Source organism: Megasphaera sp. SW808 (genome assembly GCF_012027795.1).
GTDB classification, from domain to species: Bacteria; Bacillota; Negativicutes; order Veillonellales; family Megasphaeraceae; genus Megasphaera; species Megasphaera stantonii.
This window is the reverse complement of sequence record NZ_SJOT01000019.1, coordinates 1-54,143: the sequence shown is the minus strand read 5'-3', so window position 1 is coordinate 54,143 and position 54,143 is coordinate 1. Positions and strand designations below refer to the sequence as shown.

The window sequence follows — 54,143 nt, the reverse complement described above, 5'->3', positions numbered from 1 at the left end:
TCCGCCAGCTTTTGGGCATATATGCCGGCTGTCTGTTCCTTAACGCCGCCGCCGGGATGGACGACGACAATGGCCGGATAGGTCCGGGTGTTTTTAAAATGAGGCGGTATGTAAAGGTTTCCTGCCAGTTGGATATTGTTTAGTTTTTTGGTAAACCAGACGTGCCGAACGTCAGCCGCCGTCTCGGCAGCTGACGGCTGGGCGGCCTGCGCTCCTACCGTAAAAAGAGACGCGAATACCAAAGCGGTAAGAAGTTGCTTTTTCATAGATCATTCCTCCTAGTCTGTAACAGATGACGCGGCCGCTGCTGTTTTGTTTGACAGCTTTATCATAGGGGAAGAATGGTGTCCTGTCTAATGCTTATATTTCCCAGTTCAAAATGCTCAGACCGCATGGCCGCGGCATGCCCGAACGGTATGCCTGCATAGGGAAAAGAGGCATTGTACAGATAAAGCCGTTATTAGGTATACTAACTATATAAAGTATACGGAGCTGTTAAGATGGACAAGGAGGATACGATGAGACGAGGCATAAAAACATGGATTGGAATTAGCCTGCTTGCCGGAGGTATTCTGTTCGGCTGCGTCGGAGGAGGAGAGTATGCTATGGCTAATGAAGGGGCGCAGCGACCGCTCGTATTGCGAACGATGGGCGGCATGACCTTCGGCGGAACCGTAGAAAGGTCCTCCGACGGCGAGACTTTTCACGGCGACCACGGTTACGCCCAGTATTTTATACCGGAAAAGGCAAAGAATTACCCTCTCGTTTTTTGGCACGGTATCGGCCAGTCCGGAGCCTGCTGGGAAACGACGCCGGACGGACGGGAAGGCTTCATGCAGCTGCTGCCCCGCAGGGGATGGGCCGTGTATATTATGGATCAGCCGCGGCGCGGACGGGCCGGGAGAACCAGCGCGCCAAATGGGGAAGACGTGTCCCTGACGGTGCATCGGGAGAGCGAAACGTGGAACGCCTTTCGCCTGGGCATTTGGTCTCCGCCGCAGCGGCCGGAGTTTTTTGATGCCCTGGCTTTTCCTAAAGAGGAAAATTCGATCAATCGCTTCATGCGCTGGCAGACGCCCGATACAGGTGAGCAGCCCCGCACAGCGGAACATCGGCGATTTCTGGCCCATACAGTCGGGCAGCTGTTTCAGGACATCGGCGGCGGCATCTTGGTGACACACTCGCGGAGCGGCGAATACGGTTGGGAAACGGTCATGGCAGCTCCCGACGACATCAAGGGCGTCGTTGCCTTTGAACCGGCGGCCTTTCCCTTTCCAGAAGGCGAGCGTCCTGCCGAAATTCCCAGCGGCCATCCTCTTGTCGAGCAGTTCCAGCAGCCTATCATGGTGCCGCAGGCCGAATTTGACAAGCTGACGAAGATACCTATTCTGATTGTCTATGGAGATAACATCGCCAAAGAACAAAGTACCTTGTTTAACGTTGAAGTATGGCGCTGCGCCAGCCTGCGGGCCGTTCAATTTGTCGAGGCCGTCAACCGTCACGGCGGCGACGCCCGCCTCGTGCGCCTGCCCGATATGGGAATTTACGGCAATACGCACGCTCCCTTTGCCGACTTGAATAACGAACAGATTGCCGATATCATGACGGCGTATCTGCATGAAAAGGGATTGGATTCTGATGATGCGCCTCATCGGGGCCCGTCCTTTATTCGATAATAATTTAAAGAAATATAATACATGCAGACAGAAAAGGGCCCTGCCATGAAAGGAGATGCTTTCACGGCAGGGCCGTTTCTTATGGATATAGTTGTTTAGAATTCGTATGTCGTTCCCGGTTCGACGACCTGGACGGGAATATTGTATTTGCTTTCCGTAAGCTGCTTATATTCCTGCGGGTCGGCGTCGATGACCGGCCACGTCTTGTAGTGGACGGGGATGACGAACTTCGGCTGAATCCACAAAGCCGCTAAGGCCGCGTCATCTATACCCATGGTAAAGTTGCCGCCGATGGGGAGGATGGCGCAGTCGATCTTGCCGAAGCGGTCGAGTATTTTCATGTCTGAAAACAGGCCCGTATCGCCAGCGAAGTAGACTCGCTTGCCGCCGAATTCGACGATGACGCCGCAGGCCATGCCGCCTTCGACGCCCGATCCATGAAAGGCCGGCGTCAGGCGAATCGTGCCGAAGGGAAAAGAGGCACTGCCGCCGACGTGCATCGCGTGAGCCCGGCAGCCTGCAGCGGCCGCTTTGCCCGCTACTTCAGCCGTGCTGACGACTAAGGCGTCGTTTTTCTTGGCGATGGCTTCGACGTCGCCGTAGTGGTCGCCGTGGGCGTGGGTCAAGACGACGTACTGACAGTCAATGTCGGCGGGACAGACGTTTGTCCACGGATTGTCCGTAATAAACGGGTCGAAGAGAATCGTAGTCGTTTCGTCAGACAGCGAAAAGGCTGCATGACCGTAGTACGTGAATTTCATGGGAGGAGCCTCCTTATTTTTCCGGTTCCCGGTGGCTGGTGCTCCAGGTCTTCCATTCGTCGAAGAAGGGGCGCATCGCTTTAATCGGAGCGGGAGCGCACATGGTTGAGTCCAAGGCGTCGCGGAGTTTGGCTTCGTTGTCGCCTAAGGGATAGATGGTCTTGTATTCGTCGTATACGCTCCAGAAATCGCGCATGTGGAGGTTGGCGTACGTTTCGCCGTAGATTTTGAAGCACGAGTCGCACAAGGTGATGAAAACGGCTTCTTCATCGTGCTGTTTGGCGTCGTCAAAGGCGCAGCAGCGCGTGTACAGGCGGATGTTGCCGAATAATTTCCGCAGGTAATCGTACACTTCCGAAACCATGGCAGGTTCCAGCTGCATGAGGCGACAGCCGGGGGCAAAGTAGATGGGGTACTGGGCAATGTTATCAAATGTATCCATGTGAAAACACCTCTCTTTTGATTTTTGAAAATAATAATTAAAGAATAATTATTATTTATATTATACCATGCATGATAAAAAAAATCAATGAATACATGGCCGGCCTTTCCTCTTGTGCTCCTACGGGAAATCTTGTACAATATTCGTTGGAGAGTGATTGATACTATGCATATTGTAATGGTAGAGCCGGAAATCCCCGGCAATACGGGCAATGTTGCCCGGTTATGCGCGGCGAATAAGATGACGCTGCATTTGGTAAAGCCCTTGGGCTTTTCCATCGACGACAAGCATTTAAAGCGCGCCGGCCTTGATTACTGGCATCTCGTAGACGTACAGGTTCATGAAAACTTCGATGAAGTGCTGGAAAAATACAAAGGCCACCGCTTTTTTTATTTGACGACAAAGGCGAACCAGTGTTATGCCGATATTCAGTTTCAAGAAGATGACATGCTCGTCTTTGGCAAGGAAACGAAGGGCTTGCCGGAAGAACTGCTCAAACAGTATCCTGACAGCTGCTTCCGCGTGCCGATGGCTGAAGAAGCGCGGAGTCTGAATTTGTCGAATACGGTCGCTATCGTTTCGTATGAAGCGCTGCGCCAGCTCGGATTTCCCGGCATGGCCAAGGGCGGCGTCGGAATCGATCATTTAACCTAAGGAAAAGGCGGGAAACAAGAGTGGAATTATACGATAAAGCCAACGAATTGGCGAAAGCTATTCAAAATTGCAAGGAATACGTAGAGCTGGTAGAGGCGGGCAAGGTACTGGCCGAAGACGAAAAGACGGCTCACTTAGTGCAGGATTTCCTCATCATGCAGGCTCAGCTGGCTTATGCCGAATCCATGGGCAATAAACCGATTCGCAAGAAAATCGAACAGCTGAACCGCATGGCGGAACAGCTTAAAAAGAACGAGACGGCAATGGCTTACCTGCAGAAATACAACCGCTGGCAGGCGATGGCCGGAGAAGTGTATCAGGTAATTCAGAACGCAATGGCAGAAGGAATGAGCATTCTTGATAAATAAGTACGCATTGACAAGTTTTGTGGCGCAGATGAGCAAGTATACGCCGATGGACAACATCATTCTCGATGCGCCCATGAGCGAGCATACAACTTTTGCCGTCGGAGGCCCGGCCGATATTTTGGTCCTGCCGGCGTCGGTAAAGGAAATGTCCGTGGCCATCCGCATCGCCCGCTCCTTGGAACTGCCTGTGACGGTTCTGGGCGGCGGATCGAATGTCCTCGTCCGGGACGGCGGCATCCGCGGCGTCGTCATTCAGCTGAACCGCTTGAAGAAGGTGTTGTCCTGTCACGACGGCAAGCTGCTGGTCAGTGCGGGTTACATGCTGAAGGATATTTGCCAATTTGCTCAGGAACAGGGCTTGACGGGCATAGAATTCGCCTGCGGCATACCTGGCACGCTGGGCGGCGCCGTCTTCATGAACGCCGGCGCCTACGGCGGCGAAATGAGCCATGTCGTGTCCCGCGTCCGTACGGTCAGCAGCACCGGCGGCGTCCATACGTACAGCGCGCCGAACTTAGGCTTTGGCTATCGTCAGAGCCGGTTTCAGAAATCCCAGGAATTCGTCGTTGAAGTGGAGCTGCTCCTGCGGCCCGGTGACAAGGACGAAATCCAGCGCACCATGGACGACCTCATGCAGCGGCGGCGCAGCAAGCAGCCGCTGGAAATGCACAGCGCCGGCAGCACCTTTAAGCGTCCTCCAGGATATTTTGCCGGCACGCTCATCGACCAGACCGGCCTGAAGGGCCTGTCGTGCGGCGACGCGCAGGTATCGACAAAGCACGCCGGCTTCGTCGTCAATCGGGGCCATGCCTCGGCCCGCGACGTCCTGCAGGTGATTCGCGAAGTGCAGCGCCGCGTCGAACTGGCCCACGGCGTCCATTTAGAGCCGGAAGTGCGGATTATCGGCGAAGACTAGGTAAATTTCATCGTATTTTTCTGTAAAAAGCCCTGCGACGTGTAGTCAAGCGGGGCTTTTTGTGCTATACTCTATGAGTTACGAACTAACTATACTTATCATTATTTGACATAGGAGAGAGGACATTAGATGGAACGTCAAGATATTCGCAATATTGCAATTATTGCCCACGTTGACCATGGCAAAACGACATTGGTCGACGCAATGCTTAAGCAGAGCCACGTTTTCCGCACCAATGAAAAGGTTGCCGAACGAGTCATGGACTCCGGCGATATCGAACGGGAACGGGGCATTACGATCCTGTCCAAAAACACGTCCGTCATGCATGAAGGCGTCAAGATCAATATCGTCGACACGCCGGGCCATGCCGATTTCGGCGGCGAAGTAGAACGTGTTCTGAATATGGTCGACGGCGTACTGCTGCTCGTCGACGCCTTCGAAGGCCCTATGCCGCAGACGAAATACGTACTGCGCAAGGCGCTGGAACAGAATTTGAAGCCTATCGTAGTTATCAATAAAATCGACAAGCCCGAAGCCCGCGTTTCGGAAGTCGAAGACGAAGTACTGGAACTGTTCATGGAATTGGAAGCCAACGACGAACAGCTCGATTTCCCGGTCATTTACGCAAATGGCCGCGACGGCATTGCCAAGTATTCCATGGATGACGACAGCTCCGATTTGGAACCGTTGTTTAAAACCATCATTAAACACTGCCCCTGCCCCAAGGGTGATATCGACGGCCCGCTGCAGTTTATGGTTACGACCTTGGATTACGACGACTACGTCGGTAAAATCGCCATCGGCCGTATCGTCCGCGGCCGTCTCCGTCCGAACCAGAACGTCGTGATTACCGACGGCGAAGGCCAGCGCCGTGCCAAGGTCGGCCGCGTATATACGTACGAAGGCCTGAAGCGGACGGAAACGGAAGAAGCTGCTATGGGCGATATTGCCTGCATCATCGGTATTCCTGACCTCAAGATCGGCGAAACTGTAGCAGACCCGCAGAATCCGGAAGCCTTGCCGAAAATCAACATCGACGAACCGACCTTGTCGATGATTTTCTACGTCAACGACAGCCCCTTCGCCGGCCAGGAAGGCGAATTCGTCACGAGCCGCCACCTCCGCGACCGCTTGTTCCGCGAAGTGCAGACCAACGTGTCCCTCCGCGTCGAAGAAACAGACAGCGCCGATGCCTTTAAGGTATCGGGCCGCGGCGAACTGCACATTGCCGTCCTCATCGAAGAAATGCGCCGCGAAGGCTATGAAATGCAGATCGGCAAGCCCAGCGTCATTACGAAGGAAATCAACGGCCAGAAATGCGAACCGCTGGAAGCCCTGACTATCGACGTGCCGCAGGAATTCATGGGCTCCGTTATGGAAAAACTCGGTACCCGAAAGGCGGAAATGGTCAATATGGTCGACATCGCCGGCTACACTCGTTTGGAATTCATTATTCCGGCCCGCGGCCTCATCGGCTTCCGCAGCGAATTCCTCACGGCCACGAAGGGCAACGGCATCATGTACCATGTCTTCCACGGCTATGCTCCCTGGAAGGGCGAAATTCCCGGCCGTACGCGCGGCAGCTTAGTCGCCTTTGAATCGGGCACGACGACGGGCTATGGTATTTTCAACCTGCAGGACCGCGGCGACATGTTTATCTCGCCGGCTCAGGAAATTTACCTCGGCCAGGTCGTAGGTGAAAGCAACCGCGACGTCGACATCGACGTAAACCCCTGCAAGAAAAAACACCTTACCAATACGCGTTCCTCCGCGTCGGACGAAGCGCTTCGCCTCGTTCCGCCCCGCGTCATGGGCCTGGAAAAATCGCTCGAATGGATCAACGATGACGAGCTCGTCGAAGTTACGCCGAAGAGCATTCGTATCCGCAAAGCCATTTTGGATAAGCACGACAGAAAGAAAGCTATGCGCAAAGCACAGCAGTAATTGCAATGTTATCGAAGCAGCCTTCCAAACACCCGTCGGGAGGTTGCTTTTTGTCAATGCTAAAGGATTTCTAAACAACTCTAAACTACTTCTAAATAAATTTTTAACAAATAATGATTATTAAAAATATTGACAATGGGGCGGAAGTATGTAATAATTTAAGTGTAAAAACTACTGCAACTAAAAACACTAGGAGGTATTAGAGTATGAAAAAGAAAATGGGAACTATCTTAGCGGTATTAGCTGTAAGTGCAATGGGATTTTCGACGGCGTTTGCCAGCATGAGCGCGCAGGATGCAGAAAACATCGTATTGAAAGAATATCCGGGCGCTACGATTCATAGAGTAGACCGCGATTACGACGACGGCCGCAGAGTATATGAAGTAGATTTCAGAACCGACAGCATCTGGGACGGCGAATTGACCATTGACGCCGATACGGGCAAGATTTTAGAACGGAAAGAAAAATACTAAGATACAGCTGTAGGGGGGAATGATGATGAAAAAGAAGTTGAGCGCATTACTGGCTCTTGCAGCTGTGACATGTATGGGCATCGTACCGGCCTTTGCCATCAGCATGCAGGATGCGGAACAGATTGTTAAAAACGAATATCCCGGTGCGGTAATCCACCGCGTAGAACGGGATTATGACGATGGCCGCAGAGTTTACGAAATCGATTTCCACAGCGACTCCGTTTGGGAAGGCGATCTTACCATTGATGCCGAAACGGGCAGAATTTTGGAACGGGATATCGATAATGACCGCGATCGCGACTGCAACCGCCGCCATCGCCACAACCGTCACTGCAGCGATTGGTAACAGGTACCGGCAAGTATAAGACATAAAAAGAACGGATTCATCAGGATAGGCCTGCGGGCCTGGTCTTGATGAATCCGTTTTTTACTTTTTAGAATGCTGCCGGATGATTTTACAACGTCAGGGTATGATACAGGCTGCCGTCCATGGTTTTCCATTGGCATTCGTCGGCCGTCATGATCATATATCCGGCAGGCGTGTTTTCCTTGGGCAGGGAAATCGAGCCGGGATTCAGGTATAGGTTGCCGCTGCCGAAGGGTTCCCAGGCCGGCACGTGCGTGTGGCCGTGAAGCAGGATGTCGCCGGCGCCGAGGGGAGGCGGAGCGGCCGTGTTGAAGTCGTCGCCGTGCGTCGCGAAGACCGTCCGCTTTCCTAAATAGAGAAGGGCATAGCTGGCCATGATGGGAAATTCCAGCACCATCTGGTCGACAGCCGCGTCGCAGTTTCCCTGTACGCAGAGGATGCGGTCCTTTTCGGCGTTCAGCATGGCGGCTACGTCTTTGGGACAATATTCTTTCGGCAAGTCGTTGCGCGGACCGTGATATAACATATCGCCTAACAGAACTAATTTCTGCGCCTCCTCGCGGCGAAAGGCATCCAGCAATCTGCGGCAGCAGTATGCGGAGCCGTGGATATCTGAAGCAATCATGAGTTTCATCGTCGTACCTCCTATATATACATAAGGGTATTACAGTTTAAAATTATGTTTGAAATATTCCCGGTCTTCCGGTAGCATGCGGTGCAGCTGGCTGTCCTGCTCTGTTATCCTGCGCACAGGGCGGCAGGGATTGCCGTAAGCCAGATACCCGTCGGGAATGTCCTTGGTGACGACGCTGCCGGCGCCGATGACGACGTTGTCGCCGATGCGCACGCCGCCCAGGACGGTGACGTTGCAGGCCAGCCAGACGTTATGGCCGATATGGATGTCTTCGGCGTACTCGGCCATGGTCATGCGCCCTTCATTGTCGAGGCCGAGCCGTTCCTGCGGCAGAAGGGGATGATTCGTTGCCATAAGCGATACGTTGGGGCCGAAGCAGACGTTGTCGCCGATATAAATGCGGGCGTCGTCCATGACGGTGAGGTTGAAGTTGGCGAAGAAATTTTCGCCGATGAAGGTATGGCAGCCGTAGTTAAATTGAATGGGTCCCTGGAAGTAATACACCTTTCCAATGGCTCCGATAAACTCCCTGACGATAGGCAGGCGCTGCAGGTCGTATTCATCCATCTGGTTGAAGTGCAGGCAGGCGCTGTGGGCCTTGTGCTTCATCGCCACCAGTTCCGGCGAGCGGTTGTTGAAGATATATCCGGCGAAAATTTTTTCTTCTTCTGTCACGGCGTATCGCCTCCTTATAAGTTTAAACTGTATATATAGTATAGTACTTCATTTTCCGGCGCGAAGCAACTGCAGGCGGGCCGCCCTCTAGCACGGCAATGGCAAACATGATATAGTATATATGGTCTGATTGGAAACTATTAGGAGGTTTTGTATGTATACATCCGTTTTATTTGATTTAGACGGCACGCTGACTGATTCGAAGGAAGGAATCATCAAGTCCGTTGAATATGCCCTCATACAGATGGGCGAAACGACGGAAGGCCGGCTGGATCAGCATATTATCGTCGGGCCGCCCCTGGTCACGACGTTTCGCGATACCTTTGGATTTTCCGAGGAAAAGGCGCGGGAAATGTACGCTCATTTCCAGCAGCGCTACAGCACGATAGGCAAGTTTGAAAACCGGGCCTTCGACGGCGTCGTCCCCATGCTGCAGCGCCTGCAGGAACGGGGCGTACGCTCCTTCGTTGCCACGTCCAAACCGGAGGTTCACGCCAAGGCTATCTGTGAAAAATTCGGCATCGCGCCGTACGTCGAAATGATTGCCGGCCCGGCCGTAGGCGGCACGGACACGAAGGCTGATATTATTCGCCGCATTTTGCAGCATATCGGCCCGGACGAGGCGAAACGGGCCGTCATGGTCGGCGACAGGCAGTACGACGTCTGCGGAGCCCGCGAAACGGGCCTGCCGGTCATCGTCGTCGGCTACGGCTACGGCAACGAGGAGGAACGGCGGCAGTTTCCGCCGGATTTCTTCGTTTCTTCCGTAGCGGAGTTAGAAGCCCTTATTTTACAATAATATAGTGTTGCAATCATAACAGAGAAAAGAGGAATGTTGATGAAATTAGAAACAGGGACTGGGCTGCATGGATTTCGCGTAACCCGATCGGTCTTCGTCAAGGAGCTGGAAAGCCAGGCCTATGAAATGGAGCATCTTCAGTCGGGAGCGCGGGTGTTATATATTCAAAATGAAGATGATAACAAGGTATTTTCCATTTCCTTCCGCACGACGCCGTCGGACAGCACCGGCGTGCCCCATATCTGCGAGCACTCCGTCTTGTGCGGCTCGCGGAAATTTCCGCTGAAGGAACCTTTTGTCGAATTGGTCAAGGGCTCGCTGAATACGTTCCTGAACGCCATGACCTTTCCCGACAAGACGATGTATCCCGTAGCCAGCCGGAATGCCGTCGATTTCAAAAATCTGATGGATGTGTATCTGGACGCCGTCTTTTTCCCGAATATGCTGACGGACGAACAGGTTCTCATGCAGGAAGGCTGGCATTACGAGCTGGAATCGCCCGATGCGCCTTTGACGTACTGCGGCGTCGTATATAATGAAATGAAAGGCGTGTTCTCGTCTCCCGACTCGCAGCTCGAACGGCGGGTCATGGAGAACTTGTTCCCGGACACGACGTACGGCGTCGAATCGGGCGGCGACCCCGACGATATTCCCAACTTGACGCAGGAAGCCTTCGCAGCCTTCCATGCCAAATATTACCATCCGTCGAACAGCTATATCTTCCTGTACGGCGACATGGATATCGACGCGACGCTGGCCTTCATAGACGGCGAATACCTGAGCAAGTTTACGAAGGAGCCGATCGATTCGGCTATCGGCCGTCAGGCGCCGGTGCCGTCTGTCGTCAAGACCTATCCGTACGGCATTGCCAAGGAAGAAAAAATGGAGCACAAGACGCTGCATAGCCTGACTTACGTCGTCGACGACGCCCTGGACCCGACGCTGGGCCTGGCCTTCAAGGTCCTGACGTACGTCCTGCTGCTGTCGCCGGCTGCGCCTCTGAAAAAAGCCCTCGTCGACGCCGGCGTGGGCAAGGATATTTCCGGCGACTTCCAGGACGGGCTGCTTCAGCCCTTGTGGGGGATTTCCGTCAACGGCTCTGACCCGGACAAGCAGGATAAGATACTGCCTATCGTCCGCCGCGTACTGGGCGATATGGTGAAGGAAGGCATCGACAAGACGCTTCTGGAGGGGGCTCTGAACCGCATCGAATTTACGCTCCGCGAAGCCGATTTTGCCGGCCGTCCCAAGGGACTGATTTACGGTATCCGCTGCATGGATTCGTGGCTCTACGACGGCGATCCGTTAGCGCCGCTGGCCTATGAAGGAGCGCTGAAGGTACTGCGCGACGGCATAGAAACGGGCTATTATGAACGTATTTTGCAGAAATACGTCCTGGATAATACGTATTACGCCCTTATTTCCCTCGTGCCGGAACAGGGCTTGACGGAGCGGCACGACGCCGAGCTGGCTGAAAAGCTGGCGGCCTATAAGGCGACGCTGACGGAGGACGACATTGCCGGCATCATGGCGGCGACGGAAGCCTTAAAGAAGCGGCAGGCGACGCCTGATTCTCCGGAAGCGCTGCTGTCTATTCCGACTCTTTCTCGGGACGACCTAGAGCATAAGGCGGAGCGGATCGTCATGCACGAAGAAACGATGGGGTCCATCCATATCTGCCACGTCCCCGACGTGACGAATGGCATTACCTATGTCAACGCCTATTTTGACCTTCACGGCATTACGGCAGAAGAGCTGCCTTATGTCTACTTGCTGAGCGATATCTTGGGCGACTTGGATACGAAGACCCACGGCTACGGCGAATTGGCGTCTTTGATCGACCTGCATACAGGCGGTATCGACAGCACTGTTTCGGCCTTTTCAGACCGGGAAAACAACAAGAATTACGTTCCCGTATTCAAGTTTAAGGCGAAAGTCCTGAGCCAGCATATCGACAAACTCGTCGGCCTGCTGAAGGAAATTTCCCTCGATACGGTCTTTACGAATGAGGAACGGCTAATCGAGCTGATTGAAGAAACGAAGGCCGGCTGGGATATGGACGCCTTCCGCCGCGGCCATATCCTCGTCATGCACCGCGTTTTGTCTTATACGTCGCCGGTCGAAGCGTTCTGCAACGCCGGAGAATTTTCCTATTACCAGTTTATCAGCCAGATAGCGGCGAATATCGGCGAAACCTGCGGCGAAGTAGCCGCTAAGCTGCAGGCCGTCATGAAGAAAATCTTCGTCCGAGCTGGCCTGACGATCGAAATTACCGGCAGCGACGACGAAAAGAAAGCCGCCGCAGCCGCATTGCCTCAATGGCTTGACGCCATGCCCAAGGGGGAACGCCGGACGGAACTGTGCGATTTCGTCATGGAACAGAAGAACGAAGGCATCATGACCAGCGGCACGGTGCAGTACGTCGCCAAGGGCGGCAACTTCCGCGACCACGGGTACACCTACGCCGGCTCGCTCATGGTATTGGACACGATCCTGCAGTACGGGTATTTGTGGACGAAGATACGGGTGCAGGGCGGCGCGTACGGCGCCTTTACCCGGTTCTACGACAACGGCGACATGGTATTCTGCTCCTATCGGGACCCGAATTTGGGCAGCACGGTTCAGGCTTACGACGAGCTGGCTGATTATTTGGAAACCTTCGACGTGTCTGAACGGGAAATGACGAAATACGTCATCGGCACGCTGAGCCGCATCGACGTGCCCCTTACGCCGTCCCTGCGCGGCGATAAAGCCATGAACCGTTACTTTACGGGGACGACGCCGGATGTTGCGCAGAAACGCCGGGATCAGCTGCTGGCGACGACGGCCGCCGATATCCGGGCCCTGGCTCCCTTGATCCGCTCGGTCATGGAAGACGGCAATCTCTGCGTCATGGGCGGCGAAGGGAAAATCCGCGAAGAAGCGAGCTTGTTCGGCAATCTCGTGTCGCTGCCCGATTAGGTCGTGAGCTCATGAGAGGTCGTTTTGCGCCCAGCCCGACGGGGTACATGCATTTGGGAAACGCGTGGACAGCATTTTTGTGCTGGCTTCAGGTCCGGCAAGCCGGCGGCACGTTGGTCCTGCGCATGGAAGACGTCGACGAGCAGCGGTCGAAAAAGGAATTTGCCGACGCCCTGATGCGGGACTTACAGTGGCTGGGGCTGACCTGGGACGAAGGGCCCGATAGGGGCGGATCGTCCGGGCCGTATACGCAGCAGGAACGATATGCTCTGTACGACGGTGCGCTGTCGGTGCTGCAGCGCGGCGGCCTGCTGTACCCCTGCTACTGCAGCCGGGCCAGATTGCAGGCTATCGGCGCGCCCCACGCCGGTGAGCGAAGCGTGTATGACGGGCATTGCTACGGCATGACGGTGGCGGAACGGGCTGCGATGCAGAAAGACCCGTCGTGGCGCGTCCACGTGCCCGCTGCTGCCGTGTCGTTCTGTGACGGCGTGTATGGCCGGCAGGAAGCGTATTTGCCGAGGGCCTGCGGCGATTTCGTCGTACGTCGTGCCGACGGCTTGTATGCCTATCAGCTGGCCGTGTCCGTCGACGACGGAATGATGGGCATTACCCACGTCCTGCGGGGACGCGACCTGCTGTCGTCGACGGCGCAGCAGATTTGGCTCATCGAATACCTCGGCTATCCTGCGCCGCAGTACACTCACGTGCCCATGCTGATTGACGGAGAAGGTCGCCGTTTGTCGAAGCGGCAGCAGGGCATTACGATAGAGAGCCTGCGGGAGGGCGGAGCCGACCGCGACAGCGTACTATCCTATTTGGCGTACAAAGGCGGCCTGGTATCCGAACGGGCCCGTTATCCGCTGGAAGAGCTGGCGCGGCACTGCGATTTGACGGCGCTGCGGCAGGAGGACATCGTCGTAGACGACGATGTGATGCAGGCTATTTGCGCCGTATAAACCCAATATAATATGAATCTGTACCTATTCTTTTTAATCACCATGCAGCCTGCATGGTGATTTTTTATATATAGTTCCCGCGAATGGGCTGATATTTGTTGTCACGAGGTGTTGAAATGTGGTAAAATGTGGTGAAAAGTGAAAGCGACGGGAAGGAGATGACGACAAGATGTTCATGGGAGAATATTCGCATACGATCGATGCGAAGGGCCGCGTGATCCTGCCTGCGAAATTCCGCGACGAATTGGGATCTTCCTTCGTAGTCACCCGTGGACTGGAAGGTTGTCTCTCCGTGTATACGATGGAAGCGTGGATCAATTTGGCCAACGGCATGAAAAAGCTGAAGGCTTCGAAGGAAAATGTCCGGGCTTTCAAGCGCTTTTTGTTCGGCAGCGCCGCTGAAGTTGAATTTGACCGGCAGGGACGCATTCTGATTCCGGGGACGCTGCGCGAGTACGCCCAGTTGAAAAAGGACGTGACCATACTGGGGACGGGCGATAAAATAGAAATCTGGGCCCAGGAGGCGTACGAAGAATATGCGGCCAAGATCGTGCCGGATATGGAAGAGATCGCCGAAAGTCTGGACGAATCTCTGGATATTGAGTTTTAGGAGGTATTATGGCGTTTCATCATGTTAGCGTTCTCCGCGAGGAAACGATTGACAATCTTATAGGAAATCCCAGCGGGGTTTACGTAGACTGTACCCTCGGCGGCGGCGGCCATTCCCATGCGCTGGCGGAGCGGCTGAACGACGACGGCCTGCTCATCGGCCTCGATCAGGACGCTGACGCCATCGCCGCGGCGACGAAGCGGCTGGAAGATACGGCTTGCCGTCATATTCTGGTGCAGCGCAATTTCAGCCAGCTGTCCGACGTCCTCGACGAGCTGGGAATCGACGCCGTCGACGGAGTCATGTTTGATTTAGGCGTATCCAGTTATCAGCTCGACACGCCGGAACGGGGCTTTTCTTACATGCAGGACGGTCCGCTGGATATGCGCATGGACCGCAGCCGCGGCAAAAGCGCCTACGACGTGGTCAATTCGTACAGCGAAGGCGAGTTGTACCGCATTATCAAGGAGTACGGCGAAGAACGCTGGGCCAAGCGCATTGCCTCCTTTATCGTTGCCGCCCGCAAAGAAAAGGCCATTGAACGGACTGGCGAGCTCGTCTCGATTATCAAAAAGGCTATTCCAGCCGGCGCCAGAAAGGACGGCCCTCATCCGGCCAAGCGGACCTTTCAGGCCATCCGCATCGAAGTCAACGACGAACTCGGCATTCTGCGCAATGCGCTGGAAAGCGCGGCCAACCGGCTTAAGCCCGGGGGACATATATGCGTCATCACCTTCCATTCGCTAGAAGACCGCATTACAAAGCAAACGCTGAAAGTATTGGCTACGGACTGCATCTGCCCGCCCGATATTCCCGTGTGCACATGCCATCATAAGGCCATATTGAAAGCGAAACGGCAGGCTATTTCTCCGTCGCCGGAAGAGCTGGAGCAGAATCCGCGCGCCCGGAGCGCCAAGCTGCGCGTCGGAATTCGAAAATAATATTTACAAGGTATTGGTAGTAATTCGTCGAATGGATGTGATATAATATGTTGTCCAGAAAAGCAGGATACATACGGTATGCTGAGCAGAGGCAGGAGGCGGTTCCGGCCGACAGGAACTTTTCGGGCCTTATCCTGCGTACCTTGTCGGTAGTAGGGCTGATTTGCTTTTTTTTGCTGACATATATTGCCTTATCTGCCGCTAAAACTGATTATGGTTATGCGCTGATGAATGAAAAAAGACAGGTGCAGGCGCTGCAGCGTGAAAATGAGAACTTGCGCGTCGATATCGCCAAGCTGGAAGCACCTGAACGGATATATACGGTCGCTACGAAACAGCTGGGCATGGTTGCGCCGACGTATGTGCTGTACGGCGGCCAGTCGTCCGAGCCTCAGAAGGAAGCAGCCCATACAGGCCGATAATATGATGACATCAGCAGCCTTTACCCAAGGCTGCTATTGTTGTTTGCTTTAATAGAAACGATTACGTATACATAACAGATTGCGAGGAGGATGTTGAGGATGAAGACAGTAAGTGAACTTTGCAAGCAAATTAAGGGCATATACAATGTAGAAGGCAACGTAGAAACGCCGATTACGGGCATCGCCGCCGATTCGCGGGAAATCGAGCCGGGCAATTTATTCGTGTGCATTTCCGGCGTTCACGTCGACGGCGCTTCCTTTGCCGTCCAGGCTGTGGAAAAAGGCGCCGTCGCCGTCTTGACGACGAAGCATTTGGAATTGCCTAAGGGCACCGTGCAGATCCGGGTGCCGGATATCCACCATGCGTTGGAAGACATGGTTCCCTATTTTTATGATTATCCCGGCCGCAAGATGCGCATGATTGGCGTAACCGGCACGAACGGCAAGACGACGACGACTCATATCATCGCCCATATTCTGCGGGCCGCCGGCCATCATGTCGGCGTTCTCGGCACGATTCACGCCCTCATCGACGACGAAGAGCTGCCCATTCACAACACGACGCCTGACGTCGTCGAGCTGCAGCGCTTCCTGGCGCTCATGTACGAAAAGGGCATGACCCACGTCGTCATGGAAGTATCGAGCCATGCCCTGGCCCTGCACCGCGTAGCCGGCATTGAATTCGATACGGCCGTATTCACGAATTTGACGCAGGATCACCTCGATTTTCACAAGACGATGGAAGACTACGTAGCCGCTAAGGCCAAGTTATTCAAGGGCTTGTCTTTCCGCGAACATGTCAAGGACAATAAGACGGCTGTCGTCAACATCGACGACCCGTGGTCCAAGGATATCCTCAAAGCCTGCCAGTGCAAGGTCCTGACCTATGGCGTAGAAAAAGAAGCCGACTTGAGAGGGTCGAATCTGAACGTCGAATTGAAGAAATCGTCCTTCGACGTAACCGGGCCCTTCGGCAGCGTCCATCTGAATATGAATATTACCGGCTTGTTCAACGTATATAATACGCTGGCGGCTATCGGCGCGGCCCATGCTGAAGGCGTCGATACGGAAATCATCGACAGCGCTATACAGACCTTCCACTCCGTAGCAGGCCGCTTCGAGCTCGTCGAAGCCGGTCAGGATTTTGCCATCGTTGTCGATTATTCCCATACGCCGGACAGCCTGGAAAAGGCTTTGACGACAGCTCGTGCCATGCATCCGAACCGTATTTTAGCCGTCTTCGGCTGCGGCGGCGACCGCGACCGGACGAAGCGCCCCATCATGGGCAAGATTGCGGCGGAACACGCCGACATTCCCATCGTCACGTCGGACAATCCCCGTTCGGAAGACCCCGACGCCATTGTCGCTGAAGTGGAAGCCGGCGTAAAGCAGGGCCTCAAGCCGGGCCAGCATCACGAAGTCATCGTCGACCGCCGTTCGGCTATCCAGAGAGCCGTCGAACTGGCGCAGACCGGCGACATCATCGTCATTGCCGGCAAGGGTCATGAAACGTATCAGATTTTAAAAGACGGCACGATTCACTTCGACGATCGCGAAGAAGCGCGCAAGGCCGTGCTGGCGTTAAAGGGGCGATAAGAAAATGGCTTCCTTTACGAAGGCAGAAATACAAGAGGCGACGGGAGCGTCTGTCGCTGTCAGCGGCGAAAAGACTTTATTTTCCGGCGTGGAAACGGATACGCGGGTCATCGGCAGGGACGCGTTGTTTGTAGCCCTCAAGGGCGAGCGGTTTGACGGTCATGATTTTGTCGGCAAAGCCGTGCAGCAAGGCGCAGCCGGTGTTATCGTGTCCGAAATGCGGGACGAATACAGAGAGTACGGCATTGCTGTTTTCGTCGCAGACGATACGCTGAAGGCCTATCAGGCTTTGGCCCGCTTCCATCGCCGCCGTTTTTCCATTCCCGTCGTAGCCGTAACGGGCTCCGTCGGCAAGACGTCGACGCGAAATATGATTGCCTCCGTCCTGTCGCAGAAATACGACGTGCTGCAGACGGAAAAAAATTTCAACAACGAAATCGGCCTGCCGCGCACGCTGCTGCAGCTGACGGAACGGCACGAAGCCTGCGTCGTCGAAATGGGCATGCGCGGCTTGGGACAGATTGCCGAGCTGGCGGCCATTGCCGAGCCGACTGTCGGCGTCGTGACGAACGTCGGCAAGAGCCATATTGAACTCCTGGGGTCGCAGGAAAACATCGCCAAGGCGAAGAGCGAGCTTGTTTTGGCTCTTGACGAAAAGGGCACGGCCGTATTGAATGCCGACGATTCCTTCGTAGCCCCGATGGCCGCCCTATGCCGCGGCAGCGTGCTGACCTACGGCACCGAGGCGGGCGACGATATCTGGGCCGAGCAGATAGCCGTAAGCGAGCAGGGCGTAACCTTCACCTGCCACTGCTGCGGCGATGTCTTCGCGGCGCAGATTCCGGCAATCAGCCGCCACCACGCCTATAACGGATTGGCTGCGGCTGCCGTCGGCTGCTTGACGGGCCTTTCGGCCGAAGAAATCCGGCGCGGCCTGGCGGCGTATAAAGGCGTGCCCATGCGGGAAGAGCTGATTTCCTTGGCGCCGTATACGTTTATCAACGACGCCTATAACGCCAATCCGGCTTCCATGAGCGCGGCTATCCGTTCTCTGGGCGCCTTGACGACGGGCCGGAAAATTGCCGTATTGGGCGGCATGCTGGAATTAGGCGATTGGGCCCGGGAAGAACATGAAGCCATCGGCCGGGAGATCGCCTCGTCGGGTATTGACGTCCTCATTACCATGGGCGAGCTGGCCGGATATATTGCCTGCGCGGCGAGAGAAGGCGGCATGAAGCAGGTCTACACGGCCGCGACGCATGACGAATGCGCCGCCTGCCTGAAAGAACTGCTGCAGCCGGGTGATACGGTGCTGCTGAAAGGGTCCCGCGGGTTTGCCATGGAAAAAATACTGTCATATTTCGAAAGGAAGTCATGTGAATGTTAAATACGCTGATATTTGGATTCGCCGTCAGCCTGGTCATCGCCTTAGTGCTGGGCAAGCCGGTTATCGGGCAGTTAAAGAAATTCCATGCCCGCCAATCTGAACGGGAAGAAGGCCCGCAGAGCCATAAGTATAAAGCCGGGACGCCGACGATGGGCGGCATCTTGATTCTGATCGCTTTGGTTGTCTCCTGTCTGGTATTCAATCCGTCGGATCTGCGCAAGGGCCTGGCTTTGTTTCTGACGTTCGGACACGGCGTCATCGGATTCCTCGACGACAGCATCAAAGCGGTGAAACGGCGTAATCTGGGGCTGACAGCCAAGCAGAAATTGCTCGGCCAGTTCGTTATGGCAGCCGTATTTTGCTTCATTTTAAAGGAATTCCTTCAATTTCCTACGACTCTTTGGATTCCCTTCACATCGGTTACGATCGATTTGGGATTCTTCTATTATATCTTTGTGTTTGTCATGATCGTCGGAGCCAGCAATGCCGTCAACCTGACGGACGGCTTGGACGGCCTGGCGGCCGGTTCCTGCGCGATTACGTCTGTGGCCTACGTCGTCATTGCCGTAGCGCTGGGATACGTCAATTTCGCCGTGTTCAGCGCGGCCTTGACCGGCGCCTGCCTGGGCTTTCTGTTTTATAACCAGCACCCGGCCAAGATGTTCATGGGTGATACGGGTTCGCTGGCTTTGGGCGGGGCGCTGGCGGCGATGGCTATCTTGACGAAGACGGAGCTGCTTCTCATTCTGGCAGGCGGATTATACGTCATTGAAGCCTTATCGGTTATCATTCAGGTTGTTTCCTTTAAGACGCGGGGCGTGCGCGTATTCAAAATGAGCCCTATTCATCATCATTTTGAACTGTCTGGCTGGAGCGAAGTAAAGGTAGTTACCGTTTTTTGGAGTTTTTCCGCCCTCATGGCGATATTGGCGATTATCGTCGTCTTATCGTGCAAATAGAGGGTATTCATATTATCTGAACAAAGCAGGTGTTGGCAAATGAGCATAATGGATTTTTCCGGAAAAAAAATATTGGTCATCGGCGCAGGTATCAGCGGCCGGGCCGCATCGATGGCCTTGGCCCGTCACGGCGGCGCAGTTATTCTCAATGACAAAAAGGACATCGACTGCACGGAAGAGCCGTGGCCGGCGCTGCAGCGTGCCGGCGTCAAGTTCGTATTCGGCAGCCAGGAAAATTCGCTGCTGGACGGCGTGGACATCGTCGTGCCGTCGCCGGTTATTTCTCCGGAAATTCCCATTATGAAAGAAGCGCTGTCGCGCCGTTTGCCCGTTTGGAGTGAAGTGGAGACAGCCTGCCGTGTAACCGATGCCGACATATTGGGCGTGACGGGTACGAACGGGAAGACGACGACGACGACCCTGCTGGGGGAAATCATGAAGGCCTCAGGCCGTCAGACTGTCGTCGGCGGCAATATCGGCATCGGCCTTTCCGAGCAGGCGGCAGATTTGCCGAAGGAAGCCGTCGTCGTAGCGGAATTGTCCAGCTTCCAGCTGGAATTTACGCAGACGATGAAGGCTAAAGCGGCCGTCGTCCTGAATATTACGCCGGACCACCTGGACCGCCATCATACGATGGAAGCCTACGCCGAAGCGAAGAAGCGCATTTTCCGCAATCAGGATGGGGACGATACGGCTGTGCTGAATTACGACGACCCGCTGGTCAGGGCCATGGCTCCGGACATGACGGGCCGCGTCGTCTGGTTTTCCACGCAGGGCGAAGTGCCTGTCGGTGCGTTTTATCAGGACGGACGGCTGATCCTCCGCATGGACGGCCAGGATACGCTCATTTGCCGGGAAGACGAACTTCATTTATTCGGCAAGCATAATATTCAAAATTGTTTGGCTGCGTCGCTGCTGGCTTACGCCGCCGGCGTGCCTCTCGACGTGATCTCTGGCGTATTGAAATCGTTCCGGGGCGTAGAGCACCGTCTGGAAAAAGTGCGCACAATTCACGGCGTCACCTATTACAATGATTCAAAAGGAACGAATACCGACGCGTCTATCAAAGCGCTGGAAGCGTTTTCGGGACACTTGGTCTTGATTGCCGGCGGCTACGATAAGATGACACCTCTCGACGAGTTTATGAAGCTGGCCGCCGAAAAGGTCGATACGCTTATATTGATCGGCGCGGCGGCAGATCGGTTTGAACAGGAAGCGAAGAAGGCCGGCGTCAAGGATATTCGCCGAGCCGGATACAGCATGGAACGGGCGATTATGATGGCCCGCAAGATTGCCAAAGCGCCGCAGGCCGTACTGTTGTCTCCGGCATGCTCGAGCTTTGACATGTACGATAATTTTGAGCAGCGCGGACGGGTCTTCAAGGGAATCGTCAACGCGATATAGCCATATATTTATTTTTGATTGGTAGGGGGCAAAAACATGGGTCGAGTAATTATTTCAGGAGGCGGAACAGGCGGCCATATCTATCCGGCAATAACAATTGCCCGCGCTATTGCCGATATCGAGCCGACGGAGTTTCTCTACGTAGGCTCGAAGATAGGGTTGGAAAATACGCTGATTCCTAAAGAAGGACTGCCTTTTGTGACCATAGACGTACGGGGACTGGAACGCCGCATTTCCTTCCGCAACGTAGTGACGCTGGGAAAGACGGCGGGAAGCGTATTTAAGGCCGAACGCATTATTCATCGGTTTAAGCCGGAAGTCGTCATCGGTACGGGCGGATTCGTCTGCGGCCCCGTGCTGCTGGCGGCCAGCCTGAGCGGTATTCCGACGCTCGTGCAGGAGCAAAACGTCATCCCCGGCGTGACCAATTTGATTTTGAGCAAGTTTGCCAACCGCATCGCCCTGGGATATAGGGAAGCGGCCGGCCGGTTTAAGAAAAAAGAAAATCTCGTGTATACGGGAAATCCTGTCCGCAAGGATATTTTGACGGTAAGCAAGGAAGAAGGGCGCAGCCTGCTGGGGCTGGACCCGCATAAATTTACGCTCCTCGTCGCCGGCGGCAGCCGCGGGGCGCGCAGCATCAACTCGGCCATGATTGAAGTGCATCGGTATTTTAAGGATGTCAAGGACATACAGATTCTCCATATTACGGGAGACCACGAGTACGACCGCGTCGTCAAGCAGCTCGAAGGCATCGACGGCAAAGGGCGGTACGGCGAGGGAAGCCGTATTATACCGTACCTGCATCAGATGCCGGAAGCGTTGGCGGCGGCTGATTTGGCCGTATATCGTGCCGGCGCCGTGGGGTTGGCTGAATTGACAGTGCGGGGCGTTCCTTCGATTTTGATTCCCTATCCCTACGCGGCGGAAGATCATCAGCGGTACAACGCCCAGGCCCTGGTCATGTGCGGCGCGGCTAAGATGATCCTGGACAAGATGCTGACCGGTAAGGATTTGCTGGAAGAAATCCTTCATTTAAAAGAAGATCCGGAAGCTTTGGCTTCCATGGCCAAGGCCAGCAAGGCTCTGGGCCGGCCTCAGGCCGCTCACGACATTGCGAAGCTGGCGTTATCGATTGCGCGCCGACGCACGGGAAGCAGCGTAAAGTAAGGATGTGTAAGACCATGGTCAATCTCAACGACGTACGAAAAGTACATTTTATCGGCATTGCCGGCGCAGGCATGCGGGCAATAGCCAACGTTTTCATAGAAAAAGGATATATCGTATCGGGGTCGGACCTCAAGCGGTCGGCCATTACGGATAAATTTGCCGAACAGGGCGCGCGCATCTGCATCGGCCAGAAGGCGGAAAATCTGCAGGATGCCGAAGTCGTCGTCATCTCTTCGGCAATCCGTGAAACGAACGCGGAAGTAGTAGAAGCGCGGCGGAGGCATATCCCGGTGATACATCGGTCCGACGCGCTGGTACATATCATGACCTGGGGCAAGGGCATATCCGTCGCCGGAGCGCACGGCAAGACGACGACGTCGTCCATGCTCGGCCAGGTCTTTGAAGAAAGCCATCTGGAACCGACTATCGTCATCGGCGGTGAAGTCGATTACCTGCACAGCAATTCGATTTTAGGCAAAGGCGAATACGTCATTGCCGAAGCCGACGAAAGCGACGGGACCTTCCTGAAGCAGTCGCCGTATATCGCTGTCGTAACCAATATCGACGCCGATCACATGGATCATTACGGCTCCATGGACAACGTCGTCGAAGCCTTTAAGGAGTTTATACAGAAGCTGGACGCCGAGCAGGGGCTGGCCGTCCTGTGCTTTGAAAACGAATACATCCGCCGTCTGGCGCCGTCTCTGCAGCGCCGGTATCTGACGTACGGCATCGAGGCTGAGGCGGATTATCAGGCTCGGAATCTCCATTATGCCAAGGGCAAGCTGTATTTTGACGTGCTGTTTCACGGCGAGACGCTGGGCGAACTGATGCTGAACGTGCCGGGACGGCACAATGTCCTGAACGCGCTGGCGACGACGGCTGTGGCGCTGCGCTGCGGCATTTCCTTCAGTCAGGTAGCTTCGGCGTTGTCCCATTTTCACGGCGCAAAGCGGCGCTTTCAAACGAAAGGCTTTGCCGGCGACGTATGGGTCGTCGACGATTATGCCCATCACCCGACGGAAATCAACGCCACCCTCACGGCGGCCCGCGACATGGGCACGCACCGCGTCGTCTGCCTGTTTCAGCCGCACCGCTATACGCGGACGCAGCTCCTTCTTGAAGATTACGGCTCGGCCTTTGCTAAAGCCGACGTCCTCATTGTGACCGACGTATACAGCGCCGGCGAAGATCCTATTCCGGGCGTGACGGGCCGGCTTATTGCCGATAAGGTTCGCGAAAAGACCGGACAGGACGTCATCTACATTCCCCATACGGAAGACGTCGTCACATATTTGAAAGAACATGCCCGGCCGCTGGATTTAATCATTACCATGGGAGCCGGAGACATTTATAAAGTGGGAGAACAATACTTGGCGGAAGCAAAAGGATAAGATTAAAAACATGAACACTACTATAGAAACGATGAAACAGAAAAAAATTGCCGTCGTCGTCGGCGGCCCGTCGTCGGAAGCAGAAGTATCGCGCAATACCGGCGCGGCTATTGCCAAAGCGTTGACGACGAAAGGCTACGCTGTAGAGACGATTGAACTGGTGCCGGAGCGGCTGGTAGAGACGCTTAAGGAAAAAAATATTGACGTCGTATTCAACGCCCTGCACGGCCGGTACGGCGAAGACGGCGTGCTGCAGGGGCTTTGCGAAATGATGGGCCTTCCCTATACGGGTCCCGGCGTCATGGCCAGCGCCGTCGGCATGAGTAAGGTCGTGAGCAAATGCGCTTTTCAGGGCGCCGGTATTCCGACGGCTCCCTTCGCCTATTATTTCTCGGCCCAGGGCTTGGACTATATAGCTGACGATATTGGGCGTCGCTTTTCGCTGCCCGTGGTCATCAAGTCGTCGGCCCAGGGGTCGACGATCGGGACGGTAATCGTCAGCGACGCGTCGGATATTCGGGCGGCTCTGGATGAAGCCTTCCGTTACGGTCCGGCCATCATCGCCGAAGCCTTTCTCGACGGAGAAGAATTTACCGTCGCCGTCATGGACGACATGGCTATGCCGGTCATTCAAATCGTTCCCAGCACGGGACGGTACGATTATTATTCGAAATATACGCCCGGCGTGACGAAGCATCTCTGCCCGGCGCCGATTTCGCCGGAACTGACAAAGAAAATGCAGGACTTAGCCCTGCAGGTTTTCCATCTGTGCCAGTGCAGCGGCGTCGCCCGCGTCGACATCATGACGAACAGCCAGGGAGAACCCTTTGTCCTGGAAATCAACACCGTGCCCGGCATGACGGCGACGAGCCTCGTGCCCGACGCGGCTATCGCGATGGGATTGTCCTTTGAAGACTTGTGCGAAAAAATTTTATTGGAAGCCTCTGTCGGCAAGTTTTAACTGCACAGTACGTTAGGATGTAGCATGAAGAAAGAAAACTATCGTAATTACCAATTTACATCGGATACAACTTCGCGGCGGAAGCCGGACAACGCGGCAGCGTTTAAGCATACGAGCGACGTGTTCGTGCCGCCCCATTTGGCGCATGATCCGCTGGACGATTTGTACGGAAACCGGCGCGAAGCCGAACGGCGGCAGCAGCTGCAGGAAGAAGAAACACGCCGTCGGAAGCGGCGCATAAAGCGCGAGAAGATAAAGAAAAAGCGGAAGCAGAAGCGCAAGGGACGCCTGACGGCTGTCGGCATCGTCCTGTTCGTCCTGCTGCTGTGGGTCTTTCTGCGCTTCGCCGCCGTTCCCTTCGGCACACTGGTCATTCAGGGAAATGAAACGCTGACGACGGATGATATATACCGGGCCGGCGGCGTTCCGGGCTACGTCAACGTCGTGCAGCTGTCGCCGGACGAGCTGAAGAATCGGCTGGAAAAAGATCTGCGCATCAGCAGCGCCGTCGTAGAACGGCAGTTCCCTGCGACGATACAGGTGACGCTGACCGAGCGGAAGGCGGCTGCTATCGTCATGACGATGTACGGCTTTGCCTACGTGGATAAGGACGGCGTCGTCATAGAGCTGGAGCCGCAGATAGAAGGCGTATCCGTGCCGATTATGACTGGGAAAAAGGTCGATACGCTGCTGCTGGGGGATACCATAGCCGATCCCGCCCTCCGGGCCGGCCTGGAATATTTGCAGAATTTGCCGCCGGACGTATTGAAACATATGGCTGAAATTAACGTAGGCAATCCGGACAATATCATTGCCTATACGACGGACTCGCTGCCCGTTCACTTGGGCAAGGGCGATAAGCCCGTCGAACGGGCGGCCATTACCGACGAGCTGCTGCGGGAAGTAGACAGCAACCATTTGCTGGTTCAATATATCGACACGACGCCCGGCGCTCCGTCCGTCAAGAGTAAGTAACCAGACGCCGGATTGCTCCGGCAAGGGGGGCTGACGACAGGCGAAAGCCCGTAACTGAGCCGTTGAGCGGCCCGAAAGATTTAAAAAAAGATGTAGATAATTTTTCCGATATAGTGTAAAATAATATAGAATCCTATCTATATATAGCAGTGCTGACGAATTTGAAGGAGGAAACAGAAGTATGGCAGAGTTTGCAAATATAAAAGTAATTGGTGTCGGCGGCGGCGGAAACAACGCCGTCAACCGTATGATAGAAAGCGGTCTGCAGGGCGTGCAGTTCATTTCCGTGAATACGGAAGATCAGGTATTGGAAGTATCGCAGGCCGACGTTAAGCTCCAGATTGGCGAAAAATTGACGCGCGGCCTCGGCGCCGGCGCTAATCCTCAGGTCGGCGAACAGGCAGCTTTGGAAAGCAAGGAAGAAATCATCAAAGCCCTTCAGGGTGCTGATATGGTCTTCATCACGGCCGGCATGGGCGGCGGCACCGGCACGGGTGCGGCTCCTATCGTAGCGGAATGTGCCAAGGAAATGGGCGCGCTGACCGTCGCCGTCGTAACGAAGCCCTTTGCTTTTGAAGGCAAGCGCCGTAAGGAACAGGCTGAAAAGGGCGCGGCCTATCTGAAGGAAAAGGTCGACACGATCATCACGATTCCGAACGATAAGCTGCTCCAGATTATCGATAAAAAGACGCCGCTCAAAGACGCGTTCCTCGTAGCCGACGACGTTCTCCGTCAGGGCGTGCAGGGCATTTCCGATTTGATTACGACGACAGGCCTCATCAACCTGGACTTTGCCGACGTCAAGACGATTATGTCCGATCAGGGCGAAGCGATTATGGGCATCGGCGTAGGCTCCGGCGAAAACAGAGCCGTCGAAGCCGTCGACAGCGCGATTCACAGCCCGCTCCTGGAAATGGGCATCGACGGCGCGCAGAGCATCTTGCTCAACGTCACGGGCGGCCCGGATATCAGCTTATATGAAATCAATGAAGCGGCGGAAAAAGTTGCCGAAGCTGTTGATCCTGATGCCAATATCATCTTCGGTTCCGTTATTGACCCGGATATGGAAGATTCGATTCGCATTACTGTCGTTGCGACTGGATTTGGCAAAGAACCGTCTTCGATTCCTTCCTTCGGACAGGCGGGCGGACTTAAAGCCGGAGATTCCAAAGATGCCGGCGGCGTAGAAATTCCTACGTGGATGAGATAAGCAGTACAGTAAAAAGCGGATCCTTAGGGACCCGCTTTTTTTCAAAATTCCCCGCGCAGCGCGCGCGTTAGGAGGAATACATCATGAAATGTCCTTTTTGCAAGCATGACGATACCAAAGTAACCGATTCGCGGGCTACGGACGACGGCAGAGCCATTCGCCGCCGCCGGGAGTGCCAGAGCTGCGGCCGGCGGTTTACGACGTACGAGATGGTGGAAGAATCGCCGCTCATCGTCATTAAGCGCAACGGCAGCCGCGAGCTCTTCGACCGCAGCAAGATATTGAACGGTCTGTTGCGGGCCAGCAATAAGCGGATGATAACGCGACAGCAGCTGGAAGACATCGTTTCTCACGTAGAACGGGATATACGGAATTCTCTGGCTCAGGAAGTCACGAGCGAGAAAATCGGCGAAATGGTCTTGGACGAACTCAAGTCTATCGATGAAGTCGCCTATATCCGGTTCGCGTCGGTATATCGGAAATTTGCCGATTTGGAAAGCTTTATGGCTGAGCTGGAGCATTTGATGGGAACGAAAAAGAAGGAAACTGCAGAAGAGCAGCATGACATCGAGGAGTAAGTATGACTGAAGGATATATTGACAACTTTTTAAACGACGCGTTGCCGAAGCTGCGCATTGCCGTCGTCGGCGATATCATGGTCGACCGTTACGTCTTCGGCAGCGTGGACCGCATTTCTCCGGAAGCGCCCGTGCCGGTCAATAAGGTCAACCGCATTTCATCGGTCCTGGGAGGTGCGGCGAACGTAGCCGCCAACCTGGCGAATTTAGACTGCCGAGTATATTTGGCCGGCTTAGTCGGCGACGATGAAAACGCCGCTCTTTTGCGCGGCCTGCTGGACGACGCCGGTATTGACGGTACGGGGATGGTCGTACGCAAGGGCCACGTGACGACGACGAAGGTACGGGTCCTTGGCTCGCGTCAGCAAATGGTACGGCTGGATTTTGAAGACGCCGTCCCCTTTGAACGGGAAGAAGAAGACGCCTTGGCGGCCTGGCTGGATCAGCGCATCGCGCAGGGCTTAGACGGCATGATTTTGTCGGATTATAAAAAAGGCGTTCTGACGGACCGCATGTCCCAGCTGGTTATCGAACGGGCCCGCAGGGCGGGAATTCCCATACTCGTCGACCCGAAGGGCAGCGACTGGCACAAGTACAACGGCGCTGATTTTGTGACGCCTAATATTAAGGAGCTGGGAGACTGCTGCGGCGAGAAGATACCTAACGAAGGCCAGGCCGTCGTGGATGCGGCGCGCAGGCTCCATGAGCAGTATGATTTCGCCCATATCATGGTCACGCGGTCGGAGAAGGGGATTACGGTCATCCGCAAGGATGGCAAGGTATGGAACAATCCGGCGACGGCTCAGGAAGTGTTCGACGTATCAGGCGCCGGTGATACTGTCGCCGCGGCGTTTTTGGCGGCTGTAGCCAGTCATTTGTCGATTCGCACGAGCCTGCAGGTTGCCAATGCGGCGGCAGGCATCGTCGTCACGAAGGTCGGGACCTATCCGATTCACCGCAGCGAGCTGCTGAAGCTGTGGCAGGAATGGCATCCCAATCGCTGGGCTCCGTACAAGGCCTTGAGCTGGGAAGAAACGGCGGAAAAAATACGGCAGTGGCAGAAACAGGGAGAAACGGTCGTCTTTACGAACGGCTGCTTCGACATCCTGCACCGCGGCCACGTCCTGTATCTGCAGCAGGCGGCAATGCTGGGACAGCACCTCGTCGTCGGCTTGAATTCCGACGCGTCGGTACGGCGTCTGAAGGGCGAAACGCGCCCTCTTGTCCACGAGGAGGACCGGGCCGTGCTGCTGAGCGCCCTCGGCTGCGTCGACGAAGTCGTCATGTTTACGGAAGATACGCCGGCAGAGCTGCTCAGCGTGCTGCGGCCGGATATCCTAGTAAAGGGCGGCGACTACAAGGCTGAAGAGGTCGTCGGCAGGGAATATGTGAAGCGCGTAGAAATCATATCCTTTGAAGAAGGGTATTCTACGACGGGATTAGTACAGAAAATCGCCTCTCTGGCGAAGGAGGGTAAACTATGAAAATCGTAACAGGCGGAGCCGGATTTATCGGCAGCAATATAGTAAAACAACTGAATAACCGGGGAATCGACGATATCTTCATCGTCGACGACTTGACGGACGGACGCAAATGCCGCAATCTGCAGGGCCTTTCGTTCTACGATTACATGGACTATGAAGATTTCGACATGCAGATGGCCGACGATACCTTTGACTGCGGCTATATCGACGTCGTATTCCATGAAGGAGCCTGCTCTGATACGATGAACTACGACGGCCGCTATATGATGAAGAACAATTACGAAGGCAGCAAGAACCTGCTGCGCTACTGCATGCAGCGCAAGATTCCCTTCCTGTATGCATCGTCGGCGTCGACCTACGGCAGCGGCAAGAACGGCTTCCGCGAAGAACCGCAGTGCGAGCAGGCTCTCAATCCCTACGCCTATTCCAAGCTGCAGTTCGACCGCTTCGTCCGCCGCGTCATGCCCTTGGCGAAGAGCCAGATCGTAGGCTTCCGGTACTTCAACGTCTTTGGGCCTCAGGAAAATCACAAGGACCGCATGGCGTCCCTCATTTTCCAAAAATACAACGAACTGCAGGAAACGGGCAAAATCACCTTGTTTGCCGGTACGGCGGGCTATGAGGACGGCGGCCAGATTCGCGATTTTATCTACGTCAAAGACGTCGTCAACGTCGTATTTTATTTCTGGGAACATCCGGAGCTGTCGGGCATTTACAACTGCGGCACCGGCGTAGGTCATACGTTCAATGAATTTGTCCAGGGCATCATCGATTACTGCGGCAAAGGGCATATCGAGTACGTCCCCTTCCCGGAAGTCCTTAAGGGAAAATATCAGAGCTATACCCAGGCTGATACGCAGAAGCTGATGAAGGCCGGCTATGACCGGGGCTTTACCCTTCTCGGCGAAGCGGTAAAGGAATACTGCAGCATCCTCGAAAAGAGCGGCGGGTACTACGAATGAGAAAGGCCGTGTTTTTTGACCGCGACGGCGTCCTCAACGTCGACAAGGGCTATTTAAGCCGTGTGGAAGATTTTGAATGGATTGACGGGGCGAAGGAAGCCGTCGCCTGGCTGACGAAGGAAGGCTACGACGTCGTCGTCGTGACGAACCAGAGCGGCGTCGCCCGCGGCTACTATACGGAAGAAGACGTGCGTCGCCTTCACAACTGGATGTGCCGGCAGATAGAAGAAGCCGGCGGCAAGGTCACGGCCGTGTATTACTGCCCGTATCTGGAAGGCGCGCCGGTCAAGGCCTACGATAAACAGAGCGATTGGCGCAAGCCTGCGCCGGGCATGATTTTGCAGGCGGCGGCCGATTGGGATATCGACCTGGCCTCGTCGGTCATGATCGGCGATATGCCCCGCGACGTGGAATGCGGCGAACGGGCCGGCGTGCCGTCGTATTTATTTGAAGGCGGTTCCCTGCTCGATTTCGTCCGAAAGATCGTAAAAGAAGGGAAATGCCGTGAAACCATATAAGAATATCCTCATCGTCAAAATGAGTTCCCTCGGCGACGTGCTGCATGCGCTGCCGACGCTGTACGCCCTGCGGGAAAACTGCCCCGGCGCGCGCATCGTCTGGGCCGTGCACAAGCAGTTTTCCGCCGTCCTGCCGGGTAAACCCTATATCGACGACGTCGTGTACATCGATAAGAAGCGGCTGAAATCGCTGTCCTATTTGAAGGAGCTGCGCCGGACCCTGCATGGATATCATTTCGATATGTGCCTCGATTTGCAGGGGCTGGCCAAAAGCGCGATCGTCGCCTTCTGCAGCGGCGCGAAGGAAAAATACGGCTACTGGGAAATGCGCGAAGGCAGCTTCCTGGTCAGCAAAGGGCTGACGGGGCAGCATAAATTCGACCACGTCATCGAACGGTATTTGGATACGGTGCGCGCTTTAGGCGGCGCCGTAGACAGCGTTGAATTTCCTCTTCCGTCTGTCGATGCGGAAAAAGTGGCGCTGGCAGGGCGATTTGCTGCCGACGGCATGACGGGCCCTTATATTGCCGTCGTGCCCGGCGCGCGGTGGGACGTAAAGGAATGGCCTGTCCCGTATTGGCAGGAGTTTCTGCGCCGCGTCGTCCAAGGGGGCATGAGCGTCGTCCTGCTGGGCAGCGGCGACGACGTCCCGAAGGGAAGGGCTATTGTCGACGGCGTCGCGTCGCCCCGGCTGTTTGATTATACGGGAAAAACCAACTTGCGCGAGCTCATGGCGGCTATCGCCATGTCCCGCCTGTACGTCAGCGCCGATACGGGGCCGCTGCATATTGCCAACGCCCTGAAGAAGGAGCTGATCGCCCTGTTCGGCCCGACCTGTCCGGATCGGACGGGACCGTACGGCGGCGCCCACAGCGAGTACATCCATATGATTATTTCGCCTACGTCGACGGCGACGCAGGAGCAGCCCCTCGTCGACGACCCGGACTGCATGAAGCAGATATCCGTCGACAAGGTCTGGAAGACATATACGGACATCGTAAAGGAGGCAGATAATGATTAACTTGCGGCACAAACGAATTATCGTAACCTTCTTGATGCATTTAGGAGATTTAGTGCTGATTACGCCTTTTCTGCAGGTGCTGCGCCGTCATGCCCACGGCTCGGATATCACTATCGTCGTCGACGAAAAGGTAGCCGACGTCGTGCGCTATAATCCGAACGTAGACCACGTCGTGACTGTCGATAAAAAGGGAAAAGACAATTCAGTCGGCGCGCTGTGGCGGATTGGACGGGAGCTGCACAAAAATCATTACGACATTTTGATAAATCTCCATCCTAACGAACGGACGTCGTTTTTAGCGGCGGCCATCCAGGCAAAGCAGTTCGTCGGCATGAGTCATTTTTTGTTTCGGCCGTTCATGGATACCTATACGCGGCTGGACCGCCTCCATTTTCATGCCGCCGATATGTATCTCAACGTGCTGGTTCAACTGGGCATCGACGATTACCGGAACGACGGCCTGCAGCTCGTTACCTGCCCTGCATGGGATAAAGCGGCCGATGATTTCTATGCGTCCCAGGGCGTAGGGCCGGGCGATAAGCTCGTCGGCTTCAACATCGGCAGCGCCGTGCCCCAGAAACGCTGGCCTCCTGACCGGTTCGCCGCTGTCGCTGATTACTTTGCCGATAAAGGCTATACGTGCGTATTCTTTGGCGGCACGATGGACGAAGAGATGGTCGGCGAAGCCGTGTCGCTGATGCGGCACAAACCTGTCGTAGGGACGGGGAAATTTTCGATCGGCGAGCTGGCCGCTGCGATTAGGCGCTGCTCCCTGTTTATTACGAACGACAGCGGGCCCATGCACATTGCCGTAAGCCAGCGCGTGCCCCTCGTCGCTTTATACGGGCCGAGCAATCCTAAATTTTACGGGCCTTATACGGATCGGGCTATCGTATTGGAGTCGACGACTCATTACGAAGTAGGCAAGAGCATGAAAAAAATTATTAAAGAAGGCAAATACAAGGGCATTTCCGTTATCCCTCTAAGCCAGGTCATCCAGGCCGGAGAAGAATTGCTGGAGCGCTATAAAGAAGAATGAGGATTTCTCTTTCTTCTTTTTGCCTTTTCGTGACAAATAGAGTATAATATAAATAATATGATGAAGTATGTGAGTACACGATGGAGGTGTTTCCCGTGAAAAAGATAGTGTTGGCCAGCGTATTAGCGGCCCTTGTTTCTGTCAGCGCCGTTTCGTTCGCCGCGCCTATACGAAATCCTGAAGCCGGCGATTTTAAGGTAAACGTCAACTATGGATTCGACCAGGAAGAAGGCGGCCGCAGTGCGGAAAGCCGCTTTGCCGGCGGCGACCTGACGTACGTCCTGAACGACAACTGGGACATCCAGTACGTCAACAATTATACGGAAGGCGACAACGGCAATGAGATTGACGAACATTACCTGCTCGGCAGCTACCGCGTTGCGCCGTATCTTTCGTTGTATGCCGGCGGTTCTTATATTAAGACGGATACCTGGCGGTCTGATAAGAGCGCGTACGGCTATCAATTCGGCGTAAAAGGCCAGCTTCCCTTGGGCAGCCGCCTGCAGGGGTTTGCGTCTTTGGGGTTCGGCGATGACGTCAGCTCCTATGAAGTCGGCGTCGGCTACGACATCACGCCGAGCTGGGATGCTCATGTCAAATACCGCAGCGCCAACGTCGACGTAGATAACTACGACGACGAAGTAGAAGGCTGGCAGGTCGGTATGGGCTACAAATTCTAAATTTCATTTCATCAACAAAAGCGCTGCGTCGGACTGACGCGGCGCTTTTTAGTGCGCGCCGCAGGGCCGCATCTTGGCGTATCCATTGACAAGGAACGGCTCCCTTCCGTATAATATGAAATAACATGCGCTGTGGTTGAAAGTCGATGCCAGTCGCAGGCGAAGCGATCCACGTAAGGAGCTCAAAGCAGCTCTGATCATAGTGCGGCCTAGAAGTAAGACCTGCCGCGAAACGGCGAGAGAAGTAGTAGTGGGGGATACACATCTATGAGCGAACCTTCCAGCAGGCGAGTGTGGGGGTAAAGACCAGGTCAGGCATGTTGCAAAGCTGTGCATTGCGCACAGCTTTTTTTGCTATCCCAAGGAAGTTGCGTCATTTTGTTTGACGTATTTGCGCCGATATAGTAAAATGTAAAGGTATTTATATATTTATCCAACGAAGTAAAGGAGCGGATGGCGTCGATGGAGGCTGATGTACAGGCCTTAGATGACGAATTGCAGAGAAATCCTTTCGATCAGTTTATGGATTTCCACGTCATTGCAGCAGATAAACAACTGACGGTGTTAGAGTTTCAAAACAAAGGGACGAAATGGGATAATCCCAACGGCACCTTGTACGGCGGCGTCCTGTATTCCATGTCGGCTTCCGCAATGGAAACGGCTTGCGCCGTGTATGGAAAAGCCGTGCTTACGTTGGATTTGTCCATGAACTTTCTTCGCCCTGCTTTTTCCAATACGGTCATCCGCGCTGAGACGCGGGTCATTCACAACGGACATACGACGATGGTTGCCTTGTGCGACCTGTATGACAACAATGACCGGTACTTGGCTCATGGAAAGGGCACGTTTTTTGTAACCGGACCCTATGCGTTTGGAGGTGGAGAGGAACATGACCGCTGATAAACCCATAGACGTAGATGTAAATGCAGAGCTGCAGAGACGGCTTAGCCGCATTTATTCAGACATGCGGGACCCGAAGCACTATTTTAAAAATCTTCCCTGCAAGATTGAAGATTTCGCCGAAGGCTGGGTGCGTCTTAGATTTGAAATCACGCCGAATTTATGCAATTACCGGGGCATCGCCTCGGGCGGCGTTTTGGCTGCGTTCTGCGATACCCTGATGGGGATGGCGAGCCGCACGCTGGGCTATAAGGTTACGACGCTGGAGATTAATATGAATTATATCCGCCGCGTCAATTCCGGCGAAAGCCTGAACGGCGTCGGCCAGGTCGTTCATCACGGCGGCAAGACGATCGTCGTCGAATGCGAATGTTTTAACGAACAGGGCGCAGTCGTCGTCAAGGGACGGTCTTCTTTTTATATCATTGGCATGCTTTAACTAACGTAAAAAATAAGGAAGGTTGGTCAGTACAATGGATTTTGCTTATAACGACGAACAAAAGGAACTTATCAGAGTCGTCCGCGATTTAGTAGAAAAGGAAATCGTTCCCTACGCTTCCGAAATGGATGAAACGGGGAAACTGCACGAAGGCCTGTTGGAAAAATTGGCCGCCCAGGGTCTGTTGGGCGTAGCAATTCCGGAAGAATTCGGCGGCGCCGGCTTAGATGCCGTTACGATTGCCGGTATTTATGAAGAGCTGGGCAAGGGCTGCGCCGGCGTAGCTACGACGGTCGCCGCCAACGCGTTGGCTTCCTACCCGGTTATCATCGCTGGCAACGACGACCAGAAAAAACGGTATTTTGATATCATCAACCAGGATAATTTGGCAGCCTTCGCCTTGACTGAACCGGGCACGGGCTCCGACGCCGGTTCCGTATCGACCCGCGCCGTCAAGACTGAAGACGGCAAGGGCTATATCCTGAACGGCACGAAATGCTTTATTACGAACGGCGCCTTGGCCGAAGTCTTCGTCGTATTCGCCAATACGCGCAAGACTGGCGGCGTCCGCGGCCTGACGGCATTCATCGTCCGCAAGGGTACGCCGGGCTTTACCATCGGCAAGGAAGAAAATAAGATGGGTATCCGCGCTTCCAATACGACGGAACTCATTTTCCAGGACTGCTTCGTCCCCGTGGAAGACCGTCTCGGCCGCGAAGGCCAGGGCTTCCGCATTGCCATGAACACCCTCGATGCGGCTCGTCCCTTCGTCGGCGCCGTTTCCGTCGGCATTGCTGAAGCTGCCTTCCGCGCCTGCTGCGAATACGCTAAGGTCCGCGTGCAGTTTGACAAGCCCATCGCTTCGTTCCAGATGGTACAGAGCATGATTGCCGACATGGCCATGCAGATCGAAGGCGCCCGCCTGCTGGTACACCGCGCCTGCTGGATGAAGGATCAGGGTATGGAATTCAGCCGCGAAGCGGCCATTGCCAAATGCAACGCTTCCGACGTGGCGATGCGCGTTACGACCGACGCCGTACAGGTTATGGGCGGCTACGGATATATCAAGGAATATCCTGTCGAAAAATACATGCGCGACGCTAAGATCATGCAGATTTACGAAGGCACAAACCAAATTCAGCGTTTGGTTATTGCAAATAAGACGTTATATTGATACAATATATACGTTACAGCCCCGCATAGGGTATTATGGCGATGAGAAAGAGAGACTGGATTTGCAGCCGGTTACAGGAAGTGAGAGCCGTAGATTGAGAGCTTTCACCCGGAGGATTCAGGGCGTTCACTTTCGAGCTTCCTGCTGAACAGAGTAGGCAGGACGGGTATTCCCGTTACAGAATGCGAGAGACACAATTAGGGTGGTACCGCGGAATTAAAACTTTCGCCCCTGCATGGGGCGGAAGTTTTTTTTATTTGTATTAGAGGAGGAATATATCAATGACGATGATCAGCGATAAGATTGAAGCTATCAAAGCGGCAGTAGACGAACAAATAGCCAAGAGCGAAGCTCTGCAGGACGTGCAGAACATACGCGTCAAATACTTGGGCAAAAAAGGCGAGCTGACGTCTATTATGAAGGATTTAAAAAATCTTTCCAAGGAAGAACGGCCTCAGGTCGGCCAGCTTGTCAATACGGCCCGGGGCATCATCGAAGACCATTTAAAGGCTCGTATGGAAGAACTCAAGGAAAAATCCCTGGAAATGAAAATCCAGTCGGAAAAAATAGATATTACCCTGCCGGGCAGAAAACCCGTTATGGGTCACGAACATCCCCTTCATTTGACGCGCCGTCTCATGGAACAGTCCTTCCTGAACATGGGCTTTTCCATCGTAGAAGGTCCGGACATCGAATCGGATTACTATAATTTCCAAAGCCTGAACCTGCCGGAAGACCATCCGGCCCGGGATATGCAGGATTCCATGTACGTAACGCAGAACATCCTGCTCCGGACTCATACGTCGCCGCTGGAAGCGCGGACGCTGCAGGCTCACAAACCGAACGAACCGTTTAAAATCATCGCGCCGGGCAAGGTATACCGCTGCGACTACGACGCGACTCATTCGCCTGTATTCCATCAGATGGAAGGCATGATCGTCGACAAGGGCATCCGCTTCTCCGACTTAAAAGGCATGCTGGAAGACTTCCTGCGCGATATCTTTGGCCCGCAGACGAAGGTGCGCTTCCGCGCCAGCTATTTCCCCTTTACGGAACCGAGCGCCGAAGTCGACATTTCCTGCGTCATGTGCGGCGGCAAGGGCTGCCGCGTCTGCTCGCACACGGGCTGGCTGGAAATCCTCGGCTGCGGCATGACCAACTTTGAAGTGCTCCGCATGAACGGCTATGACCCCAATCAGGTCAGCGCCTTCGCCTTCGGCATGGGCGTCGAACGCATTGCCATGCTGAAATACGGAATCGACGACTTGCGCCTGTTCTATGAAAACGACATGCGGTTCTTGAACCAGTTCTAGGAGGTACGAAAACGATGAAAAGCTCTTTGTTATGGATGCAGGATTATGTACATGTAGATATGACGCAGGACCCTCAGGCCTTTGCCGATACGCTCACCATTTCGGGGATTCCTGTCGAACAGGTAGAACACTGGGGGACGGAAATCAAAAAGGTCGTCACCGGCAAGATTTTGAAAATTGATAAGCACCCCGACGCCGATAAATTAGTCGTTTGCCAAATCGACGTAGGCAGTGAAACGCTGCAGATCGTCACGGGCGCTCCCAACGTGCGGGAAGGGCAGATCGTTCCCGTCGCCGTCCACGGCGCTCATCTTCCCGGCGGCGTCAAGATCAAGCGCTCCAAGCTGCGCGGCGTAGAATCGAACGGCATGCTCTGCTCGGCTCACGAACTGGGATTTGACGACAGCGTGCTCCTGCCGGAAGAACGGAACGGCATCTGGATTTTGCCGGACGACACGCCTGTAGGCGTCGACGCCGTAGAATACCTGGCCCTGCAGGACGTCGTATACGAATACGAATTGACGCCGAACCGCGCCGACTGCTTCTCCATGGTCGGACTGAGCCGTGAATTTGCCGTACTGAGCAATCAGAAAGCCAAATATCCGGATATCGTCGTCGATGAATGCGAAGAATCTATCAGCGGCAAGGTCAAGGTTTCCATTGAAGACGAAGAACTGTGCAGCCGCTATGCCGCCCGTCTGCTGGTCAACGTCAAGGTCGGCAAATCGCCCTTGTGGATGCAGCAGCGCCTGCGCAAGTCCGGCGTCCGCCCGATCAACAACGTCGTCGACGTGACGAACTACGTCATGATCGAGCTGGGCATACCCCTGCACGCATATGACTACGACCGCGTCGTAGACCATCACCTCATCGCCCGCCGGGCCAAGGAAGGCGAAGATATGAAGACCCTTGACGGCGTCGACCGCAAGCTCAGCGGCAACATGCTGGTCATTGCCGACCCGGCGAAGCCGTGCTGCATCGCCGGCATCATGGGCGGCTATGACTCGGAAGTCACAGCCGATACGAAGACGGTTATCCTCGAATGCGCTTCCTTCAAAGGGTCGAGTATCCGTCACACCGGCCGGTCCCTCGGCCTGCGCTCTGAAGCGTCGGCCCGTTTTGAACGGGGCCTCGACGCCGAAGGCTGCATTGCATCCCTCGACCGCTGTGCCCAGCTCCTGCAGCAGATGGGCGCCTGCGACGTAGCCCAGGGCGTCGTCGATGTGTATCCTCGGCCGCAGCAGACAGTCCGCATTTCCTTTACGGCTGCCCAGGTCAACGCCTTCCTCGGCACGGAGATTCCGGAGGAACAGATGATTCATATCCTGGAAACGCTCCAGTTCGTTATCGAAAAAGACGGCGAAACGCTGACGGCTGTCGTTCCGTCTTATCGCCGCGACTGCACGGAAATGCCGGACATCGCCGAAGAAGTCGCCCGTATTTTCGGTTATGAAAACATTCCTTCGACGCGCCCCTGGTCCAACATCAGCAAAGGGGAAGAAGGCTATCACCATCAGGTAAGCGAAAAAGTCTCGGCCGTCCTCAACGGCTGCGGCTTGAACGAAACGGTTACCTTCAGCTTCGTTCATCCCGACTCGCTGAAAAAAATGCTCTTCCCCGAAGGGGACGACGTATACAAAGCCGTTCCGATTCTCAACCCGATTACGGAAGAATTCCCGTGGATGCGCACGACCTTGCTGCCGTCCCTCATGGACGTCCTCGTACGCAATCAGGCCGTAAAGAACGAATCGGTCGGCATTTATGAAATCGCTCCGGTCTATAAGCCGAAATCGCTGCCCATTACGGAGCTGCCCGTACAGGAAATGTACGCTGCAGGCCTCCTGTACGGCAAGCGTCAGACCGGCGAATGGCCGAACAAAGCGGAACAGTACGATTTCTACGACATAAAGGGCATCGTGGAAACGATTCTTTCCAGCCTGGGTATTCAGGCCGACTTGGAAGTATCTGATTTCGCGCCCCTCCATCCGGGCAAGGCGGCGAAATTCGTCAAGGACGGCAAGGTGCTTTGCCAGTTCGGCGAGCTCCATCCGAAGGTCATCGACAACTACGACGTAGCCGGACCGGTATACGTCTTTGAAATGAATTTGACTGATATCCTGCCGCTCATCAACCTGATTCCGGATTACCACAAGGTCGCCAAGTTCCCGGCGTCGAGCCGCGATTTGGCCTTCCTGGCTCCGATCGGCACGTCCAACGCCGACATCATCGGCGTCATTCAGAAGGACGGCGGCCCGTACCTCGAAGCGGTGCACCTCTTTGATATGTACACGGGCAAACAGGTACCGAAGGGATTCAAGAGCCTGGCATATTCCCTCGTATTCCGTTCGGAAACGGGGACATTGACGGACAGCGATATTCAGGGTCCTATCGACGCAATCATTGCAGAATTGAAAGAAACGCTCGGCTGCGAACTGCGGTAAGACGCACAGCGGCATAGCGGACAGTAGGAGACGGCAGGGAGGCAGAACTTTGAAAGTCAAAGGCCCGCCCAGCCTGTCTCCTACTTTTATATTGTAAAAAAAGTAAACTTGTGGTATGATGTAGAGCGTAATATGGTAATTTAGAGATAAATTAGGGCTTTTTGGCCCATGAGGAGGACATAGTTAGAATGAACGTAACAGTTAACGAAGTAGACCAGCACAAAGTAACCCTGCACATTGAAGTGCCTGCAAAAGACGCTTCGAAAGCGGCTGCAGCAGCTTGCAAAAACTTGGCAAACCGCGTGAATATCCCCGGTTTCCGCAGAGGCAAAGCACCGCGCATGGTGCTGGAAAGCTTCTTGGGCAAAGACGCTGTGAAACAGGAAATCTTCGAAGCCATTGCCAATAAAGCGTACAGCGACGCATTGAAAGAAAAAGACATCGTTCCCGTAACGGACCCTGAAATCAACGTCATCTGCGACGAAAAGGGCAAAGACGTCGTATTCGAAGCTACGATTACGAAAAAGCCGGAAGTCAAGCTCGGCGAATACAAGGGCATCAAAGTCGCTAAAGACGTCGTTGCCGTAAGCGACGAAGACGTAGCGAAAGAATTGGCTAACCTGCAGAAGCAGCACTCCAAGCTCGTCGTAGCTCCGGAAGGAACGGAAATCGCAAAAGACGACTTTGCCGTTATCGATTTCAAGGGCACCGTCGACGGCGTAGCCTTTGAAGGCGGCGAAGGCAAGGCCTATCCGCTGCAGATCGGCTCGGGCAGCTTCATCCCCGGCTTTGAAGACCAGCTCATCGGCTGCAAGGCAGGCGACGAAAAAGACGTAACCGTCACGTTCCCCGAAGATTACTTTGAAAAATCCCTGGCTGGCAAGGAAGCCGTTTTCGCCGTTAAGGTCAACGACGTAAAACGCAGCGAGCTGCCGGCTATTAACGACGAATTTGCAAAAGAAGCGGGCAAATTCGATACGGTCGACGAATTGAAGGCCGACATCCGCAAACGCCTCGAATCGAGAGCTTCCTTCCAGGCTTTGGAAAAATTCAATTCCGAAGTATTGAAGACTGCCGTCAACGCTGCAGAAGTAGACATTCCCCAGGTCATGATCGACGACAAGATCGACCAGATGATCGAAGAACTGTCCATGAAATTGGAAACGCAGCGCATGAACCTTGACGATTACCTCAAATACATGGGCCAGGATATGGACAAACTGAAAGAACAGTATGCCGAACCGGCTAAAGAAAACGTCAAGATGGACCTCGTATTGGAAGCTATCGCCAAAGCTGAAAGCATCGAAGTAAAGGATATCGACCTCCAGGCCGAAATCATCACGATGGCTCAGAACTTCGGCGCCGATCCGAAAGAAGTTTACAAAATTATTATGAAAGAACATCGCGTTCCGATGCTTGTCCAGTCTGTCGGCCGCAAAAAGGCCGCAAGCTTCATCTTGAAGAATGCTGTCGATACAAACGAAGAAGCAAAAGCTGAAGAACCTGCCGTAGAACAGGTAACGGCTGAAGACAAACCGGAAGCGTAATTTCCGGAGGTGTTTTTATGAGTATGTATGTCCCCATTGTCGTCGAACAGACGGCGCAGGGCGAACGGAGCTACGATATTTATTCCCGTTTGCTCAAAGACCGCATTGTATTTTTAGGCGGTCCCATTGACGATACGACGGCTAACATCATTATCGCCCAGCTGTTATTCCTGGAAGCCGATAACCCGGATAAGGATATCCACCTGTACATCAACAGCCCCGGCGGCGTAGTCACGGCCGGCATGGCTATTTATGATACGATGCAGTACATTAAGCCTGACGTGTCGACTATCTGCGTCGGCTCGGCGGCGAGCATGGCGTCGGTCCTGCTGGCTGCCGGCGCGAAGGGCAAGCGGTTTGCTCTGCCCCATTCGCAGGTCATGATTCATCAGCCCTTAGGCGGCGTTCAGGGACAGGCTACAGAAATCGAAATCCACGCCCGCGAAATTCTGCGTATGCGCAAGGAATTGAACGGCCTGTTGTCCAAGCACACGGGACAGCCCATAGACGTCATTCAGAAGGATACGGACCGGGATAACTTCATGACGGCCGAAGACGCCAAAGCCTACGGCCTCGTCGACGAAATTCTCGTCCGCCCTCACGAAGAAGCGAAATAACGGGCCATACAGGAGGAAGACGCTGTGAACGATAGAAATAACGAACCGAGATGCAGTTTCTGCGGCCGCTCGCAAAACGAGGTGCAGAAGCTGATCGCCGGTCCCGGCGTGTATATCTGCGACGAATGCATTGCCGTTGCCCAGCACATCTTGGAAGAAGAAAAGCAAGAAGTATCTTCTGACTTCCAACTGAAAGATCTGCCGACGCCGCGCCAAATCAAGGAGACGCTGGATGAATACGTCATCGGTCAGGAAGCGGCTAAAAAGACGTTGGCTGTCGCCGTATATAATCATTACAAACGACTGCAGACAAACAGTGTAGTAGAAGACGTAGAATTACAAAAATCCAATATCATCATGGTAGGGCCGACGGGCTGCGGCAAGACACTGCTGGCCCAGACCCTGGCCCGGCTGCTGGACGTGCCCTTTGCCATTGCCGACGCGACGAGCCTGACCGAAGCGGGGTACGTCGGCGAAGACGTAGAAAACTGCCTGCTCAAGCTGATTCAGGCGGCGGACTACGACATCGCCAAGGCCGAACGGGGCATTATCTACATCGACGAAATCGACAAGATTGCCCGCAAATCGGAAAACCCGTCCATTACGCGCGACGTATCGGGCGAAGGCGTGCAGCAGGCGCTGCTGAAAATCCTCGAAGGGACTGTGGCCGGCGTGCCGCCTCAGGGCGGGCGCAAGCATCCCCATCAGGAAATGCTGCAGATTGACACGACCAATATCCTGTTCATCTGCGGCGGCGCTTTCGACGGCATCGACAAGACCATTTTGAACCGGACGACGGATAAAAATATGGGCTTTGGCGCCGATATCCATTCAAAGGAAGAGCATTCCATGGAATCGCTCCTGAAGGAAATCATTCCGACGGACTTGCAGAAGTTCGGCCTCATTCCCGAATTGATCGGCCGTCTTCCCGTACTGGTCACGCTGAATCCTCTCGACGAAGAGGCAATGGTTCACATTTTGACGGAACCGAAGAACGCCTTGGTGAAGCAGTATCAGAAGATGCTGGATATGGACGACGTGGAGCTGGAATTTACTCCCGAAGCCCTGCAGGCTATTGCCAAGGAAGCCCTGCGCCGCAACACCGGCGCCCGCGGCCTTCGTTCCATCATCGAGCGGATCATGCTGGACGTCATGTTCGACGTGCCGAGCCGTCACGACGTGGAAAAATGCGTCGTAACGGAAGATTGCGTCACAAAAGGGACAGAGCCTGACCTTGTATTAAAACAGGTAAAATGATATAATATGGAAATAAAACTCATTTCTCTCAGTCGGAAATGAGTTTTATTTTTAGACTAAAGAAGGTGATACATCATGGATGAAAATTCGATTTTAGCGATGCCCTTCGTTCCTTTGCGGGGCATTGTCGTATATCCGAAACTGCTCAGCCACATCGACATTGGCCGGGAAAAATCCCTGGCCGCCGTCGATTATGCCATGGAACATGACCGGCTGCTCGTCGTTTCGGCTCAAGTAGATGAAGAAGTAGACGACCCGGGCTTTGACGACGTGTACCAGTGCGGTACCCTGGTCAGGATTCAGCAGCTTCTCCGCCTTCCTGGCGGGCTGGTGCGCATCCTTGTCGACGGGATTGACCGCGTGCAGCTCCAGGGCTTTTCTGAAAAGAAGAATTATCTGGAAGTAGCCGCTGTCAAGGTCGACGAAATTGAAGACGATTCTATAGAAGAAGAAGCGCTGCGCCGCGTCGTATTGAAGCAGTTTTCCGACTGGCTGGAAAACGTCCGCAACGGTGAAGAAATCCGGGAAAAGGCCAAGGCTATTGAAGAACCCGGCGCCGTGGCCGACTTTATCGTGTCCCAGCTGCCGCTGCGCCTCGTCGTGCGCCAGCAGATCTTGGAAATGGCCGAAGTCAAGGCCCGTCTGCGCCGCGTCATGATCCTCCTCGACACGGAAGTAGAAATTGCCAATCTGGAATCGTCTCTCAACATGGAAGTGCGGAGCAAGATGGACCAGCAGCAGAAGGAATACTACCTGCGGGAAAAGATCAAGGCCATTCACCGCGAATTAGGCGACAAGGTCGATAAGGATACGGAAACGCAGGAGCTGCGGGAAAAGATTCATAAGATGAAGCTGCCGAAAAAGATCGAAGAGCCCCTTCTCAAAGAAGTGGACCGCCTCGATTCTATGCCGCCTATGATGGCGGAGTCGGCGATTATCCGCACCTATCTGGACTTGGCGTTGGAACTTCCCTGGAAAAAAGAAACGAAAGACCGCCTCGATTTGAAAGAAGCTCAGAGTGTTTTGGATGAAGACCACTACGGCTTGAAGCAGGTCAAGGACCGCATCATCGAATATTTGGCTGTCCGCCAGCTGACGCACAGTTTGAAAGGGCCGATTCTCTGCTTTGTCGGCCCTCCGGGCACCGGCAAGACGAGCATCGCCCGTTCGATTGCCCGGGCCATGAACCGCAAGTACGTCCGCATTTCCTTAGGCGGCGTGCGGGATGAAGCGGAAATCCGAGGCCACCGCCGCACTTACATCGGCGCGATGCCTGGCCGCATCATTTCGGGCCTCAAGCAAGCCGGCGTCAAGAACCCCGTATTCCTTCTTGACGAAATCGACAAGATGACGTCGGACATGCGCGGCGACCCGTCGGCGGCCCTTCTCGAAGTATTGGACCCGGAACAGAACAATTCCTTCGCCGACCATTACCTCGATATTCCCTTCGATTTGTCCAAGGTCTTCTGGATTACGACGGCCAACGTCGTCAGCGATATTCCCCGGCCGCTCCTGGACCGCATGGAAATTATCGAATTTACGAGCTATACGGAAGAAGAAAAGGTACAGATCGCCAAACAGTACCTCGTGCCGAAGCAGCTCAAGGAAAACGGCCTCAAGGCCAGCCAGGCCCGCTTCTCCGAGGCCGTCTTGAAGACGATTATCCAGGGGTATACGCGCGAATCGGGCGTCCGCACTCTGGAAAAGACCATTGGCGCCGTATGCCGCAAGGTAGGCAAGTCGATTTTGCTGGAAGAAGAAACGCCGCTTACCGTATCGATGAAAAATCTCCAGACGATTCTCGGCCCGGTTAAATATCTGCCGACGAAGGTCAACAAGGCCGACGAAGTCGGCATCGTCACGGGGCTGGCCTGGACGCAGGTCGGCGGCGAAGTACTGGAAACGGAAGCCGTCGCCGTCAAGGGCAAGGGCAGCCTGCTGCTGACGGGACAGCTTGGCGACGTCATGAAGGAATCGGCTGAAGCCGGTATGACCTACATCCGCCGCCGCGCCGGCGAGCTGGGGCTGCCGGAAGATTTCTATTCTCATTTGGATTTGCACATCCATCTGCCTGAAGGAGCGATTCCAAAGGACGGGCCGTCGGCGGGCATTACGATGGCTACAGCCCTGGCCTCGGCCCTGACAGGTAAAGCCGTACGGCACGACGTGGCCATGACCGGCGAAATCACCTTGCGGGGCACGGTTCTTCCCGTCGGGGGAATCAAGGAGAAGGTCATTGCGGCTCATCGGGCCGGCATCAAAAAGATTTTGCTGCCGGAAGAGAATAAGCGCGATATGGACGACGTGCCTCAGTCGGTAAAGGACGACGTGACCTTTGTATTTGTACATCATATGGATGAAGTATTAGAACAGGCATTGGTGAACTCATAATGGCAAAGAGCTTGCAAATAATCAATCCGAAATATACGGCGTCGGCTGTCCGCAAGGATCAGTATCCCGACAGCGGTTTGCCGGAAATCGCCTTTTTAGGCCGTTCCAACGTAGGGAAGTCGAGCCTCATCAACTCCCTGTGCAACTACCGCGGCCTGGCCCGGGTCAGCGGCGAACCGGGAAAAACGCAGACCATCAACTACTTCAGCGTCGAGCTGCGGGAAAAAGACGGCGAAGCGATTCGCCGCACGCCCTTTTTCCTCGTCGACTTGCCGGGATACGGCTTTGCCCGGACTGGCGGCCAAAAGCGGCAGATGTGGAGCGACTTTATCGGCGAATACGTCACCCAGTCGCCTCACCTGGTCATGCTGTGCCTGCTCGTCGACCTGCGCCATCCCGGACTGGATATCGACCGGCAGGCCTATCAATGGCTGTCGGAACATGGCGTTCCCCTGCAAATTGTCGGGACGAAGGCCGATAAGCTGAAGGCCAGTGAAAAAAGAAAAAATATGATAATGCTCAAACAGATCTTTCCGACGGGCCATGACGCCGTTGTCCACTCTTCCTTGAAGAAGGAAGGCAGCGCAGCGTTGTTAGAACGCATCCTCATGAGCCTGGACGAAGCGAGCAGCCTTCCGTGATGCCGCAGGCATTGCGTACATCCGGCGTCCTATTGCGGCGCCGGATGTTTTTTATAAGGCCGAAGCGGCAGCAAAGCCGCCTGTTATATCGAGTTTTACAGTAATTTACTGGAAAAACGGGGGCGTTTTTGCTATAATAAATTAGATAAAGCAGCTGTTCATCAGATGAAAAATTAAAAAACGTATGCAGCATATCGCAACCGGTAATTCGTAAACGGCAGATTACCGGTTCTATACTTTGTAAGTTTTTGCAGTACGTTGGTAGGGATGGTATAGTTAACGATGAGCCTTTTTGAGGGGAAAGTCCGGAAGCTCCTGTCCATTGTCGTTCCTGTATACAATGAACAATTAAACATTGAGAAGTTTTATACAGAAGCGACAAAGGCAGTTCAGAATCTGGACATGGAATATGAAATTATATTTGTCGACGACGGATCCAGGGATGCGACGCCGCTGCTGCTCAGCCGGCTGACGCAGCAGGACGAGCACGTGCGTGCGCTTTTGCTGGCCCGTAATTTTGGTCATCAGCTGGCCATTACCTGCGGCATGGACCACGCCAGAGGCGACGCTATCGTCATGATGGACGGCGACCTGCAGCACCCGCCGGAAATGATTCCCCAGCTGGTTCAGTATTGGCGGGAAGGCTACGACGTCGTGCAGACGATACGCAAGGACACGAAGGGCGTAGGCTTTCTCAAGCGGCAGACGTCCAAGTGGTATTACCGCCTGCTGAACGCCTTGTCTCCGGTGCACATCGCGCCGGGCGGCTCCGATTTCCGCCTCATCGACAAGCGCGTGCTGGCGACGTTTAAGTTGTTTCGGGAGCACGACCGGTTTATCCGGGGAATGATCGGTGATATCGGCTACAAGCAGAAGACCGTCGACTTTGTAGCGCCGCCGCGGTTTGCCGGAAAATCAAAATTTTCCGTGCGGAAAATGCTGCATTTTGCCTTAGACGGCATCATGGCCTATTCGAAGATACCGCTGCGCATATCCTTTTACGCCGGCTTGGTCAGCGCCTTTTTGAGCGTCCTCATCATACTGCACGCCCTGTATTCCAGCGCTGTTGGCTCGGCTGCGCCGGGATGGACGACGGTCATCGTCGTCATCTGCATCTTAGGGGCCCTTCAGCTCATGTTCATCGGCATCGTAGGCGAATATATAGGCCGTATTTTTGAAGAAGTAAAGCAGCGTCCCCTCTATTGGCTGCGGGCCGAGCTGGGCGGACGCGGCGAACCAGAGGAACGCAACCGATAGTAGTCGAATCCTCACGGGGTACGGAACGGCCGGGCCGTTTCGGAGACGGAAAGGAGCTTGTATGCGAAACGAAATAAAACGGATATGGATATTGGCCGCCGTGCTGGCTGCCATGGCTCTTCCTGTTGGAGCCGCCGATTATTACGCCGTAGGCGATAAGGGCGGCGACGTGCTGCTTCTTCAGAAGCAGCTGATCAAGCGGGGCTACGACGTCGAGGCCGACGGCGTATTTTCCAAGGATATGGCCAAAGCCGTATCTAAATTCCAGAAAGATCAGAAAATACAGGTCAGCGGCAAGGTCGGCGGCTGGACGTACTATCTTCTGACGGGCAAACGGACGCTCATGCCGAAGGACAGCGGTGCCAAAGCCGTACAGAAGCCGGCGAAGAGCAAGAAAAAGGCCGCCAAAAAGACGAAGGCTAAAAAGTCTGACAAGACGTCTAAGCTGAAGTACACGAAGCTGAAAAGCCTGAAGGGCTCCGAACACATCGGCCATCAGCTCGTCGATTCGGCGTACCAGTATATCGGCGTGCCCTATGTGTTCGGCGGCAATACGCCTAAGGGCTTCGATTGCTCCGGCTTTACGAAATACGTCTTTTCCCACAACGGCATTGAATTGCCGCGCATGGCTGACGAGCAGTACCGCATGGGGTTCCGCGTACGGAAAAACGAGCTCATACCGGGCGATTTGGTTTTCTTTACGACCTATGAGCCGGGCGTGTCCCACACGGGTATTTACGTCGGCGACGGCAACTTCATCAGCGCGACGAGCAGCGGCGGTATCCGCGTAGACAGCCTGAAAAGCGGCTACTGGTCCGAACGCTATATCGGCGCCAAACGGGTCAGATAAATAGAATACGATGGCTAGCAAGAGGCCCTTCCTCCGGCGGCGTTCCAGGAGCGGCTTCTGCTAGCCATTCCTTATAATGAAAAATTTGTAAAAATAAGTGAAAAATATAAGGGAAAAGGTTGCCCAACGAGGGCAAATAAGCGTATAATTTTTCCATATGAAGAATACAGGAGAGTGTTGTTGATGAAATACATGACGGGTAATGAAATCCGCAAAGCCTATTTGGACTTTTTCAAGAGCAAGGAGCATTTGATCCTGCATAGTTTTCCCCTGATTCCCCAGGACGACCCGAGCCTGCTGCTCATCGGCGCCGGCATGGCTCCGCTGAAGCCGTACTTTACGGGCAAGCTCGTACCGCCGTCCTATCGTGTCACGACGAGCCAGAAGTGCATCCGCACCGGCGATATCGACAACGTCGGCCGCACGGCCCGTCACCATACGTTTTTTGAAATGCTGGGGAACTTCTCCTTCGGCAACTATTTTAAGAAAGAAGCAATTTCCTGGGCGTGGGAATTCCTGACGGAAGTTCTCGAGCTGGACAAGGACAAGCTGTACGTTACGATTTATCCGAACGACGACGAAGCCTACGATTACTGGCACAACATGATCGGTCTGTCGGACGAACGCATCTTCAAATTTGAAGACAACTTCTGGGAAATCGGCGAAGGCCCCTGCGGCCCGGACAGCGAAATTTTCTACGACCTGGGACCGGAACGGGGCTGCGGCCAGCCGACCTGCACCGTAGGCTGCGACTGCGACCGCTATTTGGAAATCTGGAACCTCGTATTTACCCAGTTTGACCGCACCAAAGACGGCGAATACGTGCCTCTGGCTAAGAAAAATATCGATACGGGCGCCGGCCTGGAACGGTTGGCTTCGGTTATCCAGCAGAAGGAATCGAACTTTGAAACGGATTTGATTTTCCCGATTATCGAAGACGTCATCGCCCTCTGCCATGGCGATTACAACGATCCCCATCAGAAAGTGGCCATGAAGGTCATTGCCGACCACATCCGGGCGATTACGGTCATGATCAGCGACGGTATCCTGCCGTCCAACGAAGGCCGCGGCTACGTCCTTCGCCGTATCCTGCGCCGCGCCGTCCGCTTCGGCCGCCTGCTGGGAATTAAAGAATTGTTCCTCAGCGGCCTCGTCGACACGGTAATCGGCATCCTCGGCGAAGAATACCCCGAACTGAAAGAACATGAAGAATTAATCAAAAAAGTTATCGATACGGAAGAAACGCAGTTCAGCGCTACGCTGGCCCAGGGGACGGAACTCCTCGACCAGCTCATGGCCGCTGCCGGCCCGGCGAAGGAACTGGACGGCAAGGACGTATTCAAGCTGTACGACACGTACGGATTCCCTGTCGAGCTGACTGAAGAAATTGCCAGTGAAAACGGCATTACCATCGACCATGCCGGCTTCGACGCCGCCATGAAGGAACAGCAGGAACGGGCCCGCGCCGCCCGCGAAGACGTGTCGGCGAAAGTGGCTACGCCCGATACGACGAGACTGGATCAGAGCAAACTGGTCAACGACCCGACGGCCATTGAAGCGACTGTCGTTATGCTGGGCAAGGAAGGCGTAGAAGTGGCGAGAGCCTGCGACGGCGAAGAAGTGACGGTCATCATCGACAACAATCCCTTCCATCCCGAAGGAGGCGGCCAGCTCGGCGATACGGGCATGCTGGAAGGAAAAGAAGGCAAGGCCGTCGTAACGGACGCCAGAGCCTTGCCGAACGGCCTGGTATACCTCGTGGCGACCGTTCAGGAAGGGGCCCTGTGCATCGGCGATATGGTCGACGTTAAGGTAGATAAGGACCGCAATCTGGCCATGGCCCGCAACCACACGGCGACTCATCTGTTGCAGGCCGCGCTGCGCAAGGTGCTGGGCAATCATGTCAACCAGGCCGGCTCCCTCGTTACGCCGGACCGCCTGCGCTTCGACTTCACTCATTTCTCGCCTGTTACGGCAGACGAACTGGCCGAAGTCGAAGACCTGGTCAACGAAGAAATTTTGGCAAACGTACGCGTCGATATAGAAGAAATGCCCATTGCCAAGGCCAAGGAAAAGGGCGCTATGGCCCTCTTCGGCGAAAAATACGGCGACGTCGTCCGCGTCGTATCGGTCGACGATTTCAGCTGCGAACTGTGCGGCGGCTCTCACGTGCCGTCGACGGCCGTCATCGGCACCTTCCGCATCCTGTCGGAATCCGGCACGGGTACGGGCGTGCGGCGCATTGAAGCCGTTACCGGCGCGGCAGCTCTGCAGAAAGCGCAGCACGACGCGGCGGAACTGCGTCTCGTCGCCGATATGCTGAAAGCTAAGGCCGACGCAATTCCCGACAAGCTGACACAGGTTTTGGCGCAGCTGAAAGCGGCGGAAAAAGAACTGCAGCAGCTCAAGAAGGACGCGGCGATGTCCGACATGGACGATATGCTGGCCGCTAAGGAAGACGTCAACGGCGTATCCGTCGTAGCGGCGGAAGCCCAGGCCGATTCTATGGACAGCCTGCGCGAGCTGGCCGATACGATCATGGATAAAGTCGGCAGCGGCGTCGTCCTTCTCGGTGCCGTTCATGACGGCAAGGTCAACTTCGTGTGCAAGGTCGCTAAAGCCGATACGAAGAAAGGCCTCCATGCCGGCAAGATCATTAAGGCGGCGGCTCAGGCAGCCGGCGGCAACGGCGGCGGCCGTCCCGATATGGCCCAGGCCGGCGGCAAGGCTCCGGAAAAATTGGCCGAAGCCCTGAAGGCCGGTAAAGCTGCCGTCAGCGAATTGATTGGATAAAAAGTATTTACATACGCAATGTCGTAAAGGATGTGATTCTATGGCAATCAGCGACGAAACGATGATCGTCAGGAATAGAAACGAAGAACAGACTGTCGCTTCTATGATTTTAGAAGATGTGTATCACGCATTGGAAGAAAAAGGATATAACCCCGTAAACCAAATCGTAGGATATTTGCTGTCCGGCGACCCGACGTATATTACGAGTCACAACAACGCCCGCAGCAACATCCGGCGTATCGAACGGGACGAACTCATTGAAGAACTGGTCCGTTCGTACGTAAAGCATCGCGGCTTATAGGAGGAACATGCGGATTTTAGGACTAGACGTCGGCTCTAAGACCATCGGCGTAGCCTGCAGCGACGCCTTGCTCATTACGGCGCAGGGCGTCGAGACGATACGGCGCGTTTCCAAGAAAAAGGATTTCCAGCGGCTGAAAGAGCTGGTCGCCGAAAAGGAAGTGCACCGCATCGTCGTAGGCCGTCCCCGTCATATGAACGGCGACTACAGCGAAAATATTGATAAGATCGAACACTTTGTAGATGAACTCAAAAAGGTCATGCCAGATATGGACTTTGTCTATTGGGATGAACGCCTAACGACCGTCATGGCCGAACACGTGCTGATGGAAGGCAATGTACGGCGGGAAAAGAGAAAACAGTTCGTCGATAAAATGGCGGCTGTCCTCATATTACAAAATTATTTAGACGCTCAAGGAGGATAACATGACAGAAGAAATGGAAGAAGTAATGGTCATTACGATTACCAGTCCCGATGGTGAAGAAAAAGATTTTCAGGAAGTAGACGCAGTCGAAATCGACGGCAAAATCTTTTCGCTGCTCCTTGAAATCTGCGAAAACGAAGACGAAGCAGAAGCTATCATCGCCCGCGTCGATGAAGAAGACGGCGAACCCGTTTACGTAGAACCGACGGAAGAAGAATTTGAAGCAGCCAGCAAGGCCTTTGAAGAATTGGCTGCTGAAGACGAAGAAGAATAAGCACAGGTATATAGTAGTATAGAAAGAGGCATGCCGCGGCATGCCTCTTTCTATACGTACGGCAGGAGACGTTATGACTGAATTACCAAGTATACAGCAATTAAAAAATTTTATTTTATATGGAAAATACGGCAATTTTACATCTGCAGCCAACGCGGCAAGCATTACGCAGTCGGCGTTCAGCGCGCAGATTAAAAAGCTGGAAGACGTCGTCGGCGTCCGTCTGATCGCCCGGTCAAACCGCGGCAGCCAGTTGACGAAAGCCGGTGAACTATTATTTCAGCGGCTGGAGCCCATATTGGACGAATTAGATCGTTGTTTAGACGAAGTTCGTTCTATGGATGGCAGAGCCTTGCCTCTTTCCATCGGCATCATGCTGTCGCTGGGAGATATTCATATGAACCGCCATTTGGCGTACTTTCAGCAGCACTACAGCGGAGCGTCCTTTCAGGTATATAATTTGGAAGCGCAGGAATTACTGCAGAAGCTCCGCAGCGACGAGCTCGACATTATATCCTTGTTTCGGCTGCCCTCTATGGATATAGACGGCTATGAGCAAGTCTGTTTCTGTAAGGAAAACATCGTTTACTATGCGCCCCATATCGTCGTTTCCGGAGGGGTTGCGACGGCCGATTTCATTGCTTCGCAGCCCTTGGCCCAATATTCTCCTCAGTACGTCATGAACGAATATTTAAATCAATTTTTATCAGCCCATACATCCTTGCCGCTGCAAACGCAGGCTTGGTTTTCTACGCCCTACGCGATGATGAATTATTGTCAGGCTAACCGCATCGGCGCGCTTCTGCCGGAACGTTTTTTGAAAGCCCTGGGCGTCGCCGGCGGCTGGTACGACGTGGAGCCGCCGATCGTTTTGCCTTGCTATTTGCTGTACAAGCGGAGCAATCCCAGGTACGAGGCTATTCAGGTCTTCGTCGACTATATGAAGAGGACCTATCACGTGCCGTCGTGACATCGCTGTTTTTTATGACATACATCGTTTTTTTCTGTTATACAAACCCTACGCGAAGGAGTACAATTCTCCTTGAATTCAAGAAAAGGAGTTGTATGTAGACGTATGGAACAGAAATCGCTGTGGAATAAAGATTTCCTGTTGGATACGGGAATTAATTTCGTCGTGTATTTAATTTATTATTTGCTCATGGTTATTATTGCCGTTGTGGCAAAGGACGAACTCGGCGCTTCGCTGAGTGAAGCCGGGCTGGCATCGGGCATCTTTATCGTCGGCACCTTGCTGGCGCGCCTGCAGTTCGGCAAGGCCATCGAGTTGTATACGCGCCGCCGCACCTTGTATGGAGGGCTCTTATTTTACCTGGTTACGACATTATTGTACTTTTATATTCCGAATCTGACTGTCATGTATATCATCCGCCTGCTGAACGGCTTGGCTTACGGCATTGTCTCGACGGCTACCAACACGATTATTTCCGCCTGTATCCCGGCCGATAAGCGGGGCGAAGGCATCAATTATTACGGTTTGAGCACCAGCCTGGCCGCGGCTATCGGACCGTTTTTGGGCATGTTCCTCATGCTGATTACGGACTTCCGCTTTATCGTCGGCCTCTGCACGGTCTTAGTCGTTGCCTGCGCCGTCGGCTGCGTCTTCCTCCACGTAGACGAAATCGAACTGAGCGAGGAAGAAAGAGCGTATATGAAAGCCATATCCGTCGATAATTACGTGGAACGCCGCGTCATGACAATTTCCCTTATCGGATTTCTCATGGGCTTCGCTTATTCCAGCGTACTGACGTTTTTGGCTTCCTATGCCAGAGAAATTCACCTCGTACAGGCCGGCACGTTCTTCTTCGTCGTGTACGCCGTCGTCATTACGGTGACGAGGCCGCTGACGGGCATTATCTTCGACCGGAAGGGAGAAAATTACGTGCTCTATCCTTGTTATCTCTGCCTGGCCGCTGGGTTGTTCCTCCTGTATGCGACAGGTACGGCGTGGCAGCTTCTCCTAGCCGGCGTTTTCGTCGGATTGGGATATGGGACGTTCATGTCGAACGGACAGGCCGTCTGCATTAAATTGACGCCGCCTCACCGCGTCAGCGTGGCCTTGTCGACGTATTTCGTCGCCCTGGATCTGGGCCTTGGCGTAGGGCCGTACGTCTTAGGGATGATGCACCGCATGCTTACATTTCCCCAGTTATATGCCGTGGCCGGCGTCATCGCCATCGTCTGCTTTTTCTTGTACTATGGGTTATACGGACGTCGGAGTGTGAAAGCCGTCCGCGTTGTTCCGGCAGCGGCGCAGAAATAATTGGTTTTATAGTAAATGTTAGGGTAACGACAGGTGTCATATATCTGCCGTTGCCCTATTTTTTTCAAAAAGAGTGGACATACGACGGTCCTACTGTTCTAATTAACGTGACTAAGCCCTAATAGAAATGAAAATATCCCGTGTTCTATTCTTATCAGATTGAAATGAGTTTTTTTAGGGAAGCGTGCCGGTACTGATATTGGCGTTACTTTATATATTTTTCGCTTTTATACAGTAAAGTTTCTCCGTAATTATTTTACCATAACATGCTGTATTCATTAGAAAAAATAAAAAATAATCGTT

52 protein-coding genes are annotated in these 54,143 nt (G+C 54.3%); 47 read left to right on the top strand and 5 right to left on the bottom strand.

The window, feature by feature from the left end:
* The coding region (locus E0L13_RS08080; RefSeq protein WP_168061607.1) for an alpha/beta hydrolase at window positions 1-266 on the bottom strand (266 nt) is incomplete at its 3' end.
* Between the two features lie 252 nt (window positions 267-518).
* Here E0L13_RS08080 and E0L13_RS08075 point away from each other — a divergent pair.
* Window positions 519-1,676, top strand: coding sequence for an alpha/beta fold hydrolase (locus tag E0L13_RS08075; RefSeq protein ID WP_168061605.1), 1,158 nt, complete (start codon window positions 519-521; stop codon window positions 1,674-1,676).
* Between the two features lie 95 nt (window positions 1,677-1,771).
* Here E0L13_RS08075 and E0L13_RS08070 read toward each other — a convergent pair whose 3' ends face one another.
* The gene (locus E0L13_RS08070) at window positions 1,772-2,437 is read right to left on the bottom strand and encodes a metal-dependent hydrolase (protein WP_168061603.1); all 666 of its coding nucleotides are present in this window, start codon (window positions 2,435-2,437) and stop codon (window positions 1,772-1,774) included.
* 13 nt (window positions 2,438-2,450) lie between these two features.
* A complete protein-coding gene (locus tag E0L13_RS08065) occupies window positions 2,451-2,879 on the bottom strand; it encodes a hypothetical protein (protein WP_087478083.1) in 429 nt (142 codons plus the stop codon).
* Between the two features lie 165 nt (window positions 2,880-3,044).
* Between E0L13_RS08065 and trmL the strand changes: the two genes are divergently transcribed.
* The 6 genes from trmL to E0L13_RS08035 all read left to right on the top strand — a co-directional run bounded on the left by trmL (window position 3,045) and on the right by E0L13_RS08035 (window position 7,580).
* Entirely contained in the window at window positions 3,045-3,533 is a 489-nt protein-coding gene (gene trmL, locus E0L13_RS08060; protein ID WP_087478082.1) for a tRNA (uridine(34)/cytosine(34)/5-carboxymethylaminomethyluridine(34)-2'-O)-methyltransferase TrmL, read from the top strand.
* A 20-nt stretch (window positions 3,534-3,553) separates the two neighbouring features.
* Window positions 3,554-3,901: a YlbF family regulator gene (locus tag E0L13_RS08055; protein ID WP_087478081.1), complete on the top strand. Its 348-nt coding sequence runs from the start codon at window positions 3,554-3,556 to the stop codon at window positions 3,899-3,901.
* Window positions 3,902-3,929: 28 nt separating this feature from the next.
* A complete protein-coding gene (gene murB, locus E0L13_RS08050) occupies window positions 3,930-4,817 on the top strand; it encodes a UDP-N-acetylmuramate dehydrogenase (RefSeq protein ID WP_206081588.1) in 888 nt (295 codons plus the stop codon).
* Between the two features lie 129 nt (window positions 4,818-4,946).
* Window positions 4,947-6,761 (top strand): translational GTPase TypA, encoded by a 1,815-nt coding sequence (gene typA / locus E0L13_RS08045; RefSeq protein ID WP_168061599.1) that lies wholly within the window; start codon window positions 4,947-4,949, stop codon window positions 6,759-6,761.
* A 206-nt stretch (window positions 6,762-6,967) separates the two neighbouring features.
* Window positions 6,968-7,234 carry a PepSY domain-containing protein gene (locus E0L13_RS08040; RefSeq protein WP_087478078.1) on the top strand — a complete coding sequence of 89 codons (267 nt, stop codon included), beginning with the start codon at window positions 6,968-6,970 and terminating at the stop codon, window positions 7,232-7,234.
* Between the two features lie 25 nt (window positions 7,235-7,259).
* A complete protein-coding gene (locus E0L13_RS08035; protein ID WP_168061597.1) occupies window positions 7,260-7,580 on the top strand; it encodes a PepSY domain-containing protein in 321 nt (106 codons plus the stop codon).
* A gap of 109 nt (window positions 7,581-7,689) precedes the next feature.
* On the opposite strand, the gene yfcE is transcribed toward E0L13_RS08035, so the two are convergent.
* Together yfcE and E0L13_RS12025 are read right to left on the bottom strand one after the other, a co-directional pair.
* A complete protein-coding gene (gene yfcE, locus E0L13_RS08030; RefSeq protein WP_168061594.1) occupies window positions 7,690-8,235 on the bottom strand; it encodes a phosphodiesterase in 546 nt (181 codons plus the stop codon).
* 30 nt (window positions 8,236-8,265) lie between these two features.
* Window positions 8,266-8,910, bottom strand: a complete 645-nt coding sequence (locus E0L13_RS12025) for a sugar O-acetyltransferase (protein ID WP_168061592.1) — start codon at window positions 8,908-8,910, stop codon at window positions 8,266-8,268.
* A 154-nt stretch (window positions 8,911-9,064) separates the two neighbouring features.
* On the opposite strand from E0L13_RS12025, the gene E0L13_RS08020 reads away from it, so the two are divergent.
* From E0L13_RS08020 to E0L13_RS07825, 40 genes are all read left to right on the top strand, one after another.
* A complete protein-coding gene (locus tag E0L13_RS08020; RefSeq protein WP_168061590.1) occupies window positions 9,065-9,709 on the top strand; it encodes an HAD hydrolase-like protein in 645 nt (214 codons plus the stop codon).
* 39 nt (window positions 9,710-9,748) lie between these two features.
* Window positions 9,749-12,670, top strand: a complete 2,922-nt coding sequence (locus tag E0L13_RS08015; protein WP_168061588.1) for an insulinase family protein — start codon at window positions 9,749-9,751, stop codon at window positions 12,668-12,670.
* Window positions 12,671-12,681: 11 nt separating this feature from the next.
* Window positions 12,682-13,629 carry a tRNA glutamyl-Q(34) synthetase GluQRS gene (gene gluQRS / locus E0L13_RS08010; RefSeq protein WP_168061586.1) on the top strand — a complete coding sequence of 316 codons (948 nt, stop codon included), beginning with the start codon at window positions 12,682-12,684 and terminating at the stop codon, window positions 13,627-13,629.
* A gap of 169 nt (window positions 13,630-13,798) precedes the next feature.
* The gene (gene mraZ, locus E0L13_RS08005; protein WP_087478071.1) at window positions 13,799-14,239 is read left to right on the top strand and encodes a division/cell wall cluster transcriptional repressor MraZ; all 441 of its coding nucleotides are present in this window, start codon (window positions 13,799-13,801) and stop codon (window positions 14,237-14,239) included.
* 8 nt (window positions 14,240-14,247) lie between these two features.
* Entirely contained in the window at window positions 14,248-15,180 is a 933-nt protein-coding gene (gene rsmH, locus E0L13_RS08000; RefSeq protein ID WP_095629372.1) for a 16S rRNA (cytosine(1402)-N(4))-methyltransferase RsmH, read from the top strand.
* A gap of 227 nt (window positions 15,181-15,407) precedes the next feature.
* Window positions 15,408-15,602: a cell division protein FtsL gene (locus tag E0L13_RS11880; protein ID WP_239386318.1), complete on the top strand. Its 195-nt coding sequence runs from the start codon at window positions 15,408-15,410 to the stop codon at window positions 15,600-15,602.
* A gap of 99 nt (window positions 15,603-15,701) precedes the next feature.
* Window positions 15,702-17,198 carry a UDP-N-acetylmuramoyl-L-alanyl-D-glutamate--2,6-diaminopimelate ligase gene (locus tag E0L13_RS07990; RefSeq protein WP_095629370.1) on the top strand — a complete coding sequence of 499 codons (1,497 nt, stop codon included), beginning with the start codon at window positions 15,702-15,704 and terminating at the stop codon, window positions 17,196-17,198.
* Between the two features lie 4 nt (window positions 17,199-17,202).
* Window positions 17,203-18,585 carry a UDP-N-acetylmuramoyl-tripeptide--D-alanyl-D-alanine ligase gene (murF, locus tag E0L13_RS07985; protein ID WP_168061584.1) on the top strand — a complete coding sequence of 461 codons (1,383 nt, stop codon included), beginning with the start codon at window positions 17,203-17,205 and terminating at the stop codon, window positions 18,583-18,585.
* Window positions 18,579-19,544 (top strand): phospho-N-acetylmuramoyl-pentapeptide-transferase, encoded by a 966-nt coding sequence (gene mraY, locus E0L13_RS07980; RefSeq protein WP_168061582.1) that lies wholly within the window; start codon window positions 18,579-18,581, stop codon window positions 19,542-19,544. Before murF ends, mraY begins: the two co-directional genes overlap by 7 nt.
* Window positions 19,545-19,583: 39 nt before the next feature.
* Window positions 19,584-20,948, top strand: coding sequence for a UDP-N-acetylmuramoyl-L-alanine--D-glutamate ligase (gene murD / locus E0L13_RS07975; RefSeq protein ID WP_168061580.1), 1,365 nt, complete (start codon window positions 19,584-19,586; stop codon window positions 20,946-20,948).
* A gap of 36 nt (window positions 20,949-20,984) precedes the next feature.
* Window positions 20,985-22,118 carry an undecaprenyldiphospho-muramoylpentapeptide beta-N-acetylglucosaminyltransferase gene (gene murG, locus E0L13_RS07970; protein ID WP_168061578.1) on the top strand — a complete coding sequence of 378 codons (1,134 nt, stop codon included), beginning with the start codon at window positions 20,985-20,987 and terminating at the stop codon, window positions 22,116-22,118.
* A gap of 14 nt (window positions 22,119-22,132) precedes the next feature.
* Window positions 22,133-23,512 (top strand): UDP-N-acetylmuramate--L-alanine ligase, encoded by a 1,380-nt coding sequence (murC, locus tag E0L13_RS07965; RefSeq protein ID WP_087478063.1) that lies wholly within the window; start codon window positions 22,133-22,135, stop codon window positions 23,510-23,512.
* A gap of 31 nt (window positions 23,513-23,543) precedes the next feature.
* Complete coding sequence (locus E0L13_RS07960; protein ID WP_162860322.1) at window positions 23,544-24,473, top strand: D-alanine--D-alanine ligase; 930 nt, start codon at window positions 23,544-23,546, stop codon at window positions 24,471-24,473.
* Between the two features lie 24 nt (window positions 24,474-24,497).
* Entirely contained in the window at window positions 24,498-25,448 is a 951-nt protein-coding gene (locus tag E0L13_RS07955; protein ID WP_087478062.1) for an FtsQ-type POTRA domain-containing protein, read from the top strand.
* 181 nt (window positions 25,449-25,629) lie between these two features.
* The gene (gene ftsZ / locus E0L13_RS07950; RefSeq protein WP_087478061.1) at window positions 25,630-26,658 is read left to right on the top strand and encodes a cell division protein FtsZ; all 1,029 of its coding nucleotides are present in this window, start codon (window positions 25,630-25,632) and stop codon (window positions 26,656-26,658) included.
* Window positions 26,659-26,741: 83 nt separating this feature from the next.
* Window positions 26,742-27,236: a transcriptional regulator NrdR gene (gene nrdR / locus E0L13_RS07945; protein WP_154876606.1), complete on the top strand. Its 495-nt coding sequence runs from the start codon at window positions 26,742-26,744 to the stop codon at window positions 27,234-27,236.
* Window positions 27,237-27,238: 2 nt separating this feature from the next.
* Window positions 27,239-28,720 (top strand): D-glycero-beta-D-manno-heptose-7-phosphate kinase, encoded by a 1,482-nt coding sequence (gene rfaE1, locus E0L13_RS07940; protein WP_168061575.1) that lies wholly within the window; start codon window positions 27,239-27,241, stop codon window positions 28,718-28,720.
* Complete coding sequence (gene rfaD, locus E0L13_RS07935; protein WP_107195673.1) at window positions 28,717-29,682, top strand: ADP-glyceromanno-heptose 6-epimerase; 966 nt, start codon at window positions 28,717-28,719, stop codon at window positions 29,680-29,682. The genes rfaE1 and rfaD overlap by 4 nt, the downstream gene beginning before the upstream one ends.
* A complete protein-coding gene (locus E0L13_RS07930; RefSeq protein WP_168061573.1) occupies window positions 29,679-30,200 on the top strand; it encodes an HAD family hydrolase in 522 nt (173 codons plus the stop codon). Before rfaD ends, E0L13_RS07930 begins: the two co-directional genes overlap by 4 nt.
* Window positions 30,187-31,221, top strand: coding sequence for a glycosyltransferase family 9 protein (locus E0L13_RS07925; RefSeq protein WP_168061571.1), 1,035 nt, complete (start codon window positions 30,187-30,189; stop codon window positions 31,219-31,221). Before E0L13_RS07930 ends, E0L13_RS07925 begins: the two co-directional genes overlap by 14 nt.
* The gene (locus tag E0L13_RS07920) at window positions 31,214-32,260 is read left to right on the top strand and encodes a glycosyltransferase family 9 protein (RefSeq protein WP_168061569.1); all 1,047 of its coding nucleotides are present in this window, start codon (window positions 31,214-31,216) and stop codon (window positions 32,258-32,260) included. The genes E0L13_RS07925 and E0L13_RS07920 overlap by 8 nt, the downstream gene beginning before the upstream one ends.
* Before the next feature lie 95 nt (window positions 32,261-32,355).
* Window positions 32,356-32,940, top strand: coding sequence for a porin (locus E0L13_RS07915; RefSeq protein ID WP_168061567.1), 585 nt, complete (start codon window positions 32,356-32,358; stop codon window positions 32,938-32,940).
* 462 nt (window positions 32,941-33,402) lie between these two features.
* Window positions 33,403-33,840: a PaaI family thioesterase gene (locus tag E0L13_RS07910; protein ID WP_168061565.1), complete on the top strand. Its 438-nt coding sequence runs from the start codon at window positions 33,403-33,405 to the stop codon at window positions 33,838-33,840.
* Window positions 33,830-34,279: a PaaI family thioesterase gene (locus tag E0L13_RS07905; protein WP_168061563.1), complete on the top strand. Its 450-nt coding sequence runs from the start codon at window positions 33,830-33,832 to the stop codon at window positions 34,277-34,279. The genes E0L13_RS07910 and E0L13_RS07905 overlap by 11 nt, the downstream gene beginning before the upstream one ends.
* A 34-nt stretch (window positions 34,280-34,313) precedes the next feature.
* Entirely contained in the window at window positions 34,314-35,453 is a 1,140-nt protein-coding gene (locus E0L13_RS07900; RefSeq protein WP_087477172.1) for an acyl-CoA dehydrogenase family protein, read from the top strand.
* Between the two features lie 287 nt (window positions 35,454-35,740).
* Entirely contained in the window at window positions 35,741-36,766 is a 1,026-nt protein-coding gene (pheS, locus tag E0L13_RS07895) for a phenylalanine--tRNA ligase subunit alpha (RefSeq protein ID WP_087477186.1), read from the top strand.
* 14 nt (window positions 36,767-36,780) lie between these two features.
* Window positions 36,781-39,207, top strand: a complete 2,427-nt coding sequence (pheT, locus tag E0L13_RS07890; protein ID WP_095629359.1) for a phenylalanine--tRNA ligase subunit beta — start codon at window positions 36,781-36,783, stop codon at window positions 39,205-39,207.
* Between the two features lie 188 nt (window positions 39,208-39,395).
* Window positions 39,396-40,754, top strand: coding sequence for a trigger factor (gene tig, locus E0L13_RS07885; protein WP_095629358.1), 1,359 nt, complete (start codon window positions 39,396-39,398; stop codon window positions 40,752-40,754).
* Between the two features lie 17 nt (window positions 40,755-40,771).
* Window positions 40,772-41,371, top strand: coding sequence for an ATP-dependent Clp endopeptidase proteolytic subunit ClpP (clpP, locus tag E0L13_RS07880; RefSeq protein ID WP_095629357.1), 600 nt, complete (start codon window positions 40,772-40,774; stop codon window positions 41,369-41,371).
* A 24-nt stretch (window positions 41,372-41,395) separates the two neighbouring features.
* Window positions 41,396-42,628 (top strand): ATP-dependent Clp protease ATP-binding subunit ClpX, encoded by a 1,233-nt coding sequence (gene clpX, locus E0L13_RS07875; RefSeq protein WP_087477168.1) that lies wholly within the window; start codon window positions 41,396-41,398, stop codon window positions 42,626-42,628.
* Between the two features lie 75 nt (window positions 42,629-42,703).
* A complete protein-coding gene (lon, locus tag E0L13_RS07870; protein ID WP_087477167.1) occupies window positions 42,704-45,019 on the top strand; it encodes an endopeptidase La in 2,316 nt (771 codons plus the stop codon).
* Window positions 45,019-45,660, top strand: a complete 642-nt coding sequence (gene yihA / locus E0L13_RS07865) for a ribosome biogenesis GTP-binding protein YihA/YsxC (RefSeq protein WP_107195856.1) — start codon at window positions 45,019-45,021, stop codon at window positions 45,658-45,660. The genes lon and yihA overlap by 1 nt, the downstream gene beginning before the upstream one ends.
* Before the next feature lie 282 nt (window positions 45,661-45,942).
* Window positions 45,943-46,917, top strand: a complete 975-nt coding sequence (locus E0L13_RS07860; protein WP_168061561.1) for a glycosyltransferase family 2 protein — start codon at window positions 45,943-45,945, stop codon at window positions 46,915-46,917.
* Window positions 46,918-46,978: 61 nt separating this feature from the next.
* Window positions 46,979-47,767 carry an NlpC/P60 family protein gene (locus tag E0L13_RS07855; protein WP_168061559.1) on the top strand — a complete coding sequence of 263 codons (789 nt, stop codon included), beginning with the start codon at window positions 46,979-46,981 and terminating at the stop codon, window positions 47,765-47,767.
* A 192-nt stretch (window positions 47,768-47,959) separates the two neighbouring features.
* The gene (gene alaS, locus E0L13_RS07850; RefSeq protein ID WP_206081586.1) at window positions 47,960-50,560 is read left to right on the top strand and encodes an alanine--tRNA ligase; all 2,601 of its coding nucleotides are present in this window, start codon (window positions 47,960-47,962) and stop codon (window positions 50,558-50,560) included.
* A gap of 40 nt (window positions 50,561-50,600) precedes the next feature.
* Complete coding sequence (locus tag E0L13_RS07845) at window positions 50,601-50,861, top strand: IreB family regulatory phosphoprotein (RefSeq protein WP_087477163.1); 261 nt, start codon at window positions 50,601-50,603, stop codon at window positions 50,859-50,861.
* A 7-nt stretch (window positions 50,862-50,868) separates the two neighbouring features.
* On the top strand, window positions 50,869-51,285 hold the full coding sequence (ruvX, locus tag E0L13_RS07840; RefSeq protein ID WP_087477162.1) for a Holliday junction resolvase RuvX: 417 nt from the start codon (window positions 50,869-50,871) through the stop codon (window positions 51,283-51,285).
* 1 nt (window position 51,286) lies between these two features.
* Window positions 51,287-51,559 carry a DUF1292 domain-containing protein gene (locus tag E0L13_RS07835; protein ID WP_168061555.1) on the top strand — a complete coding sequence of 91 codons (273 nt, stop codon included), beginning with the start codon at window positions 51,287-51,289 and terminating at the stop codon, window positions 51,557-51,559.
* 73 nt (window positions 51,560-51,632) lie between these two features.
* On the top strand, window positions 51,633-52,529 hold the full coding sequence (locus tag E0L13_RS07830) for a LysR family transcriptional regulator (protein WP_168061553.1): 897 nt from the start codon (window positions 51,633-51,635) through the stop codon (window positions 52,527-52,529).
* A 105-nt stretch (window positions 52,530-52,634) separates the two neighbouring features.
* Window positions 52,635-53,840, top strand: a complete 1,206-nt coding sequence (locus E0L13_RS07825) for an MFS transporter (protein WP_168061551.1) — start codon at window positions 52,635-52,637, stop codon at window positions 53,838-53,840.
* Window positions 53,841-54,143: the final 303 nt, after the last annotated feature.

Bases quoted from the DNA above. Each gene is read 5' to 3' on its own strand.
- E0L13_RS07905 (WP_168061563.1), top strand. From the start codon at position 33,830: ATGACCGCTGATAAACCCATAGACGTAGATGTAAATGCAGAGCTGCAG.
- E0L13_RS08075 (WP_168061605.1), top strand. From the start codon at position 519: ATGAGACGAGGCATAAAAACATGGATTGGAATTAGCCTGCTTGCCGGA.
- murG (WP_168061578.1), top strand. From the start codon at position 20,985: ATGGGTCGAGTAATTATTTCAGGAGGCGGAACAGGCGGCCATATCTAT.
- E0L13_RS07990 (WP_095629370.1), top strand. From the start codon at position 15,702: ATGAAGACAGTAAGTGAACTTTGCAAGCAAATTAAGGGCATATACAAT.
- typA (WP_168061599.1), top strand. From the start codon at position 4,947: ATGGAACGTCAAGATATTCGCAATATTGCAATTATTGCCCACGTTGAC.
- E0L13_RS07855 (WP_168061559.1), top strand. From the start codon at position 46,979: ATGCGAAACGAAATAAAACGGATATGGATATTGGCCGCCGTGCTGGCT.
- trmL (WP_087478082.1), top strand. From the start codon at position 3,045: ATGCATATTGTAATGGTAGAGCCGGAAATCCCCGGCAATACGGGCAAT.
- E0L13_RS08015 (WP_168061588.1), top strand. From the start codon at position 9,749: ATGAAATTAGAAACAGGGACTGGGCTGCATGGATTTCGCGTAACCCGA.
- gluQRS (WP_168061586.1), top strand. From the start codon at position 12,682: ATGAGAGGTCGTTTTGCGCCCAGCCCGACGGGGTACATGCATTTGGGA.
- rfaE1 (WP_168061575.1), top strand. From the start codon at position 27,239: ATGACTGAAGGATATATTGACAACTTTTTAAACGACGCGTTGCCGAAG.
- rsmH (WP_095629372.1), top strand. From the start codon at position 14,248: ATGGCGTTTCATCATGTTAGCGTTCTCCGCGAGGAAACGATTGACAAT.
- E0L13_RS08070 (WP_168061603.1), bottom strand. From the start codon at position 2,437: ATGAAATTCACGTACTACGGTCATGCAGCCTTTTCGCTGTCTGACGAA.
- ruvX (WP_087477162.1), top strand. From the start codon at position 50,869: ATGCGGATTTTAGGACTAGACGTCGGCTCTAAGACCATCGGCGTAGCC.
- ftsZ (WP_087478061.1), top strand. From the start codon at position 25,630: ATGGCAGAGTTTGCAAATATAAAAGTAATTGGTGTCGGCGGCGGCGGA.
- lon (WP_087477167.1), top strand. From the start codon at position 42,704: ATGGATGAAAATTCGATTTTAGCGATGCCCTTCGTTCCTTTGCGGGGC.
- E0L13_RS07845 (WP_087477163.1), top strand. From the start codon at position 50,601: ATGGCAATCAGCGACGAAACGATGATCGTCAGGAATAGAAACGAAGAA.
- mraY (WP_168061582.1), top strand. From the start codon at position 18,579: ATGTTAAATACGCTGATATTTGGATTCGCCGTCAGCCTGGTCATCGCC.
- pheS (WP_087477186.1), top strand. From the start codon at position 35,741: ATGATCAGCGATAAGATTGAAGCTATCAAAGCGGCAGTAGACGAACAA.
- E0L13_RS07860 (WP_168061561.1), top strand. From the start codon at position 45,943: ATGAGCCTTTTTGAGGGGAAAGTCCGGAAGCTCCTGTCCATTGTCGTT.
- E0L13_RS08040 (WP_087478078.1), top strand. From the start codon at position 6,968: ATGAAAAAGAAAATGGGAACTATCTTAGCGGTATTAGCTGTAAGTGCA.
- yfcE (WP_168061594.1), bottom strand. From the start codon at position 8,235: ATGAAACTCATGATTGCTTCAGATATCCACGGCTCCGCATACTGCTGC.
- pheT (WP_095629359.1), top strand. From the start codon at position 36,781: ATGAAAAGCTCTTTGTTATGGATGCAGGATTATGTACATGTAGATATG.
- E0L13_RS07835 (WP_168061555.1), top strand. From the start codon at position 51,287: ATGACAGAAGAAATGGAAGAAGTAATGGTCATTACGATTACCAGTCCC.
- yihA (WP_107195856.1), top strand. From the start codon at position 45,019: ATGGCAAAGAGCTTGCAAATAATCAATCCGAAATATACGGCGTCGGCT.
- E0L13_RS11880 (WP_239386318.1), top strand. From the start codon at position 15,408: ATGAATGAAAAAAGACAGGTGCAGGCGCTGCAGCGTGAAAATGAGAAC.
- murD (WP_168061580.1), top strand. From the start codon at position 19,584: ATGAGCATAATGGATTTTTCCGGAAAAAAAATATTGGTCATCGGCGCA.
- E0L13_RS07830 (WP_168061553.1), top strand. From the start codon at position 51,633: ATGACTGAATTACCAAGTATACAGCAATTAAAAAATTTTATTTTATAT.
- E0L13_RS07960 (WP_162860322.1), top strand. From the start codon at position 23,544: ATGAAACAGAAAAAAATTGCCGTCGTCGTCGGCGGCCCGTCGTCGGAA.
- E0L13_RS07955 (WP_087478062.1), top strand. From the start codon at position 24,498: ATGAAGAAAGAAAACTATCGTAATTACCAATTTACATCGGATACAACT.
- E0L13_RS07825 (WP_168061551.1), top strand. From the start codon at position 52,635: ATGGAACAGAAATCGCTGTGGAATAAAGATTTCCTGTTGGATACGGGA.
- mraZ (WP_087478071.1), top strand. From the start codon at position 13,799: ATGTTCATGGGAGAATATTCGCATACGATCGATGCGAAGGGCCGCGTG.
- nrdR (WP_154876606.1), top strand. From the start codon at position 26,742: ATGAAATGTCCTTTTTGCAAGCATGACGATACCAAAGTAACCGATTCG.
- E0L13_RS07920 (WP_168061569.1), top strand. From the start codon at position 31,214: ATGATTAACTTGCGGCACAAACGAATTATCGTAACCTTCTTGATGCAT.
- murB (WP_206081588.1), top strand. From the start codon at position 3,930: ATGAGCAAGTATACGCCGATGGACAACATCATTCTCGATGCGCCCATG.
- alaS (WP_206081586.1), top strand. From the start codon at position 47,960: ATGACGGGTAATGAAATCCGCAAAGCCTATTTGGACTTTTTCAAGAGC.
- E0L13_RS07900 (WP_087477172.1), top strand. From the start codon at position 34,314: ATGGATTTTGCTTATAACGACGAACAAAAGGAACTTATCAGAGTCGTC.
- E0L13_RS08065 (WP_087478083.1), bottom strand. From the start codon at position 2,879: ATGGATACATTTGATAACATTGCCCAGTACCCCATCTACTTTGCCCCC.
- rfaD (WP_107195673.1), top strand. From the start codon at position 28,717: ATGAAAATCGTAACAGGCGGAGCCGGATTTATCGGCAGCAATATAGTA.
- E0L13_RS07910 (WP_168061565.1), top strand. From the start codon at position 33,403: ATGGAGGCTGATGTACAGGCCTTAGATGACGAATTGCAGAGAAATCCT.
- E0L13_RS08035 (WP_168061597.1), top strand. From the start codon at position 7,260: ATGAAAAAGAAGTTGAGCGCATTACTGGCTCTTGCAGCTGTGACATGT.
- E0L13_RS07930 (WP_168061573.1), top strand. From the start codon at position 29,679: ATGAGAAAGGCCGTGTTTTTTGACCGCGACGGCGTCCTCAACGTCGAC.
- clpP (WP_095629357.1), top strand. From the start codon at position 40,772: ATGAGTATGTATGTCCCCATTGTCGTCGAACAGACGGCGCAGGGCGAA.
- E0L13_RS08020 (WP_168061590.1), top strand. From the start codon at position 9,065: ATGTATACATCCGTTTTATTTGATTTAGACGGCACGCTGACTGATTCG.
- murF (WP_168061584.1), top strand. From the start codon at position 17,203: ATGGCTTCCTTTACGAAGGCAGAAATACAAGAGGCGACGGGAGCGTCT.
- tig (WP_095629358.1), top strand. From the start codon at position 39,396: ATGAACGTAACAGTTAACGAAGTAGACCAGCACAAAGTAACCCTGCAC.
- murC (WP_087478063.1), top strand. From the start codon at position 22,133: ATGGTCAATCTCAACGACGTACGAAAAGTACATTTTATCGGCATTGCC.